Genomic DNA, 53,649 nt, shown 5'->3' with positions numbered 1-53,649 from the left:
ACTGGGTGCTCGACTTCAACGACGCCTACAACCCCTACTGCGCGTACAGCGAGGCGTACGAGTGCCCGCTGGTGCCGGTGGACAACTGGCTCGACGTGGCGATCCGGGCGGGCGAACGGCTCCCGGAGCTGTGAGCGGGCGGGGAGAAGCGGGCGGTCGCGCGCGGCTCAGGCCTCGGCGGCGTCGGCGTCGGCGAACGCGGCCTCGATGTCGTCGTACAGCGTCCGGAGGTTCTCCGAGACGCCCGTCGCGGCCTGCCCGAGCGCGTCGAGCGGGTCGAGCCCGTCCTCGGTCTTGATCGAGAGGATCGGCTCCGTCTGGCCCCCGGACTGCTCGGGGTTCATGTCGTAGGTCGCGGCGGCGACGCCGTCGGTCTCCAGCAGCTGTCCCTTGAGGACGTTCATGAACGTGTGGTCCTCGCCCGCGATCTCGATGCGGAGTTCCTCGTCCGTCTTGTCGATGACGCGAAGTTCCATTGGCGGAGGATTCGCCCGAGCCGGGTTTCAACCTTGTGTTCGCCGGATGCGCGCGGTCGCCGCGGCGGCCGGGCCGCGTGACGGTGTCCGGCTACCCCTCCCACTCGACGACCCGATCGATCCCGGGGTCGGGGAACAGCGACGCCACGTCGGGGTCGTCGTCGACCAGCGCGTAGCGCGTGCCGTCGCGCTCGGCGACGCCGTGGTCCGCGAGGTGGTCGAGGTGGGCGTACGCCTCGCCCGGGCCGTGGAGGACGTGGATGCCGTGGAGGTCGCCGAACAGCGCGGCGCTCACCGCCCACGGCGTCGACGGTCCCTCGCGCCGGAGCACGTCGACGACGTTCCGCGTGCGCTCGACGTGGTGACGCAGGATGGTGGCGGCGCGCCCCGCCGGGTCGTCGATGCGGTCGCGGTGGCCCGGCCACGCGACGTCGGGGTCGAGGTCGATGAGGGCCAGCAGGCTCGCGACGTAGCTCCCGAGCGGGTCGTCGACGCGCACGTCCGCGCCGCCGACGTTCGGGGTGTACTTCGGGAGGATGGCGTCGCCGACGAACGCCTCGTCGGCGCCGGCGTCGTGGAACGCCGTGAGACCGGCGGCGTGGCCCGGGAGGTGGACGGCCTCGAGGGTGCGCCCGTTCACCTCGAAGCGGTCGCCGTCGACGAACGGCGTCGCCTCGCACGGCTCGCCGCCGAGGTCCATGTGGTCCCCGAGGAACTCGGACAGTTCTTCGCGTCGGTCGTCGGGCATCCCCCACTCGCGGAACTTCTCGGCCTGCAGGTCGCGCTCCTCGAGGAGGCTCGCCTCGTCGCCCGCCACGAGAGGAGCGTCGGCCTCGTGGACGTGGATCGTCGCCCCCGAGGCCGACTGGATGGCGCCGGCCAGCCCCGCGTGGTCGGAGTGCCAGTGGGTGAGCAGCACCCGGTCGACGTCCGCGACGTCGTGGCCCAGCGCCGCCAACTCCTCGGTCAACTGCTCGTGGACCTCCGGGAGGGCGACGCCGGCGTCGATCAGGACCAACTCCGGCCCGTCGTCGAGGACGTACACGTTGTTGAGCCCCTCGAAGACGGTGTTGTCGAGACGGATCCGGTGCATGTTCGGCGATGGGTCGGGGGGCGGCAAAAGCTTCCGACTCGGGGCGACGGCGGCCGACGCGACCGGGCGGCTCGCCGACTACCGGACCATGTACGGGTCCGACCCGGCGATGAACCGCCCGAGGTCGGACTCGCGGCGGTAGTCGGTCGACCGGAGCGTCGCCAGCGCGTCGACGAGGCGGGCGGCGTGGCCGGGTCGCCCCGCCTCGCCGTCGGTCCACTCGGCGGGGTCGGCGATCGGGAGCACCAGCCAGCCCGACCCCCGGATCTCGCGGCCGTGGAGCGTCTCCATGTCGACCTCGGTCTTGTGGGCCTGTGCGGTGTACTGTTCCAGGACGTGGCGCGTCGCCCGGTCGCCGACCGGGAGGAGCACGTGAGCGGCGATGGCGCGCAGTTCGGCGTCGAAGAACCGCTCCATGTCGTCGTAGGAGGCCGCCGACGGCGAGCCGTCGCCGTCGAGGCGGTGCCCCTCGGGGACGCACATGTGGAGGTACGAGAGGTACGTGGACGCGACCTCGGGGCGGTCGCCCGCAGAGGCCAGCAGCCCCGCCTCGACCAGCGCGTCGAGCAGGCGGTCGCCCGCCTCGTGACCGACGAACGGGACGCCGGCGGCGACCCCGCCGTGGACCCCGGGGTGGTCGCCGATCACGTGGAAGTCGGCGTTGGCGTCGCCGTACCCCGGGACGAACCGGTCGCAGTCGGGCTCCATCCCGAAGGGGTTCGAGACGCGGTCGGTGACGTTCTTCACGCGACGGAGTAGGCCAGCGGCGGGAGAAACGCGTTTCGGTCGCTCGACGGTCGACGACCCGGCGGCGCCCTCACAGCTCGACGCCCGAGGGGATCAGGCTCTCGTGGCGCAGGAGGTTGCCGTCCACGTCGTACACGAGGAACGTCTCCTTCTCGTAGGCGACGAGTTCCTCGCCGTCGACGTCGATCTCGACGCGGTAGCGGCCGTCGCCGTCGTCGGCGCGGCCGTACTCGCGGGCCGCCCGGATGAACCGCAACACGTCCTCGGCGTCCTCGTTGAGTTCGAGGACGAAGTCGCCGGTGAGGCGGTTCGTCACCCCGACGACGCCCGTCGTCTCCGGGTCGCGCTCGTGGTCGCCCTGGAGCCGGAAGGCGACGTCCGTCTCCTCGGCCGCGAGCAGGTCGCCGTCGGTGCCCGAGAGGCGCTCGCGGAGGAGGTCGGCCGGCCCGTGGAAGTCGATGTACACGTGCGGCTTCTCGGGGTCGCCGTCCGTGTCTACCCAGTCGACGTCGTCGACAGCCAACTCGAAGTGATCGCGCCTCATTCCGTACTACGGAGTAGGGAACGGGCGTGTAAGTACGTAACGCCCCGCCCGGATCGCGGGGTCGCTCGCGGGAGCCCCCGCCGCGTTCCCGCGGCTTTATGCCACGGGGGGGCCGTCGCCACACCATGGTCTGGGTGAGGTCGGAGTACGCCGGGGAACTCGCCGTGTTGTCGACGTGGGCGGCCGCGTTGCTCCCGTGGAACGTGTTCTACGGCGCCGTCGCCGGCGGGACGGTGCTGTTCGTGCGGTTCCCGTTCCTCCAGGTGCGCTACGCGTTCGGGCTCCCGTTCCTCCGGGCGACGAGCGTCTCGACGCCCGTGTCGGCGTACCTCCTGCAGAGCGGTACGTCCGTCCGGCCGGCGTACGGCCTGTGGCTCGCCGGGGCGGCCGTCTACCTCGCGGCGTTCGCGATCGCGGTGTACTACTACCGCGAGGAGGCGCGCGTAGAGGCGTGGCCCGTCGACCCGGTACGCCTGCTCGGCGCCCTGCTCGTCGTCGCCGCCCTCCTGTTCGTCGGCGCGTCGGTGCTGTTCCCCGAGCGCTTCTTCGGGGTCGCCGTCGGCGTCGGCGGGGGGCTCCCGGGGGTGTCGCTCCCCGTGGGCGCGCTCGTGCAGTTGCTCCTCGGCGCGGTCCTGCTGCGCGCCGAGCGCGTGGCGTGACCGGTCCGCCGCGTGGTCGCCCACTCGCGGGACCTCCAGCTCGTGTCCCGGTTCCGGCCGCCGGTTATCAGGCGCCGCAGTCGCGGGGAAGAAGGTAAGTACCGGACTTCCCTACGGCCCGTAGATATCGATGTCGGGGGACACCGCGGGAGCGGGCGGCGACGAGGACCGACTGTCGGCGCTCCGGCGACGGCTCTCGCGCACGCTCGAGGTCCTCCGCGGCAGCGACCTCGCCGTCCGCCCGTTCCGGCCGGGCGAGGACGGCCCGCTGGCGTCGTTCGACCCGCCGGAGCACCACGACGAGGTCGACCGCTACTGGGTGAACGCGCCGTACGCGTACGTCGTCGTCACCTACGACACCGTCGACGACAACCACCTGTACCACGTCGTCGAGCCGGAGTTGGACGAGTTCGAGGCGTCGCTGTTGCGCCGGGTGGTCGACGACATCCGCGACCCGCTGTTGTTCCGCGGCGAGGTGGAGCGCGCGGACGAGGACACGCTCAGACGGGAGCTCCGCCAGCTCCTCGAACAGTACGGCGTCGACGCCGGGATGCGGACGTTCCACACGCTGTTGTACTACCTCCGGCGCGACTTTCGCGGGTTCGGCAAGGTCGACGCGCTGCTCTCGGACCGCCACATCGAGGACATCTCCTGTGACGGCTACGACCTGCCGCTGTTCGTCTACCACGACGAGTACACCGACGTCGAGACGAACGTCGTCTTCCAGGCGGAGGAGCTCGACAACTACGTGATCCGGCTGGCCCAGCAGTCCGGCCGCCACATCTCCGTCGGCGACCCCATCGTCGAGACGACGCTGCCGGACGGGTCGCGCGCCGAGTTGGCGCTCGGCGAGGAGGTGACGCCCCGGGGCTCGGCGTTCACGATCCGACAGTACGCCGAGGAGCCGCTCACGCCGATCGACCTGATCGAGTACGGCACCTTCTCGATCGAACAGATGGCGTACTTCTGGATCTGCATCGAGCACAACAAGAGCCTCATCTTCGCCGGCGGCACCGCCTCCGGGAAGACCACCTCGATGAACGCGGTGTCGATGTTCGTGCCGCCGCGCTCGAAGGTGCTCACCATCGAGGACACCCGCGAGCTGTCGCTGTACCACGACAACTGGCTGTCGTCGGTCACCCGCGAGCGGATGGGCGAGGGGGAGGACATCGACATGTACGACCTGCTGCGCTCGGCGCTGCGCCACCGCCCGGAGTACATCGTCGTCGGCGAGGTGCGCGGCGAGGAGGCGCTCACGCTGTTCCAGGCGATGAACACCGGCCACACCACCTTCTCCACGATGCACGCCGACTCCATCGAGACGGTGATCAACCGCCTCGAGAACGAGCCGATCAACGTCCCGCGGGCGATGGTGCGCTCGCTCGACATGCTGTCGATCCAGACGCTCACCCGCTTCGAGGGCGAACGCGTCCGCCGCGCCAAGACCGTCGGCGAGATCGGCGGGGTCGACCAGCGCACCGGCGAACTCGACTACTCGTCGGTGTTCTCGTGGCAGGCCGACACGGACACCTTCCGACGCAACGACTCCTCGCTGCTCGAGGAGATCCAGGAGGAGCGCGGGTGGAGCCGCGCCGAGCTGCTCTCGGAGATGCGCCGCCGTCGGTCGTTCCTCGAACAGCTGCGCGAGCAGGGGGTCACCGACTACCGCCGGTTCACGGCGCTGGTGAACCAGTACTACGCCGACCCCGAGCGAACGATGACGCGGCTGCGGGACGCCGGCGACGAGGACCGGCGCGTCGCGACCGACCCCACCGCGGACGGTGGCTGAGCGATGGTGCTGTCGTACGTCCCGCTCGTGTTCGCGCTCGCGCTCGTGGCCCCCGTCGCGGCGGCCCCGGTGAGCACGCGGGCGTCGCTGGCGACGACCCGGGTCGCGGTCCACCTGTTCGGGACCTACGTCGCGGACCGCAGCCCGCGGCGGGGCGGCCAACGCGACCGCCTGCGGGCGGCCCACGTCGACACCACCCACCGCGCGTACGCCGCGACGACCCTGTTGTACGCCGGCGTCGCCGGGGTCGCGGGGAGCGTGATCGGGGTGTACGTCGCGGCGGCGGTGTTGGCGCTGTTGCGGATCGGCGGCGACGCCGTCCGTGCGGCGGTGCCGCCGACGCTCGGCTTCCTCGCGGACCTCACCCGGGTCGGCGACCTCGGCGTCGTGGAGCTGTTCCCGCTGTTGTTGGTGTCGGCGACGACCGTCGGGCCGGGGTCGGCGCTGGCCGTGTACGCCCTGCGGTGGCAGGTGCTCGACCAGCGCGCCACCGCCCGGGCGGGCCGGATCGAGGCGACGCTGCCGCGGACCGTGGCGTTCGTGTACGCGCTGTCGCGGTCGGGGATGTCGTTCCCCATCGTGTTGAACACGCTCGCGCGCAACGAGGAGGTGTACGGCGAGGCGGCCCGGGAACTGGGTGTGGCCGTCCGCGACATGAACACGTTCGGCACCGACGTGCTGACCGCCCTCGAGCGGACGTCCGCGCGGACGCCCTCCGAGACGATGGGCGAGTTCGCGGAGAACCTCGCGTCGGTCCTCGCCAGCGGGCGCAGCCTCTCGGGGTTCCTCCACGACCAGTACGAGCGCTATCAGGAGGAGGCGGAGTCCCAACAGGAGCAGTACCTCGAACTCGTGTCGACGTTCGCGGAGGCGTACGTCACGGTGCTGGTCGCGGGGCCGCTGTTCTTCATCACCATCCTCGTCGTCATCGGCATCGTCCTCAGCGACACGCTGCCGCTCCTGCGCGTCGTCGTCTACCTCGGCGTCCCGCTGGCGACGTTCGGTTTCGTCGTCTACATCGACTCGATCACCCGCTCGGCGGGCGACCCGACGCGGGCCGACGAGGCGACGACGGACCCCCGCGTCCTCGGGGTGCCGGGCGGGGGCGGCGCGGCGGTGCGCTCGGACGGCGGCACGTTCGGCGACCGCTGGGGCGCCGACCGGGAACGGCTCGCCGCCTACGACCGGGTCGGCGACCTGCTCGACTCGCTGCGGCGGCCCGGCGAGGTGTTGCTCGAACGCCCCGCGCTCACGGCGCTGGTCACGGTGCCGCTGGGGCTGGTGTGGGTCGCGGTCCGAACCGAACCGGCGGCGCTGACCCCCATCGCCGTCGCCCGGGCGGCGGACTCGGCGGTGATCGAGGCGACGCTGGTCGTGCTGGTCGCCTACGGCGCCGCCTACGAGATCGACAAACGGCGGACCCGCGCCGTCGAGCGGGCGGTGCCGGACTTCCTCGACCGGATGGCGAGCATCAACGACGCCGGCCTCACGGTCGTCGAGAGCGTCCGCCGGCTGACCCGCTCGGACCTCGACCGCCTGTCGCCGGAGATCGACCGCACGTGGCGGGACATCCAGTGGGGGGCGGACGTGTCGACCGCGCTGGGCCGGATGCGCGACCGCGTCCGGTCGCCGATGGTCGCGCGCGCGGTAGCGCTGGTGACGAACGCCATCGACGCCAGCGGCGAGGTCGCGCCGGTCCTGGAGATCGCGGCCGACGAGGCGCGCGCGACCCGTCGGCTGCGCCGCGAGCGGCGACAGGTCATGGTGACGTACTTGCTCGTCATCTACATCTCGTTTTTCGTGTTTCTGGGGATCATCGCCGCGCTGACCGTCGCGTTCATCCCCGCCGTCGAGGGCGCACAGCTCGCCGGTCCGGGCGGCGCCCCCGGCGTCCCCAACGGCGTCTCCGCGGGCGCGCTCGACGGCCTCGGGAGCGTGAACGTCGACACGTACGTCGTGCTGTTCTACCACGCCGCCGCGATCCAAGGGGTCGCCTCGGGACTCGTCGCCGGACAGCTCGGCGAAGGGAAGGTGAGCGACGGCGTGAAACACGCCGCCGTCATGCTCCTGCTCGCGTACGCCACCTTCCTGGTGATCGGATGAGCCCCGGCGAACACGCCGGCGGCGGGGGGGAGCGCTCGCGGTCCGACGGCGGCGCCGACCGCGTCGGCGGCGACGGGGTGGGCGCGACGGCGGCTACGTACGACCGCATCGCGGCGCACTTCTCGCAGACGCGCGAGTACGCGTGGCCCGAGGTGACGTCGTTCCTCGACGGGCGCGAGGGCGCGGTCGGCCTCGACGTCGGCTGCGGCAACGGTCGCCACTGCGAGCCCCTGCGCGAACGCGTCGACGAGGCGGTCGGCGTCGACGTGAGCGCCGGCTTACTCCGGGAGGCGCGGACGCGGGCGAGCGAGCGCGGGTACGACGGGACCGTCTCGTTCGTCCGCGGCGACGCCGGGGCACTCCCGGTCGGCGACGGGCGGGCGGACGTGGCGGTGTACGTCGCGGCGCTCCACCACCTGCGACCGCGGGAGCGGCGCGTCGCGTCGCTGTCGGAGGTGGCGCGCGTCCTCGCGCCCGGCGGTCGCGCGCTGGTGAGCGCGTGGAGCACCGCCCACGACCGCTTCGAGGCGGCCGCGGACGCCGAGGCGGGCTTCGACGCCGAGGTCGACTGGACGCTCCCCGGCGGGGAGACGGTCCCGCGCTTCTACCACATCTACGCCCCCGCGGAGTTCGACGCCGATTTGGCCGCCAGCGACCTCCGGGTCGTGGAGTCGACCGTCTCCAGCGGCAACTGTTACGCCGTCGTCGCGCCCGAGTGAGTCTGCGGCGTCGGCGGGCCGCGACGCCGCCGACGGTGTGTGAGTGCGTGCCGGGTGGATGCTCGGGTCGCACAGCCGGACGCGTTTTTATCTGCGGGAGGCACTAACGTCGGTGTAGATGCACACCGACGACGAGTTCGACTTCGACGTGACGGTGGTCGGGGGCGGTCCCGCGGGCCTGACGAGCGCGCTGTACACGACCCGATTGGGACTGGACACGCTCGTCGTGAACCGCGGCGGCGGCCGCGCGGCGATGATGCGCGACACGCACAACGTCATCGGCGTGGGCGAGGAGACCTCGGGCAACGAGTTCCTCCAGATGGCACGGGAGCAGGTCGAGAGCTACGGCGCCGACTACGTCCGCGGCTTCGTCGAGGACGCCGCGCCCCTCGGCGACGACCCCGCGGACGGCTTCCGCGTCGACACCGGCGACGACGAGTACACCACCCGGCGGCTCGTCCTCGCGACGGGGTTCTCCGACGAGCGCCCCGAGCCGCCGCTCCCGCGGACGGGGATGGGGCTCCACTACTGCCTCCACTGCGACGCGTACATGTTCGTCGACGAGTCGGTGTACGTGATGGGGACGGGCGACTCCGCCGCCTACGTCGCGATGATCATGCTCAACTTCACCGACGAGGTGGACATCCTCACCCGCGGCGAGGAGCCGACGTGGAGCGACGACACCGCGGAGATGGTCGAGAACCACCCGGTCGACGTGATCCACGAGGACATCACCGGGATGAGCAAGGACGACGACGGCTGGCTGGAGAGCTTCGAGTTCGAGGACGGCACCGTCCGCGAGTACAAGGGCGGGTTCCCGATGTACGGCTCGAACTACCAGGCGGATCTGGCGGACGCGCTCGGCCTCGACCGGGAGGACTCCGGCGAGGTCGCCGTCGACGACCACGGCCGCACCTCCGTCGAGGGCGTGTACGCCGTCGGCGACCTGACGCCCGGCCACAACCAGATCCCCGTCGCGATGGGCGAGGGCGCCAAGTGCGGCATCGCGATCCACATGGACCTGCGCGCGTTCCCCCGTTCGACCGACGACATCGCCGAGCTGGGTCCCGTCTCGGCGTCGGACGTGCCCGCCATCTCGCCGGACCTGATGGCGACCGCGGTCGCCCACGAGGGCCACGCCGCCGGTCCCCGCGCGGCCGCCGAGGACGTCGAGGGCGAGGCGCCCGCGGACGACTGAGGCGAGCCGCGAGCGGAGCGAGCGTCCCGGCTCGACGACTCGCCGCCCGAAACGGTAAACCCCTTATTCCTCCACGCGGAAGCGGAACATGTCGATACCGCGCGCTGGTGGTCTAGTTGGTATGACAATGGCCTTCCAAGCCATCGACCCGGGTTCAAATCCCGGCCGGCGCACTTCTCTCGACGCAGTACGTGACGATCGATAGGACCGTTCGGTGGTGTGAGTAACGGGTGTCAACATCCCGAACCAACGGCGTCCGTCAGCGCTCAGTGTAGGCACGTACGGGGTGGTGAGCGAACTCCGGTGCACCGCGTATCCCACCAGCGTCGATCACAACTCACATATCGTATCCTTGACATTCCCGACCGTGGCAGACTACCATACGCCGATCGAGGTCTGGGGGTATCGCGACGCGTGGGCGGACCGCTTCGATGCCGAACGGGACCGACTCGTCGACGCGTTCGACGACGGCGTCGTCGCCGTGGAGCACATCGGGAGCACGAGCGTTCCAGGCCTCGCGGCCAAGCCCATCGTGGACATCTGTCCGGTAGTCCCCGACATGGAGACGGCCGAGCGCCAGCGGTCGGCGCTCGAGTCGCTGGGCTACGAATTCAACGCTCGTCGGGAAGACTGGCTCGCGTTCGAGCGCTACGACCCCGACCTTCCACAGCAGTACAACCTCCACTTCCACCCGACGGGGTCCGAGCGGCTGAGACGAGTCCTGACGTTTCGCGACTACCTGCGGGACCACGACCACGCGCGGCGGGCGTACGAGTCGGCCAAGCGGCACGCGGCGGCCGCACATCCGAACGATCCGTCGGCGTACAACGACGCGAAAGACGACATCGCCGAGTGTCTGATCGTCGCGGCACGAGAGGCGGGATACGAGCCCTCGTTCGGCTCTGCGTGACGGGCCGGTATCAGTCGTCGGCCACGTCCGGTTCTACCTCCGCGAGTTCGGCTTCCCGCGCCGACGCGCGGCGGAACACGACCCAGAAGACGCCCGAGGCGACGACGATGAAGCCGGCCGCCGTGTAGAACGCGACGCTCGTCGAGACGTACTCCTTGATGGCGCCGATGCCGACCGGTCCCGCCACCTGCCCGACCTTCCACGAGATGGAGCGCAGGCTCATCGCGGAGGCGACCGAGTCGTAGCGCTCCCCCTCCTCGACGAACAGCGACATCGACGCCGGCAGGCGGATCGAGTCGGCGACGCCGAGCACCATGTACGCGACGAACAGGCTGAAGAACGCGCCGCCGAGCGCCTGCGGCCCGCCGAACGCCCGGAACGTGACCGGCGCGACGGTCCCCTCGAAGTAGTAGCTCAGCGGGATGAGTGCGGTGCCGAGCCCGTACAGCATCGCCCCGACGACGACGAAGTACTCCTTGTTGCCGACGCGGTCGGAGAGGTCGCCGACGTACCCCTGCGTGAGCGACTTGGTGAGCTTCCCGCCCGCGAGGATCCACCCGATGGCGAAGGCGTTCAGCCCGAACTCCGTGCCCGCGAGGATGGGCAGGAAGATGATCACCGCCATCTTGCCGACGGAGAAGGCGAGGCGGAAGACGACGAGCGCGCGGATCATCGGGAGTTCGAGCAGCGCCTTCAGCGTCGCCACGCCGCCGCCGGCGTCGCGCTCGGCGCCGCCGCCGGGGTCGTCCCGGAGGTGGAGGAAGACGAGGACGAACGCGCCGATGGTGACCGCCGTGAGCACGAGGTACGTGAAGGTGAACCCCTCGGCGAACAGGAGGTAGCCGCCGACGAGGTCGCCCGCGAGGCTGGAGAACGCGGCCACCTGGTTGTACGAGCCGAGCCAGCGGCCGTTCTCGCCGTCCGGCGCGAGCGTGCCGACGACCGTCGACCCCGTGATCCAGAGGATGGAGGCGCCGACGCCCTGCAGCACGCGGACGAGGACGACGTGGGTCGCGCTCTCGACCTGCATGAACGCGAGGAACACGACGACGTTGACCGCGAGGCCCGCGAGCAGCCAGCGTTTGGCGTTGCCCGTGTCGACCCGCCGACCGAGCGGGAGGACGATGAGCAACTGGACGACGGCGAAGGCGGTCCCGAACAGCCCCTCGACCGTGCCGGTCGTGCCGAACAGGTCGGCGTACAGCGCCAGCGCGATCAGCAGCGTCGAGTACGCCTGACTGCGCGCGAACGCCGTGCCCGCGAGCGCCGCGAACTCCCTGTCGCGCAGGAGTCCGACGGAGTTGCCGAGTTGCACTACTGTTACGAATCGAAACGGGGGACCGTCGCTTAAAATCCGTCATCCCGGTCGGCTTCGGGGTGTACTGACACGCCCCGGCGGGTGGCCGGGCGCGAGGCGGGCGGGGGGCGGTGCCGACTCAGAGCTCGATCCGCTCGACGAGCTGGTCGTCGCCCTTGGTGTTGATCGCGACGATCCGGACGAGGTCCTCGATGAGCGAGTCGCGCAGTTTCGCCTTCAGGAGGTTGTCGACCTGGTAGACGCCGGCAGCGTTGACCATCTCGATCTCGACGAGCACCGGCGTCGCGTCGCCGTCGCCGCCGCCGTCGCCGCCCGGCTTCAACTCGACGTTGGTGATCGCCCGCGAGGAGAGGGTGTTGATCCCCCGTCCGCCCTTCTCGTACGGGATCCGCGAACGGCCCCGCTCCATGTCGAGCGCGTCGGCGACCCGGATGACGCCGGCTTCGCGCGTGAGGGGCGTCTCCTCGGTGTGGTGACAGAGGATCGCGTGGAGGACCTCCGCCTTCACGCGGACGCGCTCCTCGATGCCGTAGTAGTCGAACTGCCGGAGGAAGCGGTCGAGCACGTCCGCTGCCAGCGGGATCGAGTAGTACGCGTGCTCGTCGCGGTGGACGACGTGGCCGATGTCGTGGAGCGTCGCGGCGAGCGCGACGACGACCGGCTCGTCGGCCTCCGACAGCCCCTGCTCGCGCGCGCCGTTGAACTCGACGCCGCCGCGCTTGAGGAGGTCGTACAGCCGGAGCGCGCGGTTGCGGACGATCTCGATGTGCTTGGCGCCGTGGTCGTTGTACCCCTTGCGCGTGACGGCGTTCACGTTCTGTGCGCGGAGGTACGTCCGGATCTCCGTGTCCGCCTCGATCGCGTCGAGCACCTCGTTCACCCGCTCGTCGGGGAACGCGTGGTCCGCGTCGGGGTCGTACCGCCTGACCGTGGTGTCCTCCGCCGTCGACGGCTCGTGGGTGTCGGCCTGTTCGCTCACGACACCGACGACGACGGCCGGTCGCAAAAACGCTCGGCTCCCCGGTCGCCACGCGCGACACGCCGCCCCCCGGCCGTCGTCGCCGGCGCAGCACGGAGCCAATCCGCCGGAGAACGGCCGTATCGGGGGCCCGTTCGATCGGAACCGTGGCGAAACGACTACCATCGGAGCGCTGCTCTCGCGGGAATCGGTGTGTTGAGGCGCTGTATCCCCGATCCCGCTCAGTCCAAAAAGCCTATAATTGCCACCGGGTAAGCCGGGAGTAGAGATGTTCACCACCCTACCCCTGTTCGGTGCCATCCCGGGCGGTCCCGAGATGCTCATCATCCTGCTCGTGCTCGTGCTGCTGTTCGGCGCGAACAAGATCCCCAAGCTCGCCCGTTCGACGGGCCAGGCGATGGGCGAGTTCAAGAAGGGTCGCGAGGAGGTCGAGGACGAACTGCAGGCGATGCAGGACGGCGAGGAGGAGGACGACGAGTTCGCCGCCGACACGACCGACGCCGCAGACACGACCGACACCACCGAGGAGACGGTCGAGGCCGACGCCGAGAAGAACTGAACGACGCCCGCCGCCCACACCGCCGTCCCGGACCCCTTTTGTGCGCGCCGACCCCCCGACCGGTAGGGGCGTGTGGCCAAGCGGACACGGCGAGCGGTTCCTAACCGCTAGATCGCGGGTTCGAATCCCGTCACGCCCGTCCCCGTTCCGCGGCGTTGATTCCGACACTCCCGAAGCCGGTCAAAACTCCGACACGACGGTCGCGGATCCGGTGGTACGGACACCTTAAGCGCCCGTCAGGTGGACTTTCTCACAGGTGATATGGAGGGCAAGCATTTAACGTGGGTGCCCGATTGAGAGTAGTCAATGGCTACCGACGACGCTGACGTGCCGTCCACCGCCGGGTACGAGGAGGCGCCCGGGCGGGAGGCGGACGCGGAGGCGGGGGATGCGGTCGTCGTCGGGGAGTACACGTGGCCCGACTTCCTGCGCGAGCACGGACACGAGGAGGCGGCCGACGAACTCGCCGAACTCCTCCGGACGGAGGTCGTCGAGGAGGACGAAGACGGCGAAGAGGTCGTCCGTGTCGAGGTGCGCGCCGCGACCGCCGAGGACTTGGAGTCGCTCGGCGTCACGGACGTCGCCGCCGACGCGCTCGACATGGCGCCGGTGGCGGTGCCGGCGACGTTCGGCTGGGCCGGCGCGCTCGGCGAGGACATCGCCGACCGCCACCCGCTCCTCGCGTACGACGAGACCCCCGTCTGGAAGGACATCTACACCTGGGACGACTACCGCGAGGAGTACTTCCTCGACGAGGAGGGGAACCCGCCGGTCGACGAGGAGGGCGAGCCGCTCGAGTTCACCGACGAGGACAAAAGCGAGGCGCTCGGCTTCGACTGCAATCGCGTCGAGGAGACGCTCGGCCACCTCGCGAAGCGGGCGCCCGAACTCGACGAGGTGGTCGACGAGCGCACCGTCGACGTCGCCGACGACGTCGACGAGGACGCGTTCTTCAGCGACGCGACCGGCGTGACGACCGTCGCGAACCGCTACGACCTCGAGAAGGCGGTGCCGATGCCGAAGAAGCGCCACTTCCGCGAGGTGGAGCGCTACTGGGTGAACGAGCCGTACTCGTTCGTCATCGTGTTCCACTCGACGAAGGAGAACGAGAAGAAGTACTACGTCGTCGAACCGTACCAGAACCGGATCGAGACGGACCTGGTGGAGTTCCTCGAGGGGAAGCTCCGCTCGGCGATCAAGTACGCCGACGAGGGGGAGGTCGCCGCGGACGACGACCACCGCCGGCGGACGATCCGCGAGGAGACGTACGACCTCCTCGACCGCTACGACCTGTACGAGCGCGAGGAGGGGCCCGGCCTCGGCGACCGGCTCGCGGACCTGTTCGGCGTCGAGGTCGACGACGAGGGCGCCGCCGGCCGTCTGATCCGCGCGCTCGGCGTGACGCCGCGCGACACCGACGGCGAGATCGAGGGGATCGCGGCGCGCCCCGAGCCGGCGGTGATCGCGGAGGACCCCGACACACTCACCGAGTACACGGTGATGAAGGCGCTGTACTACCTCGAACGCGACTTCGTCGGCTACGAGCGCATCGACGGCGTGAAACACGACATCAACGTGGAGGACATCTCCGTCGACGGCTACAACTCGCCGGTGTTCGTCTACCACTCCGACTACGAGCAGATCATCTCCAACGTCTACCACGGCGAGCAGGAGCTGGACGACTTCGTCGTGAAGCTCGCCCAGCGCTCCGGGAAGGGCATCTCCAAGCGCCGGCCGCAGGTGGACGCCACCCTCCCGGACGGCTCGCGTGCCCAGCTCACCCTCGGCAAGGAGGTGTCCGACCACGGGACGAACTACACGATCCGCCAGTTCAAGGACGTCCCGTTCACGCCGATCGACCTCATCAACTGGAAGACGTTCTCGCTCGACGAGATGGCGTTCCTGTGGCTGTGCATCGAGAACCACAAGTCGCTGATCTTCGCGGGCGGCACGGCGTCCGGGAAGACGACCAGCCTGAACGCGGTGTCGCTGTTCATCCCGTCGAACTCGAAGATCGTCTCCATCGAGGACACCCGCGAGGTCGAGTTGCCGCAGCGCAACTGGATCGCCTCCGTGACGCGCCCGTCGTTCGCCGAGGACGACGGCGGCGACGTCGACGAGTTCGACCTGCTGGAGGCCGCGCTCCGGCAGCGCCCCGACTACATCGTGATGGGCGAGATCCGCGGCGAGGAGGGTCGCACCCTCTTCCAGGTCATGTCTACGGGCCACACCACGTACACGACGTTCCACGCGGACAACGTCGGGGAGGTGCTCAAGCGGTTCACGACCGAGCCGATCAACGTCTCGAAGACGATGTTCACGGCGCTCGACCTCGTCTCCATCCAGACCCAGACGCGGGTGCAGGGGAGCAAGGTCCGCCGCAACAAGTCGCTCACCGAGATCAACCACTACGACGCCGAGAACGACGAGATCAACGTTCAGGACGTGTACCAGTGGCAGGCGGAGACGGACGAGTTCCTCCACATGGGCGACTCGAACACGCTCCAGGAGATCATGTTCGACCGCGGGTGGGGGGTCGAGACGCTCAACGAGGAGCTGTTGAAGCGCCGCGCGGTCATCGCGTACCTCATCGACCGCGGGCTCAACACGTACACGCAGGTGGCGGCGACGCTGCAGGCGTTCATCAACGACCCCGAGACGATCCTCGCGCTGATGGCCAACGAACGGCTGGAGGCCAGCCTCGACGACCTCCGCGAGATGGAGTCGGTCCTCATCGACGTCGACCCTGACAAAGAGGAGATGGTCCCGCGGCCGGACCCCTCCGACGCGCAGGCCGCGGAGGCGACGCGGATCCTCGCGGAGGCGGAGTCGATCCTCGAACAGTACCGCGGCGACCGCCCCGACAGCGTGGCCGCGGCGCTGGGCGCGCTCGAACCCGCGGCCGACGTCGCCGCCGAACCGGGCGCCGGCGAGGAACTCGCCGCGGACGCCGACGACGAGGCCGACACCGATGCCCCCGACGACCGGGCCGGGGACGACGACCCCGAAGCCGAACCGTTCGACGGCGTCGGCCCGGAGCCGCTCGACATCGACGACCTCGACGACGTCGGCGGGTTGGGCGACCCCGACCGGGCGGACGGGGACACGGCCGGCGGACTGACCGCCGGGGAGTACGAACCCGACGGCGACACCGACCCCGACTCGACGGCGGCGTTCGACGCGGTCGACCAGTTCGACGAGGACGCGGCCCCGACCGGGGGCGACCCCCCCGACGGACCGGACGACGAGCCGCCCGTCGACTTGGGCGGCCTCGGGGACGACGACGACCCCGAGCCGGACGAGGAGGAGGGGGACAGGCCGGCCGCGGACGCCGCCGAGGGCGACGGCGAGGCCGAGGGCATCGACGACTGGGGGTTCGGCGAGGTGGAGTCCCCGGAGGACACGGAGGAGGAGTAGATGAGCCTCGACACCGACGCGGGCGGGTTCGGGAGCACACAGGGGTTCGCCGACGCCTTCTACCCCCTGTTCCAGCGCGTCTTCGACGAGGACGGCGACTTCGTGGGCGGCGTCGACGAGAAGCTGACCGCCGCGCGGATGAACCAGCCCGTCGAGCTCTACGTCTCGCGGGCGATGGGCGTGGGCGTCCTCGTCGGCGTGGTGCTGTGGGTCGTCGGGATGCTCCTCGGGTGGGGCGTGTTCGCGCTCGGGCTGGTGACCGCCGAGTCGGTGGGGCTGGGCATCCCGGTCGACTCCGCCGAGACCGCCGCGCTGTTGGAGTCGCTGACCGTCCCCGCGGCGGTCGTCTCCGGCGGCGTGGTGTTCGGCAGCATCGGCTTCGGGCTGGGCTTCGGGACGCTGCTGGCGATCCCGTACCAGCGTGCCGACGCCCGGAAACGGGAGATCAACATGCTCCTCGCGGACGCCGTCTCGTTCATGTACGCCCTCTCGGTGGGCGGCCTCAACCAACTGGAGATCCTCGAGGCGATGGCGAAGGCCGACGACACGTACGGCGAGGTCGCCAAGGAGTTCCAGAGCATCGTCCAGGAGACGAGCTACTTCGGGACGGACTACCGGAACGCCGTCCGCCAGCAGGCGATCGAGACGCCCAGCGAGGACCTCGCGCAGTTCCTCACGGACATGCTGTCGATCATCAACTCCGGCGGGGACATGGAGCGGTTCCTCTACGACAAGAAGGAGAAGCACCTCCGGACCGCCAAACAGCAGCAGGAGCTGACGCTGGAGACGCTGGAGCTGTTCGGCGAGATGTACATGACGCTGTCGCTGTTCCCGCTGCTGCTCATCATCATCCTCGTCATCATGTCGATGCTCGGGCAGGGGCAGGACTTCCTGTTGACGGCGACGGTGTACCTGCTCACGCCGCTCATCGGCGTGGGGTTCCTCGTGCTCGTCTCGACGGTGAAGCGCGACGAGCCGGGCGACGGCTACCTCGACCCCGGCGGCGTCGACGACCACTTCGCCGAGGCGCAGCGCGGCGGGCTGCGCCACCTCGGTCTCGTCGAGGTGTTCACGGGCGACCTCTCGGTGTTCGACCGCATCCGTTCGCGCGAGGGGAACTTCCGCACCCGGGAGCTACTGAAGGCGCCCCACGTGTTCTTCCGGGACAACCCCATGTTCACGCTGGTGTTGACGGTGCCGGCGTCGCTGGTGTTGCTCGGGTTCGCGGTCGCCGCGGGCGACGCGCCGCTGTCGTTCCAGGGGTTCGTCGACAACCCCGTGTGGTCGACGTTCGTGTGGGTGTACATGCCGGCGTACGTGACGCTCGTGCCGCTGGTGTTCTTCTACGAGTGGCACCAGATCCGCCGCTCGGGGATCACGAACAAGCTCTCGGACAACCTCCGCAAGCTCTCCTCGGCCAACGACACCGGGCAGACCCTGCTGGAGTCGATCCGGACGACCGCGGACACCTCCAGCGGGAAACTCGCCGAGGAGTTCGACGTGATGTACGCGAAGGTGAACTACGGGATGAGCCTGCGCGAGGCGCTCGTCGAGTTCAACAACAAGTACCACATCCCGCGGCTCGCGCGGACGGTGAAGCTCATCTCGGAGGCCCAGCAGGCGTCCAGCCAGATCACCGACGTCCTGACCACCGCGGCGCAGGCGTCGGAGAACCAGGACGACATCGACCGCGAGCGCAAGTCCCGCTCGCGGATGCAGGTCGCGATCATCCTGATGACGTACCTCACCCTGCTGGCGGTGATGGCGATCCTGAAGCTCCGGTTCCTCGACGTGCTCGCCGGCCTCACGGCACAGGCCGGGAGCACCGGCGGGGGCGGCGGGGGCGGGCTCGGCTCCGGCGGCTTCGCCGGCGGCGTCAACGTCGACCGCCTCTCGGTGCTGTTCTTCCACGCCGTCACGATCCAGGCGGTGCTGTCGGGGGTCATCGCGGGCTACATCCGCAGCGCCGACCTCGTGAGCGGGATGAAGTTCGTCGTGATCCTGTTGTCGGTCGCGCTCGGCGTCTGGGTGGTGGTCGCCTGATGCCCTCGGGGGGACCGGTCGAACGACGGGGGCGCGTCCCGACCGCGCGAGCGGGCGGGCACGCGGGCCGTGATCGCGGACAGACGACCATCGACTACGCCGTCGGCATCAGCGTGTTCCTGCTGGTGGTGGCGTTCGTGTTCGCGTTCGCCCCGTCGCTGACGGCGCCGTTCACCGACGACGCGACCGAGGCGACCGTCGTCGCGGACCGCTCGGCCGACCGGCTGGCGAACGGCCTGCTCGTCGCGGCTCCGACGCGGCCGTCGGTGTTGAACGCCACGTGTACCGCGGACTTCTTCGACACCGTCGGGCCCGACGCCGACTGCCGTTTCGACGACGACGCGAGCGACCTGTCGGCCGCGCTGGGCGTCGACACGACCGTCCGGTCGCTGAACGTCACGGTCGTCGAAACCCCGGGCGACGCCGTCGCGACCGTCGACGGGACGACGCTCGCGGCCGGGGAGGCGCCGCCCCGCGGCGCCGACGTGTCGGTGTCGCGGCGGGCGGTACTGCTCGACGGCCGCGACGCGACGCTGATCGTGAGGGTGTGGTGATGCGCGCACAAGCACACACGCTGGAGGGGTTCGCGGCGGCGATCATCCTGTTGAGCGGCGTCCTGTTCGCGCTGCAGGCGACGGCGGTGACGCCGCTCACGGCGAGTACCTCCAACCAGCACATCGAGAACCAGCAGGCGGCGGTGGCGGAGGGGACCCTCGCGGCCGCGGAGGCCAACGGGACGCTCGCGCCGGCGCTGCTGTACTGGAACACGTCGGGACAGCGGTTCGTCGACAGCGGCGAGGGGGGCGTGTACGAGAACGCCCGGTCGCCGTTCACCGACACCGGGTTGGGAGCGACGTTGAACCGGACGTTCGGGGACGAACGCGTCGCGTTCAACGTCGAGGTGCGCTACCGGACGACCGCCGGCGGGCAGGGTCGCACCCGGATCGTGTACATGGGCTCGCCCAGCGACAACGCCGTCGCCGCGAGCCGGACGGTGGTCCTGTTCGACGACGACCCCGTCGGCGACGGCGCGGGCACGCTCGCCGACGTGGCGGCCGCGCCCGACCGGGAGTTCTACGTCGGGGACGCCGACCCCGACGGCCCGCTGTACGGCGTCATGGAGGTGCGAATCGTCGTATGGCGGATCTGAGGCGACGCCGGGACGACGCCGGGCCGGGCGGGAGCGACGGCGACGAGCGCGGCCAACTCGTCCTCGTGACCGGACTCGCCCTCGCGGTCGTGTTGGTCGCGCTGGTGCTGTTGGCGAACACGGCCATCTTCACCGAGAACCTCGCGACCCGCGAGGACGGCGTCGGCGAGCACGACGCGCTGGGCTACCGCGCGTCGGTCGTCGACGGGGTCGGCGGGGTCGTCGAACGGGAGAACGCCGCCGAGTACGGCTCGTGGACGGCGCTGGAGGCGAACGTCTCGGCCGGCGTCGTCGAGCCGACGCCCTGCTGCGCGGGTCGGCCGCCCGGTTGGCCGCCGGCGCCCGGGTCGAGACGGGGTCGGCGACGTACGTCGAGGGGACGCTCGTCCGCCACACCGACGGGAGCCGGGCGTTCCGCTCCGACGACGGCGTGGACGACTGGACGGTCGTTGGCGACACGGAGTCGGTGCGCGCGTTCACCGCGACCGTCGACCGGTCGTCGCTGGAACCCGCGTCGCCGGGGTCGCTCGGCGACGCGTTCACCGTCGTCGTCGACGATGGCGCCGACGAGTGGCGCGCGTACGTCTACCGACGGGCCGCGGACAACGACGAGGTCGCGGTCGCCGTGCGGGAGCCCGGGGCGCCGCCGTCGAGGTCTGCGCGGTCGACGCCGCGACGGCGACGGTCGACCTCACCGCCGGCACGCTCGCGGGCGACCCGTGTCCCGGGCTCGACTGGGCGGCGGGGACCGCCGGCGACTACGACCTGCGGTACCGGAACGGGACGAACGCCGTCGGGACGTACGAACTCACCGCCGAGGGCGGCACCGGGCTGCTCGGGCTCGTGAACCTCAACGGCGACCCCGGCGACGGGTCGCCGTACTACGTCCCCGCCGTCTACGCGGTGGAGGTGCCGATCAGCTACCAGACGGCCGAACTGGAGTACGCGGACACGGTCCGGGTCGCCCCGGGTGAGCACGATGACTGACCACAAGCGGCGCGACGGCGCGCCCGGCGGGTCAGCTCCCCACTCGCGCGACCGGGCGACGTCGACCGCGCTGTCGTACGTGCTGACGCTCGGGATCACCGCGCTGTTGATCAGCGGGCTGCTCGTCGCCGCCGGCGGGACCGTCGACAGCCAGCGCGAGGCGACGACCCGCGAGGGCCTGGAGGTCGTCGGGCAGCAGTTGGCGGGCCGGCTCGTCGCGGCCGACCGGCTCGTCGCCGCCGGCGCGGACGAGGTCGTCGTCCGCGGGTCGTACCCCGACACCATCGCGGGGACGACGTACACCGTCGAGGTGGTGCCGGGCGACCCCGCCACCATCGCGCTGTCGACCACGTCGGTGGACGTGCGCGTGTCGGTGTCGGCGGCGACCGCCACGCCGGTGGCCGCAGCGTCCGTCTCGGGCGGCGACCTCGAGATCGTGTACACCGGGGCGGATCTGGAGGTGCGGTCGGCGTGACCCGCGCACAGAGCGACGCGATCGGCTTCGTGCTCGTGTTCTCGCTCATCGTCCTGACGGTCGGCACGGTGTACGCGGCGGGCTACCCCGCCCTGCAGGACCTCCGGTCGGACGAACAGCTGGAGAACATGGAGCGGGCGTTCGAGGTCCTCGACGACAACGTCGACGACATGGCCCGGGAGGGCGCGCCGAGCCGGGCGACCGAGATCAAACTGAACGGGGGAGTGCTCGCGGTCAACGGGTCCACCGCGATCACCGTCGAGGCGGTCGACGCCGGGTCGGGGGCGAACGTGACGCTGAACGCGACCAGCACGCCGATCACCTACTCGCACGAGGGGACCACCGTCGCCTCGACGTACGGCGCGGTCGTCAGGGACGACCCCGGCGGGGCGGTGATGCGCGACGGCCCGGGCTGGGTGGTCGACGATCACACGCTGATCCCGCTCGTGATCGCCGGCCGGACGGCCGACCGGAGCGCGCTCGGCGGGAGCTCCACCGTGCTCCTCCGGACGGACGTCGTCGGGCGCGGCGTGGCCGCGGAGTTGGTCTCGGCGGACGGCCCGGACATCGACGTGACCGTGACCGTCACCTCGCCGTGGGCCGACGCCTGGGGACGCTACTTCGAGGAACAGGGCATGCAGCCGGTCGACGCCGACCCCGCCGACGGCACCGTCACCTACCGGATCGAGGACGTCGAGAGCGTCGTCGTCCAACAGACCGCCGTCGGCGTCGAACTGGAGCGGTGAGGCGGCGCGAGCGCCCGGAGACCCGCGTCCGACCCGCCCCGGCCGCGCTCAGTCCTCCTCGACGCGGACCTCGGTGACAGACACGTGGAGGAACGTGATCCGCGGCGCCGTGCTGGCGGTCACGTCGAGGTCGATGCTCGCGACCGTGGGGTCGTACTCGAACTTGTTGGGCTTCCCGTTGATGTCGATCGTCTCGCCGACGATGCCGCCCTCGACGTTCTTGTGGTTCTTCCCGCCGCCCCCGTTCAGGTCGACGTCGGAGCCCGGCGCGTAGAGAAACCCGATGAAGCGGTACTTGCCGTTGAAGTTCACGGAGCCGTCGGAGTGAACGACGACGCGGACGTCCTGGGCGTCGCCGCCGTTGTTGACGGTGTCGCCGCCGTCGACGGCGACGTCCCCCCGGACGTACACGGTCAACACACCGCCCCCGGAGACGGTGACGGAGTCGGGCTCGAAGTCCTCGGCCACGACGAGGCTCACGTTCCCGCCGGCGGTGTCGACCGTGAGGTCGCCGGCGTAGCTCCCGTTCACGAAGTACGACTCGGCGCCCACGAGCGTCCCCGGCGGCGCCGACTCGTTGCAGGCGCCGGCGTCGTTCACGCACTCGTCGACGCGCGACTCGATCAGGTCGTCGGCCGACGGCTGGAACACGCCGACGTTGTAGGGGTTGGGCGGCGGTCCGGGGTTCGCGTCGATGCCGCCGGGCGCGGTCGACGCGACGGCGTTGTCGAAGTCGGTGTCGAACGGCACGATCAGCTCGACGGTGGCGGTCTCGTTGCCGTGGTCGACCACGACGTCGCCGCTCGTCCGTTGCTCGAAGAACCGACCCCACGCCTCGTAGTACGTGCTCCCGACCGTGATCACGACCTTCCCGTCGTCGAGGGGGTTGGCGTACCCCGCGCTCGCGTCGGGGTACACCGCCGTCGACGCGTTCGCCCGTCGGACGACGACCTCCTCGTCGAGGCGGCGGTCGCCGGCGACCCGGACGAGCGGGAGCGTCAGCGTCGTCCCGCGGTAGTGGAACTCCGGCGGCGACACCATCGAGCTGCCGTCGGCCGACTGCCGCCACACCCCGCCACCTTGGTAGGCGACGCTGGCGTCGCCGTCGCGGTAGACGACCGCGCCGAGGGTGACGTTGCCGAGTTCCTCCTCGACCGCGCCGGTGGTGGCGTTCCTGACCGTGAGGTTCATCCACCCGGCGTCGGCGTCGACGACCCGTTCCCCGTCGGCCGCCCCGGCGAGGCGAACGCGCTGGGTGTCGCTCTCGCCGTGGGCGACGAGGCTGGCCTTGGAGTCGAACTGCGTCATCGACTGCTCGGCCGCGCCGGTCGTCGCCGACTCGCGGATCCCGTCGATGGCGTCGCCGCCGAACGCGACGACGGTGCCGGCGCCGATGACGGTGATCGCCAGCAACAACACGATCCCGATCACGTCGCCCTGCGCCCGACGCCCGCGAGGCCCCCCTGAAGGCATCGTGCGGACAACGGGAAGCCACGGTATAAACGTTCGTTTCAGAGTATCAGTCGTGAAGTGTAGGCAGGGCTATCGGTCTAGTGCGTCTGCGAAAAGCGCGAAACGGTCCGCGGCGTTACGGGGTGCTCTCCTCGGCGAGCGTCTGAGACGTCTCGTTGTTCTCGGACGACCAGATCACGCGGACGGTGTCTGCACCGCTCGTGTCGACGTCGCCGGAGGATACACCGGCAGTTACGGGGTCACTTCCCCAAGTCGTGGTCGTGTTACCTGCGACTACTTCCAGTTGGTTCGCCGGGATGGAGTCACCACCAGTGTGCGTTGCCACAGCCGTGTCGGTGCCACTGTCAAAGTCGAACTGGAAGTTCGCGTTCGGTGCCGTCTGCTGTACGCTGTTGCCGAGGCCGAGGACGAACGAGCCGATCACCGCCGCGAGGATCACTGTGATCGCGACCATGAGGATCACACCGATCACCGGGCTGACGGCGCGGTCGTCGTCGAAGAGTGCGTTGAAGTCCATTGGTTCGGTTTCCACAGTCCCCCCCGGAGGGCTCCATCCCCCGGTAGTCCTGTAGGCCACGCTACGACCGTTATCCCTAATAACCCTTTTGTCCATAGAATCACATCCGATAAATAATTATCAGCGAGCCGTCGTGTTGTGGGTCGGTCGCGCCGGAGCGAGCGTCGATCGTGCGGGTCGGGACGCCCCCGGGTCCGGAGTACCGTCAACGATATCGAATCGGCTCGCGTCCGACACGGTATGAAGGAGGGGGGGAGCGGGCGGTATCGCGGCGGCGGGCTGGTGAGCGTGTTCGAGGGTGCGCCGGGCGAGCCGTTCACGTCGACGGAGGTCGCCGAGGCGGTCGGGTGCGCCCGGACCACGGCGTACAAGCGGCTCCGACGGTTGGCCGCCGACGGCGACCTCCGGACCAAGAAGGTCGGTGCTCGAGGGCGAGTGTGGTGGCTCCCGGCGGCGGGCGCCGGGACCGATCGGCCGTCGGAGGGCGACGACACGGACCTCGACAAGGCGAGGCAGTACCGCGCCGTCTTCGAGGCGGCGTTCGACGCGATCCTGATCGCCGACGACGACGCCCGCTACGTCGACGCCAACCCGGCGGCCTGTGAACTGTTGGGGCTCCCGTACGAGGCGGTGCTGGGCGAGCGCATCACCGACTTCGCCGCCCCGGGCTACGACGTGGAGAGCGCGTGGGGCGACTTCCGTTCGGACGGGCTCGACCGGGGGTTGTTCCCGCTCCAGCGTCCGGACGGGGAGCGGCGAACCGTCGAGTTCGCGGCGACGCCGGACGTCCTCCCCGGGCGCCACCTCGCGATCCTCCGGGACGTGACGGAGCGCCACGAGGCGCGGGTGGAGGCGGGCCGCGAGCGGCGACGTGCCGAACGCTATCAACGGTCGTTGGCCGCCGACGCGGTCATCGAGGTGACGTTCCGGATCCCCGAGGCGACCGTGCTGTCCGACCTCGCGGCGGCCGTGGGCGACCGGTGCGAGTTCGAGGGAGTCGTCCCGACGTCCGACGACCGGCTGCTCCACTACGTGACCGTGGTCGGCGCCGACGGCGACGCGGTCGCCGCGGCCGCCGCCGATCTCCCGGACCTTGCCGCGGTCAGAGTCGTGACGACGGACGACGAGGCCGCGCTCGTCGAGCTCGACACCGACCGCTCCCCGGCGCGGACGTTGACGCTGGCCGGCGCGAGCGTTCGGTCGATGACGACGTCGGGGACGACGACGACCGTCGTCTCCGAGATCGGGGCCGACGCCGACCTGCAGGAGCTGACCGACCGGATCCGGGCGGCGTACCCGGACGCGACGATCGTCGCGAAGCGGACGCTCGATCGACCGATCCGGACCACCCGACAGTACCGCGACTCGCTCACGGGAGCCTTGACCGACCGGCAACGGGAGACGCTCCGCGCCGCCTACCTCGGGGGCTACTTCGAGTGGCCGCGGGCGAGCAGTGCCGAGGACGTGGCGACGGCGATGGGGATCGCGTCGTCGACGTGGCTGCGACACCTCCGCCGGGCGGAGGCGAAGCTGCTGCGGTGGTTCTTCGAGGAGCTAAGAAGCATAGCGTCAACACGTATCACGTCCGTCCGCGTACCACCGTGTATGGGAATCGGTGGCACACAGTCGTCGGGCGAGAACGGTTCGACCGACACCCATCGGCAGGACGAACTGTTCACGCAACTCGCACACCCGGTCCGGCGGCGCGTGCTCGAACGGCTGGTGCGCGGCGACGGGGAGGTGCGGGCGGCCGACGTCGCGGCGACCGCGACCGACCGCGACCGGCTCGCGCTCCGACACGTCCACCTCCCGAAACTCGCGTACGCCGGCTACGTCGAGTGGGACCCCGACGCGGGGACCGTGCGGCGCGGCCGGGAGTTCGCGACGGTCGAAGCGACGATCGAACTCCTCCTGGCGAACGAGCGGACGCTCCCCGGCAGTTGGGGGTGACGGACGCGGGACTCTGCCGGCCAGAGGTCGCGTGAGAAACCGAGTGGACTCGGTGGGATTTGAACCCACGGCCTTTCCCCTGCCAAGGGAACGATCTACCACTGATCTACGAGCCCGCCTACACTACCGAGTACCGCGGGTCCGTACATAAGGGCTACGACTGGAGTCGGCCACGGCACGCCCACCCACGCGGGCGCGACGTCCGGAGCGCGACGGATGGAAAGCCATTAGGCGCGCGACCCAGACCTGTCGAACGGGAACAGCACGGCCGCAACTCCGACTCGCCCCTCGTGGGCTTGGGATTGCGGATGTGCCCCCGCCGACTGCCCGAGCGCGCCGTGTGGCGCGACCGGGAGCGACAGCCGGCGGTGGCTCGCTTCTGCGGCCGACGTTCCAACTCAGACAATGGCACGAATGCACACCCGCCGACGTGGGTCGTCCGGTTCGGACAACCCCGTCGCAGACGAACCCCCGGAGTGGAGCGACGTCGACGCCGCCGACGTCGAAGCGCGCGTCGTCGAACTCGCCGAGCAGGGCCACGACCCGAGCGTCATCGGCCTGAAGCTGCGCGACGAGGGCGTGAAGGGCACGCCCGTCCCGAACGTCAAGCGCGCGACCGGCAAGAAGGTCACCGAGATCCTCGAGGAGCACGACGCCGCGTCGTCGCTGCCCGAGGACCTCCGCAACCTGATGGAGCAGGCCGTCCGCCTGCGCGAGCACATGGCGGAGAACCAGCAGGACGCGCAGAACAAGCGCGCGCTCCAGAACACCGAGTCGAAGATCCGCCGCCTGGTCAACTACTACCGCGGCGACAAGCTCGACGAGGACTTCCGGTACACGTACGAGACCGCGGTCGACCTCCTCGAGGACGACGCGTAAGCTCCACACCCACAACACGAGGCCCCACACGATGTCAACCGCCGCCGACACGCCGGCCGAGGCCGACCCCGAACGGGTAGCCGCGGCGCTGTCGGGGGCGGGGTTCGTCCGCGTGTACGCCCGCCCGACGGGCGACGCGCTCGCGGCCGCCGGGCTCGTCGCCCGCGCGCTCGCCGCACGGAACACGGCGTTCCAGGTCCGCACGACGCGCGACGCGGGCGTCCCCGACGGCGACGGGACGCCGCTCGCGCTCGGGTGGACGGCGCCGAACGCGACCGCGATCCCGAGCGGGGACCGCCCCGTGTCGGCCGTCGCGGCCGCCGCCGTCGACGCGCTCGGCGCCGAGCCGGACCCGCTCGTCGGGCTGGCCGGCGTCGTCGCCGCGGGCGCCGCCCCGGGCGACGCCGGCAGCGGGAGTCTGCTGGAGGAGGCGGAACGCCGCGGCGTCGTGGAGCGACGCCCCGGCGTGGCCGTCCCGACGGCCGACCTCGCGGACGGACTCGCCCACTCGACGCTGTTCCGCGCGCCGTACTCCGGCGGCGTCGCCGGGACGCGCGCGCTGCTCGACGACCTCGGGGTCGGCGACGGCCCCGACGACGACGCCCACCGACGGGTCGCCTCGGCGGTCGCGCTCGACGCGACCGACGGCGCGCCCGAACGGGCGGTCGCCGCCGTCGAGCGCGCGCTGCGGCCGCACGCGACGCCGACTGGCCCGTTCGCCACGCTCGGCGGGCAGGCGGACGTGTTCGACGTGCTCGCGCGGACCGGCCCCGGACTCGGGGTGTCGCTCGCGCTGGGCGCCGGCGTCGCCGACGCCGCGCTCGACGCGTGGCGCGACCACGGCGCGGCGGTCCACCGCGTGCTCGCCGACCCGACGACGGGGCGGTACGACGGCGTGTTCGTCGCCCGCGTGGAGACCGACCCCGCCGACGCGTCGACGCTGCCGGCCGCCGCACGCGTGGTCCGCGACTTCGCCTCGCCCGAGCCGCTGGCGCTGGTCGTCTCCGACGACGCCGCCGCGGCCGCCGGCGACGGCGGCGCGGACGCGACGGCGGCGTTGCGCGCGGGCGTGGCGGCGACCGACTCCGACGCCGACGTGGTCGGCGACGCGCGGGGCGGCGACGCCCGCTTCACCGGCGGCGACGTGCAGGCGTTCATCGGCGGCTTCAGGGAGGCCCTCGGATGACGGGGGCGACCGCGCCGCCGAGGCGCCCGCACGGACGGCCGTCGTGGAGACCGCCCACGCCGACGCCGAGACGGCCCGCCGGGTCGCCGCGGCGCTGGCGCCGGACAACACGGACGACATCGCGACGACGAGCGAGGGGGCGACGGTGCGGACCCGCGTCACGCGGGGGACGACCGGCGGCCTCCTCGCCTCGGTGGACGACTACCTCGTGAACCTCGGCGTGGCCGACGACGTGGCCGCGGCGGGGCGGGAGACGCAGGGGACGGCGGCCGCGGCGGACGCGGCCGACACGAACGACGCGGACGGCATCCGCGACACCGCTGACGACACACACGACACACACGACACATGAGCGAACGATCGGTTTCACGACAACGACAGGGGAAGCGCTGGTACACCGTCCTCGCGCCCGAGCAGTTCGACCGCGCGGAGCTCGGCGAGACGATGGCCGAGGAGCCCGAGCAGGTGGTCGGCCGCAACGTCGACACCACGCTCGGCGAGATCACGGGCGACCAGGGTCAGGACAACACCAAGCTGACGTTCAAGATCACGGACGTCGGCTCCGACGCCGCCTACACGGAGTTCGTCAAGCACGAACTGACACGCGACTACCTCCGTTCGATGGTGCGCCGCGGCGCCTCTAAGGTCGACCTGCACATCACCGTGCGCACGACCGACGACTACCGCGTCCGCGTCAGCCCGGTGGCGTTCACGACGAAGAAGGCCGACCGGTCCCAGGAGCAGGCCATCCGCCAGATCATGATCGACCTGGTCGAGCAGGCCGCCGAGGACCGCTCGTTCGCGGAACTGGTCGACTCCGTCGTCGAGGGGCGCCTCTCGTCGGCGATCTACGGCGAAGCGAAGACGGTGTACCCGCTGCGCCGCGTCGAGATCCAGAAGCTCCAGCTCGAGGCGCGTCCCGAAGAGATCGCCGCCGAGGAGGAGGCCGCGGTCGACGTCGAGGACGAGGACGTCGCCGTCGACGAGTAACGCGACCCCGCACCCGACGTTTTTCGCGCGACCGACGCCCGGCGAGCCGCGGCTCCGCGGCTCCCGTCAGGACACCTTCGCCCGCCGCGTGATCAGCGCCACGTCGGCCGAGCCGCAGGCCGGACACCGGCGCAACGGCTCGGCCACCGGCACGGTCGCCCGTTCGCCGCAGTCGCGACAGCGGTACAGGTCCGAACGGCCGGGCACGAGCAGGTCGGCGACGCGGTTCGCGATCCCCATGGTGTGTGAGTCGATCACACGACTCGGCGTACAAACGTCTTGTGCCGTGCCGGTCGGACGGCGAGGCGGGCGGGCGGCGGACGGGTCGGGCGATGGGCGCTCACTCCTCGACGCGGACGACGCCCACCATGCCGGCCTGCTCGTGGGGGATACAGAAGTAGGTGTAGTCGCCGGGCACCTCGAAGGTGTGTTCGTAGCGTTCGCCGGACGTGATCGCCCCCCGGTTCCCGTCCCACGCGTCGCGGGCGGCGGCCTCGGAGTCGTAGTCGCCGGTCGCGAAGTAGGCGGCGTCGGCGGGGATCTGCTCCCCGTAGGCGGTCACCGAGTGGGCCCGGGTGGAGGTGTTCTCCCAGACGACGGTGTCGCCGACGGAGACGGTGATCTCGTACGGCGTGAACGCCTCGGCGGTCATGCCGACGTCGTAGTCGTCCGCGGCGGCGCCGGGGAGGACGGCCGAACAGCCCGCCAGCGACGCGGCGACCGCGCTGCCCGCGGCCGCGAGGTAGCGGCGTCGGTTCATGCCTCGAACGTGGTCCCCGAGGCGTTTAGGCGGCGCGATCCGCGGACACGTCCGCCGCGGCGACGGGGCGGTTCCGGATGGAAAACCATACGACGAGCGGTGCCGTGGCCCCGGGTATGACCGACCGGCCGCGGTTCCTCTCCCGGCTCGGCCTCGCGGACGCGGTGACCGCGGGCAACGCCGCGCTGGGGACGCTCGCCGCCGCGCTCGTCGCCGTCGACCCCGGGCTGGCGGCCCGCCTCGTCCTGCTGGGGGCGGTCGCCGACGGGCTGGACGGCGTGCTCGCGCGCCGCTACGGCGGCACCGCGGTCGGTCCCCACCTCGACTCGCTGGCGGACGTGGCGTCGTTCGGCGTCGCGCCCGCCCTCCTCGTCGCCGCCACCGTCACCGGCGCGTACCCGTTCGACACGGCGCCGCTGGTGTACGCCGCCGGGCTGTTCGTCCCCGCGGCGTACGTCGCGTTCGCGGTGATCCGGCTGGCCGTCTACAACGTCGAGGACGAGGGCGCGAAGACGACCCACGGGGTGCAGACGACGCTGGCGGCGACGGTCATCGCGGCGTCGGTGCTGGCGGGACTCGCCACGCCCGCGGTCGTGTTGGCGCTCGCGGCGGTGTCGGCGCCGCTGATGGTGACGCCGGTGCGCTACCCGGACCTCCACCCGCAGGACGCGCTCGTGATGGGCGTCGTCCAGGCGTTCGCCATCCTCCTCACCGGGATGGCCGGCGAGTCGTTCGCGTTCGCGCTGCTGTTCCTCGCGCTCGGCTACCTCGTGCTCGGCCCGCGCTTCTACTGGCGGACCGTCGACGGCGACGGCGACGGCGAGGACCCGGCCGACCCGCCGGCCGGCGCCGACGACCGCGAGTTGGGCGCCTGAGCCGCGGCCGCCGGCGGCTCGGGCGGTCCGGGTCACGACGGGTGACGCACGGCGCGCCCCCACGCGCGTTCCGGGAACGGTTTACCGCCGGGCCACCACGGGCGTGACATGGAGCCGAGACAGGTCGCCGACCTCTCGCCGGACGAGCGGCGGGCGTTCTTCGAGCGCGACGCCGGCGTCGACGCGGTGCGGGGCGACGTGCGCGACATCGTCGAGCGCGTCCGCGACGAGGGCGACGCCGCCCTCCGGGCGTTCTCACGGGAGTTCGACGGCGTCGAGGTGGCGAACGTCGACATCACCGACGAGGCCGAGCGCGCCGTCGAGACCGTCGACGACGACGTGCTCGCGGCGATCCGCGAGTCGATCGCGAACGTCCGCGCGTTCCACGAGGCCCAGCTCCCGGAGGACTGGACCCGCGAGTTCGCCGACGGACGGGAGCTGGGCAAGCGCTTCCGCCCGCTCGACCGCGTCGGCGTGTACGTCCCCGGCGGCACCGCCGCCTACCCCTCCTCGGCGGTGATGGGCGTCGTCCCCGCGACGGTGGCCGGCGTCGAGCACGTCGCCGTCGTCACGCCGCCGGCCGACGAGGTGAACCCCGCGACGCTCGCGGCGATCCACGAGGCGGGCGCCGACGCCGTCTACTCGGTCGGCGGCGCGCAGGCCGTCGCCGCGCTGGCGTACGGCACCGAGACGGTCACGCGGGTCCGCAAGGTCGTCGGCCCGGGCAACAAGTGGGTCACGGCCGCGAAGGCCGAGGTGCGCGGCGACGTGGAGATCGACTTCCTCGCCGGCCCCTCGGAGGTGCTCGTGCTCGCCGACGACAGCGCCGACCCGACGGCGGTCGCCGCCGACCTGCTCGCGCAGGCCGAGCACGACCCGAACGCCTCGGTCGTCGCCGTGACCGACTCGGCCGACCTCGCCGAGGCGGTGTGTGCGGAACTGGACGCCCGGGCGCCCGAACGAGAGCGCACCGAGACGATCGAGGCGGCGCTCGCCAACGACGCCTCGGGGGTGCTCCTCGCGCGGTCGATGCCGGAGGCGGTGCTGTTCGCCGAGGAGTACGCGGCCGAGCACCTGTCGATCCAGGCCCGCGACGACGAGGCGCTCCTCGACCGGATCACGAACGTCGGCTCGGCGTTCCTCGGGCGGTTCACCCCGGTGGCCGCCGGCGACTACGCGTCGGGGACGAACCACGTGCTGCCGACGAACGGCGGCGCCAAGGCGTTCGGCGGCCTCTCCACGGAGACGTTCCTCCGGTCGTCGACCGTCCAGCGGCTGTCGGCGGACGGCCTGCGCGACCTCGCGGACACCGTGACGACGCTCGCGGAGGCGGAGGGGCTGGAGGCGCACGCCGAGAGCGTGCGGGCGCGCTTCGAGGACGGGGAGTAGGCGACGACTCGACCGGGCGACGGACCACGGTTCCGGTGCCCATCACGGCTATACGGCGGGCCCTCCATTGCCGGACGAATGCCGACTTTCGCGGACGCCTGTGACGCCGTCCTCGCCGACCCGGGAGGGGACCACTCGCTGTACACGACGCTGGCGCCCATCTACGAGCGGCTGCTGGTGACTGCGGAGGCGAGGTACGACGCGCAGGTGCTCGCGGTCACCGAGCGCGTGCCGACGAGCGCGCGGGTCGTCCTCGACGCCGGCTGTGGGGTGGGGCGGCTCCTCCCCGCGCTGGCCGAGCGCCACGGCGCGGTCGTCGGGGTCGACGACTCCGCGGAACTCCTGTCGATCGCCGGCGATCACGTCGCCGCCAGCGAGGGCGTCTCGCTGGTCGAGGCGGACCTCGCGACGCCGGGGTTGGAACTGGATCGGCGCTTCGACGCGGCGGTGTCGCTCGAGTACCTCACCGCCCACCTCCACGGCGACGACCTCGCGCGCGGCCTCGCGACGCTGCGTCGCCACCTCCACGACGGCGGGACGCTCGTCGTCGACGCCGTCGCCGACCGCCGCGCGCTCGCGGAGGACTCCCCGTCGGTGTTCCGCGACGAGCGCTACACCGCCGAGCGCGCGGTCGACGTCGTCGACGCCGGCGACGGCACCGGCGACCTCGTCCGGATCGCCGACTACCGCGTCACGGACAACCGGACCGGGGAGGGGGCGGTCGCCCGCGAGCGCGAGCCGATCCGGACGTTCGACGCGGCGGCGTTGACCGCGGCGCTGCGACGGGCGGGCTTTCGCGCGGTCGACGTCGACGCCGGCGTCGTCGAGGACGGCGCGCTGCTGGCGACGGCGCGCGTGTGAGCGGCTCCCGGCGAGCCGTGTGACTCGGCGTCAGGGTTATACGGACGTGCCCGAATTCACCCTGTATGAGTACCGACGCGTCCGGGGGCGGCGACCTCGACACCGCCGTCACGGTGACGCCGGCGGCCGCCGAGGAAGCCGTCTCCCTCATGGAGCGCGAGGGGATGGACACCGACGTGAGCGGTCTGCGCCTGTTCGTCCAGCAGGGCGGCTGTGCGGGGCTCTCCTACGGGATGCGGTTCGACACCGAACCCGAGGAGGAGGACACCGTCACCGAACACCACGGCCTGCGCGTGTTCGTCGACCCGGCCTCGATGAACTACATCGGCGGCTCGACGCTGGACTACGAGTCGGGCCTGCAGGCGGCCGGCTTCCACGTCGAGAACCCGAACGTCGAGGCGGAGTGCGGCTGCGGCGAGTCGTTCCGGACGTAAGCGACCCCGCGTCCCGACACCCGTCCGCGTTCGCGACCCAGAATGTTCAACAGCGTCGGCTCCCTCCGGACGGTATGAACCTCGAGATCGTCGAGACGGCCGCCGGGGACCTCTACGTCGACCGCGCGGACGGCGAGCGCGGGGCGAAGGCGCCGTTCTTCCACACGTACGCCGACGAGGCCGGCGAGGTGCGCTGGGGCTACTTCTGCGGCAACTGCGAGACGGTGAACAACGCGATGGACTCGATGGGGCGCATCGAGTGCAACGAGTGCGGGAACATCCGCAAGCCCGACGAGTGGGACGCCGCCCACGAGTGACGAGCCACTCGCGGCGACAGCGGCGGGGTGCACGGGGGCGTCGAGCGGGCGTCGGGCACCGGACCTAAGTCGCATCCGTTCGGACAGCGGTCCATGACACCGCTACCGCTCCAGTCGGGGACGGCCCTCGTCCGCGACGCGCTCGGACGGTTCCTGACCGACATCACGACCGCCCTGCCGGACATCCTCGCGGGCGTCGTCTTCCTCGTGATCGCGGGGATCGGGATCAAACTCGTGATGACGGGGCTCAAGGTGTTCCTCAAGCGGACCGTCTCCGGGGAGTCGCCCGTCTACCGGCAGTTCATCGCGACCATCGTCGCCGTGTTCCTCTGGTTCGGGGTCGGCCTGTCGTTCCTCTCGATCGTCGGCCTCGACGGCATCGCGACGTCGCTCGGGACGGCCGCGGGCTTCCTCGCGCTCGGCGTCTCGTACGCGACGTCGAACATGATCGCCGACGCCGTCGCCGGCGTCTACCTCCTGCGCGACGAGGACTTCAACCCCGGCGACGTCGTCGACATCGGCGGCACCGTCGGCGAGGTCAAGTCGATCGAACTGCGTAAGACCCGGCTCACGGTGGACGACGACACCGTCGTCAGGGGGAACGCCGAGATCGAGAAGAAGTGGACGAAGCTCGACGACGTCGACCCGGAACGGGTCGCCGTGGCGGCGACGGACGGCGGCCGCTGACCCCGGGGCGACCCGGCTCGGCGTGCGAACCGAACCGGTTCGGCCCGTCGTGTGTCACCGTGTGACGGAGTCGTCCGCGAGTTTAAATCCGATGACGGGGTAGATGTACTCCATGTTCGTGGGTCACGCGCTGGCGGCGTTCGCGCTCGTCGCCGTCGTCGCACGCCGTCGCGGACAGCCCCCGTCGCGAGCCCTCGCGTTCGGCTGCGTGGCGGGGCTGTTCGCGGCCGCGCCCGACGTCGACATCGGCTACGCCCTCGTGGGCGTGGTCTCAACGCTCGGCACGGGTGCCGGCGCGCTCGGCCTCGCGGAGTCGTTCTGGGCGACCGGCAACGTCGTCCACCGTGCGGTGACCCACTCGCTGGTCGTCGCCCCCGCGGTCGCGCTCGCGGCGGCCGCGTGGGTGGACGGCCGAACCGGCGCGCGCGCGGCGGCGCTGGCGCTCGCGACCGGGCTGGTCGCCGTCACCGCCGTCGTCGGCGGCGGACTGGCCGCGCTCGTCACGGTGGCGTTCGTCGTCACCGCGCTGGCGCTGGGCGAGGGGATCCGTCGCCGGACCGACATCGCGGCGCGGACGACGTTCTGGCTCGCGTTGGCCGGCCTCGTCTCGCACCCGTTCGGCGACGTGTTCACCGGCGAGCCGCCGGCGCTTCTGTACCCGTTCGCCACCGAGGTGTTGACCGCGCGCGTCGCGCTGTCGGCGGACCCGGTGTTCCACCTCCTCGGGGCGTTCGCGATCGAGCTGGCGACCGTGTGGGCCGCCGTGATCGTCTGGACGCGCCTGCGCGCCGAGCGCGACGGGCGGGTGGTCGGCCCGTTCGACCTCCCCCGTCGGGTCGACCCGCGGGCGGTCGCCGGCGCGGGGTACGCGGCGAGCGCGTTCGTCATCCCGGCGCCGACGCTGGATCTGTCGTACCCGTTCGTGTTCTCGGTGCTCGCCGTGGGGGTCGTCGGCGCGGTGCCGGTCCGCGTGCGCCGACGGGGACGCGCGGCGCTCGCCCCGGAGTTCGCGAACCCCGGGGTCGAGCGGGCGCTGTTCACCGGGCTGACCGCCGTCACGCTGGCGGCGAGCGCGTACGCGCTCGCGTACCTCGCGGGCGTCGCCTGAGCGCGGACCGCGGGCGCCGCGTCGCGCGGCCACGTACGTCCACTTTTTATCCCCGCCGTCCCTCGGAGCGCACGATGACGCAGACGGGGCTTCGAGCCGTCGTCGAGGACCGCCGGACGAACGCGGTGGTGGGCTGGGCGATCTTGGCGTTTCTGACTGCGGTGGCGGGGCGCGAGCTGCTGGTCGGCGAGCAGATGTGGGGCGCGTTCGTGCTCTGCGTGGTCGCCGTCGCAGTTGTCCCGCCGGCGGCGTACCGCGACGCGACCGCGATGCTCCCGTGGGAGGTGCTCGGGCTGGCGTCGCTGCCGGCGGTCGGGCGCGTGCTCGTCGCCGGCGAGACCGTGGGCGGGATGACGTTCACCGGCCGCGTGACGACCTACCTCGCGGTGGCGACGGTGGCGCTCATCGTCGCCGTCGAGTTCGACGTGTTCACTCCGGTCCGGATGAGCCACTCGTTCGCCGTCTTCTTCGTGACGTTGACCACGATGGCCGCCGCGGGCGTGTGGGCCGTCGCGCGCTACCTCGCCGACACGGTCCTCGGGACGGGTTACCTGCTGGACGGGCGTCCGGAGGAGGTGATCGAGACGGCGCTGATGTGGGACTTCGTCGCCGCGACGCTCGCGGGCGTGCTCGCGGGGCTGCTGTTCGAGTACTACTTCCGTCGGCGCGCGGACGGCGCCGCGCGGGTCGACGTGGAGGTGGCGGAGGCGTGAGAGTTCGCGACCTCCTCGGCGTCTCCGCGCGCCGGCAGCGACAGGCGGTCCGCGCGATGCAGGCGCTGTTGTTCATGTTCATCGGCATCGGGCTGGAGCGCGGGTCGACCGGCGTCGTCGTCAACGGGCTCGTCGCGCTCGGCGTCACGTTCCTGCCGGCCGCACTGGAGCGCGAGTACGACCTCCCGATGGACGCCGGACTGACGCTGTGGATCACCACGGCCGTGTTCCTCCACGCGTTCGGCGTCGTCGGGGTGCCGGGGCTCGTCGAGAGCTTCTACAACGAGACGAGTCCCATCCCGTTCTACGACCACGTGACGCACGCGCTATCGTCGTCGGTGGTCGCCGCCGTCGGCTACACCGTCGCCCGCGCGGTCGACGAACACACCGAGGCGGTGTACCTCCCGCCGCGGTTCATGTTCGTGTTCATCCTCGTGTTCGTCGCCGCCTTCGGCGTGTTCTGGGAGGTGATCGAGTTCGCCATCGGGCAGGCCGCGGCGACGGTCGGCGCCGGACGCGTGCTCACGCAGTACGGTCTCGAGGACACCATCTTCGACCTGATCTTCGACCTCGTCGGCGCGGTGATCGTCGCCACGTGGGGGACCGCCCACCTCACCGACGTCGTCGGCGCGCTCACCGAGCGGCTGGACGGCCGCTCCGGGACGCGGTGAGCGGGACGGGGGGCGCGGGGCGGGACCCACACCGGGACCCGCACCCCCGGCCCACGGCTCCCGACGGTGTCCTCTCGCGCGTACCTTTTTGCCGTCCGCCGGCGATGCCTGTCACATGGTCTTCAAGAAGATCACGCTGATCGGCCGGAGTACCGAGAGCTTCGACGCGGCGACGGACGACGCCATCGACCGGGCGGAGGCGACGCTCGACAACGTCCACTGGGTGGAGGTCGAGGAGTTCGGCGTGGAGGTCGCGTCCGTCGAGGGGCGCGAGTACCAGGCCGAGGTCGAGGTCGCGTTCGAAGCTGCAGGAGTAACGCGTCCGCGCGACCGGCCCGGGGGGACGGGCCGGCGCCTGCGACGGCGCGCGGTTCAGTTCTCGGTCGAGTCGTCGTGGGCGTGGGTCCCGCGGTCGTGGTCGACGGTCGCGTGGTCCCGCATCGCCACCTGCGCGACGCCGCTGGTGTCGTCGAACACGAGGTGGCTGTGCGGGTAGGCGAACTCGACGTCGATGTCGGGGTCGTCCTCGAGGATGTTCCACACGGCCGTCTGGACCTGCGAGCGGACGGTCAACGGCTTGTACGGGTTGCGTGCCCAGTAGCGGAGCGTGATCTCGACGCCGTGGTCGCCGAAGCTGTCGATGTAGCAGGTCGGCTTGGCGGGGTAGCGCGCGACGCCGATGCGGACGTCGGGCCCGCCCTCGATCACCGCCTCGCAGGAGGCGGCCGCCCGCTCGATGAGCGAGCGGGCGCGCGCGATGTCGGACTCGTACGTGACGAGGATCGGGAGGGTGAGGCGGGTGCGCTCGTCCTCGGCCGAGAGGTTCGTGACGCGGTGGTCGCGCACGTAGGAGTTGGGGATCACCTCGAAGGTGTTGTCGACGGTGAAGATCTTGGTGTAGCGCAGCGTGATGTCCTCGACGAACCCGCGGGTCCCGTCGGGGAGTTCGACCATATCGCCGATCTCGAACGGCTGGTCCGCGAGGACGAACAGGCCGCTGATCACCGAGCCGACGATCGGCGCGAGGATGATACCCACCACCGCCGAGAACACCCCGACGGAGAGGACGATGTTCCCCAATTCGAAGCCGGCGGCGTTGAGCCCGGCGAAGCCGAACAACAGGACGACGGCGGCACGGACCCCGCGCAACACGACCTGCGCGACCGACTCCCGGGCGAACCGCTTCGCGACCGGCCGGCCGAGCAGGCGGACCACGTACGTCGCCGCGACGACGCCGACGACCAGGAACAGCAGGATCACGGCGACGCTGACGCCGGGGAACCCGAGCGCCCGCTCGTAGGCGTTCGCCAGCGTGGACACCAGCCCGCCGTCGGCGGCTGCCTGTGCCAGCACGCCGGCGAGCGTGTCGGCCGTCGCGGGTGGCCCCGTCTGCATACCCCGGCCGTCGGCGGCGGCTCGAAAAAGCGTTCCCCTCGGGCGGTCGCGGCGCCGGCGCCGCGGGGAGCCCCGGTAGGGCTAACACGGGCACGGTCGAAGCGACGGCCATGGACTACCAAGCGGGCGACGCGAGCTTCCACGTGGCGACCGACGCCGACCCCTCCGAGACGGTCATCGCCGGGTTCTCGCAGTTCGGGCTCGCGGGACTGACCGCGGCCGACTACCTCGTCGACCACCTCGAGTTGGAGCGCACCGGCCACATCCGCGCCGACGGCGTCCCCACCATCACGCCGTTCGAACACGGTCGGCCGCGCTACCCGACCCGGCTGTTCTCGCGACCGGACCTCGACGTGACGGTGCTGGTCGGCGAGCTGTTCGTCCCCGGGACGCTCGCCGAGCCGTTCTCGAAGGCCGTACTGGGGTGGACCGAGTCGGCGGGCGTCGAGGAGGTCGCCGTCCTCTCGGGCGTCCCCTTCGCCCACGGCCCCGAGGAACACCGGGCGTTCTTCGTCGCGAGCGACGACTACCGCGCGCGCCACTTCCCGGAAGTGCCGACGGAGCCGCCGGAGGCGTCCCCCTCCGACGGGGAGTCGGCCGACACGGCGGCCGCGGCCGAGGACGACTGGCCGGTCCCCCCGATGGCGAACGGCTTCCTCGACGGGACGAACGCGGCGCTGATGGCGCGCGCGATGGAGTCGGATCTGGAGGTCGCGGTGTTCGTCACGCCGGTCCACGCGCAGGTCCCCGACGTGGAGGCCGCCGTCAGGCTCGTCGAGGCGGTCGAACACGTGTACGAACTCGGCGTCGACACCGCGCCGCTGGAGTCGTTCGCCACGCAGGTGGGCGAGTACTACCGGACGCTGGCGGAACGGCTGGCCGACCACGCCGAGGAGGAGCAGCCGCCGGACCGCATGTACATGTGACGCCGGGCGCGCCCCCACGGGGCCGCGACGGCCCCGCGCCGGGGGACCGACCCGCCCGCAGCGAAAATACGGCGTTCCGGAACGCGGTACAACTCGGTTTTCAGTAAAACCCTTAGTGCTGGCGCCGAATCCGGAGATATGACCGACGACCTGCGGACGACGATGGAGCGCGTCGGCGAGCGCTTCAACCTCGGGGAGTACGAGATCGACGCGTACCTCGCGGTGCTGGAGCACGGCGAGCTGACGGCCTCCGAGATCGCCAGCGAGACCGACATCCCCCAGCCCCGCGTGTACGACACGGTGCGGAGCCTCTCGGACCGCGGGCTGGTGGAGCTGCGGGAGTCGCGCCCGATGAAGATCGTCGCGGTCGACCCCGACGAGGCGTTCGGCGACATCCGCTCGTCGCTGTCGGAGATGGTCGACGAGTTGGAGGCGCGCTACACCGCGCCGACGCGGGACACGGAGGCGGTGTCGCTCGTGAAGTCGCGCTCGACGATCCTCCGGTACCTCGAGGAGGTGATCGAGTCCGCCGAGTACGAACTGGCGGTGTCGCTGACGCCGGACCTCCTGCGGCGGTTCCGCGAGCCGCTGGAGCGACGCATCGAGGAGGGCGTCGCCGTCGAACTGCTCGTCACGCCGGCCGCACGCGCGCCCTCGCCCGACGAGTTCGACTACGACGCGGTCGCGACCGAGGCCCGCGGGCGGCGCGGGATCACGACGCCCGTCCTCGCGGTCGCCGACGGCGAGTACTCCGTGTACGCGACGCAGGACGCCCTGCGCGACGACCGCGACCGCTACGGCGTCATCTTCAACCGCTCGGCGCTCGGCTTCCTGGTCTCGGGCTTCTTCGGCACCGTCCTGTGGTCGACGGCCGAGACCATCGCGGTCGACGGCGAGAACCGGCCGTTCCCGCGCACGTACGCCTCCATCCGCCGCGCCGTGAAGGACATCCACGAGGTCGGCGGCGAGTTCAGCGCCGTCATCACCGGCCGGGACGTCGAGACGGGCAACGAGATCCGGGGTGGAGGGCCCGGTCGTCGAGTACGAGTACGACGCCTCCGAGCAGGTCGCCTCGTTCACGGTCGCCGACCCCGAGGGCGGCAACGTCAGCGTCGGCGGCCTCGTCGCCGCCTTCGAGGACATCGAGGGGCAGGAGATCGAACTCGACCGACGGTAGGGTCGTCGGGTCGCTCCCCTCCCGGTCGGGTCCGTCCCCCGATCCGCGGCGACAACTCCCAAGTCCCCCCCGCGACGTCGGGGACGAACATGGATCTCTCGTGGTCGTCGCTGTCGGACGACATCGCCCCGTCGACCGTGCTCGTCGTCGGCTTCCTCCTGTTCGTGTTCCCGGAGCCGGCCACCTCCGCGCTGGGCGCGGGGCTGCTGTTGCTCGGGGCGGCGTGGTGGTTCTACGAGTGGGACCGCGTCTGACCGGCCCGCGTCGACGCCGCGTCGCGCCGCCGGCCGCGGGCGGACGGCCCCCTCAGACGTCGACCGCGAACGGCGCGAACGCCGGCGCGCGCTCGGCCATCGCGCCGAACAGGTCCGCGACCGCGACGAGGTCGGCGGTGTCGACGACCTCGACGGGCGTGTGCATGTAACGGTTCGGGATGCCGACGTTGAGCGCGGGCGTGCCGCCGCGGCTGGTGAAGAACGCGTCGGCGTCGGTGCCGGTGCGGATGCCCGCCGCCTGCAGTTGGTAGTCGATCCCCGCCCCGTCGGCGGCGGCGCGCGCGAGGTCGACGACCGTCGGGTGGTTCGCCGACCCGCGGGCGACGACGGGACCGCCCCCGAGTTCGACGGGCCCGCGGGACTCCGCGTTCACGTCGGGGTTGTCCGTGGCGTGGGTGACGTCGACGGCGACCGCGACGTCGGGGTCGAGGTCGAAGCCGACCATCTCCGCGCCGTTGAGGCCGACCTCCTCTTGGACCGTCGAGACCGCGTACACCGTCGCGTCGACGTCGGCCGCGACCGCGCGGCGCAGCCCCTCCGCGGCGGCCCACGTCCCGACGCGGTTGTCCATGCCCCGCGCGGTGAGCCGCGTTCCGTGGAGGTCGTGGACCGTCGAGGAGAACGTGACGGGGTCGCCCACCTCCACCAGCTCGCGCGCCTCGCCCTCGTCGCTCGCGCCCACGTCGACGAACTGCTCGGCGACGTCCTCCACCTCGTCGTCGCTCGGGTCGCGCAGGTGGATCGCGGTCTGGCCGATCACGCCTTGGACCGGCCCGTCGGCGGCGTGGACGGTGACGTGTTGGCCCTTCGAGACGGTTCGGTCGGCGCCGCCGACCCGGGTGAGTCTGAGGAACCCCTCGTCGGTGATCCGTCGCACCATGAAGCCGATCTCGTCGGCGTGGCCGGCGAACGCGATCTCGGGGCCGTCGCCGCCGCCCTCGTGGACGGCCACGGCGTTGCCGTACGCGTCGGTCGTCACCTCGTCGGCGAACGCGCGGACGTACTCGACCCACACGCGCTGGCCGTCGGTCTCGAAGCCCGACGGCGAGGGGGTCGTCAACAGCTCGTCGAGGAACGCGCGTCGTTCCGTGTCCATGGACGGACGGGGGGACGGGGGTCGCTTGAAGCCGACGGTCGGCCCCGTCCCCGGGGCGGGTTCGCGCCGCTGTCACGTGTTCGCAGGAACCACCCAAACGAATAACAGTTCAGCGGGCGTTCCGATACGCATGGCAGACATCACGCTGTTCGAACTGCACGTACACGACGGCCTCGACTTCAGCCCCTCGTCGGTGATCGGCGGCGGCGCGGACGACGAGGTGGACGAGGAGGAGCCCGACGTCGAGATCGGCGGCGACGAGGAGTCGTCGGGGTCGGGCGCCGGCAAGGCGGTCGGCGCGGTGGTCGGGCTGGTGGTGCTCGTGCTGGTCGGCGTCGGGGTCCGCAAACTGCTGCGCGACGACCTCGAACCGATCGAGGAGTTGGAGGAACTGGACGAGGCCGTCGAAGCCTGACGACGACCTACGCGGTGCCGTCGCCGAGGCGGCCCGCGCGGTCGGCGGCGTAGCCGAACAGGTCCTCGTAGCCGTACGGCGACATCAACACCGGGTGGAACGACCGGTCGGCGGTGAACACCTCTCCGTCGGCGGCGGCGAACCGCTCGCCGGCGGACACCTCCACGAAGTTCTCGGCGAACACCTCGTACGTCTCGGCGGGCGGTTTCGGCACGGGGTCGACCAGCTCGAACACGTCGACGCCGGAGCCCGCCTCGGTGCCGCCGTCGGCCGCCCGTGGGGCGTCCGCGTCGCGCGTCAGCGCGTTCGTCGCGTCGAGGAACCCGCGGACGAGCCGGTAGGCGTTCTCGGCGGCCGCCTCGCTCCCCTGGAGCCCGCACTCCACCTCGACGGTGTGGGGGTGTTGGATCAGCCGCCCCTCGGCGAGCCCCTCGGTCTCGAGGAGCTTCGAGACGCCCAGATGCGGGACGACGGCGCGGGCGATCTCGTCGACCCGCTCGGCGACGGCGAACGGCTCGGCCGTCGACTGCGTCGAGTGGAGCGCGAGCACCGTACACCCCTCCAGTTCGGCCATCAGGCGGTGGGCGAGGCGCGACTCCAGCGTGTCGCCGTTCGGGTCGCCGGGGAACACGCGGTTGAGGTCCTCCTCGACGTAGCGGACGCCGGCGTCGAGCGCGGCCTCGTTGGCGACGACGAGCTTCACCGGCCGGTCGACGGCCGGTCCCTCCGCGAGGAGCCGCTCGACCGCGCGGGGACCGCACGGCTCGTCGCCGTGGATCCCGGCCACGACGGCCACCTCGGGGACCCCGTCTCCGAGCTGGTGGATACGCATACACCGTGTCCGCGGTGGATGCATTTGAGCGACGTGGTTCCGGCCGGTTCGTGGTCGATCCGCTGTCAGATGAATATGCGGTGTGCTAGCGTTTAACAGCCGACGCGACGAACCGCTCCCCGACCATGAGCGAACCGACCGAGCTCGCGGCGGGGGAGACGACAGTCGCGGAGACGAGGGAGGAGCTGGCGATCCCGATCACGGTGAAGGTGCTCGGCTTCGCGATGCTGGGCGGCCTGCTCGGGATGCTCGTGATGCTTCCGCTGTTGGTCGGGCTCCCGGCGGCGCTCGGGCTGTTCAGCGCGGACCCCGTCGTCGAGTTCGTCCCGCTCACGGGACTGCTCGGCATCGAGCCGACGCTCGCGCTCGGGCTCGCGCTGTTCGTCGCCGGCGGCACCGTGTTGCTTCCGACGGTGTTCCTCGTCGTGGGGGCGTACCTCCCGCCGGAGCGGCCGCGCGCGGTCAGGGGGGCGACGTTCGCGACGATCTTCTGGACCGGGTTCGTGCCCGCCTTCTGGCCGGAGGGCGGCGCGGCGACCGTCGGCGCGTTCCTCGTCGTCTCGCTCGTCGCCCACTGGGTGTACGGCGCCGTGCTCGCGGGCGTCCTCGACCGAACGGTCGGGATCCCGCAACACCGGGTCTGAGCCGACGGCCGCGCCGGACCCGTCGGCGCTCCCACGGTCGTGAGATGGTCGATAGCGCTAACAAGTATTGCCGCAAACTCTGAACAATGGTACCGTGTGACACGGTGCGTGGTCTCGCGCTCCCGCTCCACACGGGCGGGGGCGGGCTCGTGCCCAGAGGCACCCGGGTACAGGTGTTCGACAGCATCTTCGAGGTGTTCCTCGTGCTCGGGACGCTGGTGGGCGCGGTCGTCCTCGGCTACATGGGACTGAAGGCGTTCCAGTACCGCCGGGGCGCCGAACACGACGACGGGGACGTGTCGCGGCCGGTGTTGGGGGAGCTCCCGCGGGGGAGCGAGGGCGGGGGGAAGCTGTTCGTCTCCTTCGGGCTGAGCGCGGTCGTCGTCGTCTCGCTCATCTCGTGGACGTACCTCACGCTGTTGTACGTGGAGGACCCCGGGCGGAGCGCGGCCGACCCGGAGGCGCTGGAGGTCGAGGTGATCGGCGGTCAGTTCTCGTGGACGTTCGTGTACCCCAACGGCCACCGGAGCACCGTCCTGCGCGCGCCCGCGGACACCGACGTCCACCTCACGGTCACCTCGCGGGACGTGTTCCACAACTTCGGGGTCCCCGGCTTGCGGGTGAAGACGGACGCCATCCCCGGCCAGACGACGAGCACCTGGTTCGTGGCCGACGAGCCGGGCACGTACGCCGCCCACTGCTACGAGCTGTGCGGGTCGGGCCACTCGTTCATGGACACGGAGGTGGTGATCATGGAGCCGGCCGACTACGAGGCGTGGTACGCGAACACGTCCGCGAGCGCCGGCCCGGCGAACGCGAGCGCCCCGAACGCGACGGTCTCCGACGGGCCGACGCGTCTCCCGACGACCGCCAAGGGGGTGGGCGCGTGAGCGACGGCGCGAGCCGGCTCGCGACCCCGGAGCTGCCGGACGCGACGACGCTGAAGCGGTGGTTCGTCACGACGAACCACAAGGACGTGGGGTTGCTGTACGTCGGCACCTCGCTGTTCTTCCTCGTGTTCGGGGGCGTGCTGGCGCTGTTGGTCCGGAGTCAGCTGTGGGTGTCGCGCGCGCCCGGCGAGGGGCTGCTCGGCCCCGTCGCGTACAACCAGGCGGTCTCGGCCCACGGCCTGCTGATGGTGTTCTGGTTCCTCTCGCCGCTGGCCATCGGGCTGGCGAACTACGTCGTGCCGCTGCAGATCGGCGCCAAGGACCTCGCGTTCCCGCGACTGAACGCCCTGAGCTACTGGCTGTACCTGTTCTCCGGGCTGCTGTTCGGGGTGTCGTTCTTCCAGGGCACGTCGTTCTCGGGCGGGTGGACGATGTACGCGCCGCTGAACGTCCCGACGTTCATGCCGAGTCTGGGCGCGACGACGACGGTGTTCGCGCTGATCCTGTTCACGGCCTCGGTGACGGTCGGCGGGGTGAACTTCATCACCACGATCCACCGGATGCGGGCGAAGGGGCTGTCGCTGTGGCGGATGCCGCTGTTCACGTGGACGATCCTCCTCACCGTCTGGATGATGCTGTTCGCGTTCGCCGCGCTGTTGGCGGCGCTGCTCGTCCTCTCGTCGGACCGGCTCCTCGGGACGATGTACTTCGCTCAGAGCAGTCCCGGCGGCGCGCTGCTGTGGACCCACCTGTTCTGGTTCTTCGGTCACCCGGAGGTGTACATCGTGTTCTTCCCCGCGCTCGGGGTGATGGCGGAGGTGTTCCAGACGTTCACCGGGCGCCGCATCGTCGGCCGCAAGTGGTTCATCGCGGCGATGGTCCTGGTGGCGGTGCAGAGCTTCTTCGTCTGGATGCACCACATGTTCCTGACGAGCATCTCGCTGAACGTCAAGACGCTGTTCATGGCGACCACCATCGGCATCTCGTTGCCGTTCGACCTGATGGTGTTCGCGCTCATCTACACGCTGAAGAAGGGGGACATCCGCTTCTCGACGCCGTTCCTCTTCAACTTCGGCGCGCTCGTCCTCTTCATCCTCGGGGGGATCACGGGGGTGTTCCTCGGCGCGGTCGTCCTCGACTACGAGTTCCGGGGCACCTACTGGGTCGTCGCCCACTTCCACTACGTGATGGTCGGCGGCGTCACGGCGCTGATCGGCGGCATCTACTACTGGTTCCCCAAGTTCACGGGGCGGATGTACGACGAGTTCCTCGGGAAGGTCCACTTCGCGATGTACTTCGTCGGCTTCAATCTGCTGTACTTCCCGATGTTCGTCGCCTGGGAGACGCCGCGGCGCGTGTTCGCCTACCAGTCGTCGCTGGAGCCGTGGCACCAACTGGCGACGGTCGGCGGCTTCCTGCTGGGGTCGTCGTTCCTCGTCATGTTCTACAACCTCTACCGGAGCGCGTGGGCCGGCGAGGAGGCGTCCGCGAGCCCCTGGGAGTACGCCAGCACCGCCGAGTGGACCGTGTCGTCGCCGCCGCCGCTGGAGAACTACGACGGCTACCCCGACTACACCGAGGGGGAACTGCGCTACCTCGACGAGGCGACGGTGCGCGCCGAGTCGACGGGCGCCGGCGGGGCGGCCGCCGCCGCGGCCGACGGCGGGACGCTCCTCCGCCGCGAGGGGTGACGCCGCCCGCGACGGCCGTCGAGACGGGCCACGACCGCCACGAGAGCCACGCGAGCGTCTGGCCCGTGATCGTCGCCGCGGGGGCGTTCCTCACCCTGTTGGGCGCCTCGGGCATCCGGCAGGGGTCGTTCGTCGACGGGACGGCCGGCGGCGTCTACCTCGGACTGCTGGTGTCGGGCGCGGTCGTCACGCTCGGCGCGCTCGTCGCGATGACGATGGAGCCGTTCGGCGGGCCCGTCGTCGAGTGGGCCGCCCAGTGGCCGTTCGCGGAGGTGGAGAACACCAAACTCGGCATGTGGGTGTTCCTCGCGAGCGACGTGGTGTTGTTCGGGGCGTTCATCGGCGCGTACGCGTTCGTCCGCGTCGCCCACGGCTGGCAGGCGTGGCACGACCTGATCCCCGCGGCCCACGTCCCGCTGCCCGGACTGATCAACACCTACCTCCTGCTGACGAGCAGTTTCAGCGTCGTCATCGCGATGGTGGCCGCGCGCGAGGAGCGGCCGCGCGTGCTCGTCGGGAGCCTCGTGGCGACGTTCGGGCTGGGCGTGGCGTTCCTGATCAACAAGGCGCTGGAGTGGCAGCACCTGTTCCACGTCCACGGGGCGGCGTTCCCGAACGGCTGGGACCTCTCGACGAACATCGCGTCGTCGACGTTCTACCTGACGACGGGGCTCCACGGCGCCCACGTCGCGGTCGGCCTCCTCGTCACGCTGTACATGATCGGCCGCGCGTCCCGCGGGGCGTACATGGGCGACGACGAGCCCATCGAGCACTTCGGCCTGTACTGGCACTTCGTCGACGTCGTCTGGCTGTTCCTGTTCCCGCTGTTCTACATCCTGTGAGGCACCCACAATGACATCCACCAAAGTGTACACGGCGATCTACGTGGTCCTGTTCGTCCTCGCGACGGTACAGGTGCTCATCGAGCGGGCGGGCTTCCTCGAGGAGACGTACTGGGCGGCGTTCGCGGCGATCATGGTGCTGTCGGCGGTGAAGGCGCTGTTCGTCGTCGGCTACTACCAGCACCTCAAGTTCGAGCCTCGCGGCGTGGCGCTCGTCGTCTCCGCCGGCCTGCTCGGCGCGCTCGCGCTCACGGCCGCGGCGGCGTACTCGATCCTCTGAGGGGCCGTCGCCGCCCCCGCGGGGTGCTCGACCGGGTCACCGGAGTCGCTTCGCCAGTCGTCGCCCGGCGTCCGGCCCGAGCGTCAACAGCAGCACCGCGAGCAGGAACACGCCCGTCGACACCTCGACGGAGGCGGCGTACACGGCGCCGAGCGCCGCGGCCGACCCGCCCGTGAGCCCGGCGACCAGCGAGAGCACCACCGAGAAGCCACAGCTCACACACGCGGCGAGGCCGAGCGCGCCCGACAGCGCGGCCGCGCTCGCCTCCAGCGTCGCAACGTACACGAGGTACGCCAGCGCGAGGTAGCCGACGACGCGGAACGGGACGAACGTGACCGACACCAGCGCGCCGCCGTACCGGATCACCGGCCCCCACCCCGGCGAGCCGCCCCCGAGTTCGAGCCAGACGACGGAGCCGCCCGACCCGGGACCGAGCAAGCCGGTGACCGCGAGCAACAGGAGGAAGTAGCCGGTCGCCAGCGTGCCCGCCGCGAGCCGGCGCCGCCGCGGCGCGGGCGGCGGGTCGGTCCGCGCGACCGCCCAGATCCCGGCGTCGATCCAGACGAACGGGGCGAGCACGTAGCCGAGGCGGAGCACCGTCGCGTCGGCGAGCGAGAAGTACGCGACGAGCAGCGCCGCCTCGACGCCGAGCACCGCGGCCCACAGCGCGACCCCGAGTCGACCGACCGACGGCAGGGGGACGCCGCCGGCGGGCCAGCGCCGCTCCGCGGCGCCGCCCTCGCGCGTCGCCGGGTCACCCGACACGCGGGATCACCCGCCGAGGACGAGTCGGGCGACCACGCCCACGAGGAACACCATCGCGAGGATCCACACCCCGACGCCGACCGCCTGTGCGTACGTCATGCCGCGGGCGCGACAGATGTGGTACGACCCCCACGTGACGTACAGCGCGATCAGCCCCGCGAACAGCCCGAGGAGCGCCCCGAGCACGGGCGTCGTGGGCACGAGCGCCGCGCCCACTCCGGCGCCGAGCGCGACGACGGCGACCCCGCCGAGCGCGACCGGCGCCCACGAGGGCCGTGCGGTGTCGCCGGGGAGCGCGGCCGTCGCGCCCGCGCCGCTGCCCGGGGCCGCGGCCGCCCGGGTGGGGAGCCGCTGCCACGGGAACGCCCGGACGGCGTAGGCAGCGACGGCGACGAGCACCGCGCCGGTGACGACGGTGGTGACGAGGGAGGCCGTCGTTGTCATGGGGGAGGGTTCGGGAGCGCCGAGCATAACGTTTGGCAGATATTGCCTAGCACTGGAAAGCCGGTGTCGCCCTCACCCGGTCGCCGGGAGCGTCCAGCGGGCCAGCACGACCGTGTCCACGCGCGAGCGGTCCCACAACAGCGACACACGCGACCCCGGGTCCGCGCGCACGGTGCCGGCGTCGCCCTCGGCGATCCGCGCGGCGCCCCACGCCGGCCGTCGTTCGATGCCGTCGACGGTGACGCGGAGGTCGGCCGTCGGCACCGCGGGACCCCCGCGTGCACGACCCCGACGTGGGTGTCGTTCACGCGGTCGAGCCCCACTCCACGGCGCGCATCGGCGCGGCGTCGTCGGCGTCCCCGGCGGTCGCGGCGACGTACCCCAGTACGCCGATTGAGGCGAGCCCGAGCGCGGCGACGACGACGAGTCCCGCGCGCAACAGCCGGTCGGGGTCGCTCGGCATGAGCGGTCGACGTTCGCGCCGCCGACGGTTCACCGTGTCGCGGATTCCCACGCGACCGTTCCCCGTCCGCCGCCGGCGGAGGCGACCCCGGCCCGGGCCTGCTCAGCGCAGGCCGTCCGCGCCCGCCTCCGCGGCGGCGACGAGCAGGTCGACCGTCGCCGCGAGGTCGTCGACGTGGGCCGTCTCGACGGTCGAGTGGTGGTACCGAACGGGGACCGACACCGCGCCGACGGGCGTCGACCCCGCCGCGGTCTGGAGCGCGCCCGTGTCCGTGCCGATGTTCTCGGCGACCTCGCGCTGGTACGGGATCCCCCGTTCGTCCGCGAGCGCCTCCAGCCGCCGGACGACCGCCGGCGTGGGGACGACCGTCGCGTCGAGGTGTTTGATCCCGACGCCGTCGCCGAGCGTCGTCACGCGGTCCGCGGGCGCGACGCCGGGCGTCGAGCGTTCGAGGGTGCCGTCGACCGCGAGCGCGAGGTCCGGCTCGGCGTCGACGGCGAGCCCCTCGGCGCCGCGCAGGCCGACCTCCTCCTGGGTCGTCGCGACGAAGTGGACCGTCCCCGCGGGGGCGGCGCGCTCGGCCGCCCGGAGCACCGCCCAGACGCCGGCGCGGTCGTCGAGCGCCTTGCCCGCGACGCAGTCGCCGATCCGCTCGGTCGGCGCACGAGCCGTCACCGCGTCGCCGACGGCGACGCGCTCGCGCGCCGCCGCGGCGTCGAGGCCCAGATCGATGGCGACGCCGGTCACGGCCTGCTCGCCGTCGGTGTCGCGGACGTGCGCCGGCACCGCGCCGATCACGCCGTCGACGGGGTCGTCGCCGTCGTCGGCGTGGACGCGCACCCGCATCGACCGCAGCACCTCGGCGTTCCACCCGCCCAGCGAGCGGACGCGGACGAACCCCTCGTCGTCGACGTGCCGGACGACGAACCCGATCTCGTCCATATGTGCCGCGATCAGCAGTTCCGGGGCGTCCGGGTCGCCCTCGACGGTGCCGACGGCGTTCCCCATGGCGTCGACGCGGACGCGGTCGACGCTCGTCTCGAACTCCCGGACGACGGTCTCGCGGGGCTCGCGCTCGTGGCCGACGGGGCCGTGTGCCTCGGTGAGTTCGCGCAGCAGGTCGAAGCCGTGCATACCCGTGCGTCCGGCCCGCCGACGAAAAGCGCGCGGGTGGCGGGGATCGAGTCGGGCGACCGGCTCAGTGTCCCAGCGACGCGGCGTACTCGTAGTCGGCCTCGTACGCCTCGGCGCGCTGGCCGTCGAGCTCGATCCGCCAGCCGCCGAGCACCGCGGGGTCCTCGAGGGCGTGCCGGAGCGTGTCGCGCACGTCGTCGACGTCGACGCCGTAGAAGTCGCCGGGGACGCCGTGGAGGTACTGGAGCGCGGTCTCGAACAGGCTGCGCATCCCGCCGTCGTCCTCGAAGTCGAAGTGTTTGTACGCGCCGGCGGCGACCTGCACCATCCCGTGGAGGAAGGCGCTCTCGGTGGAGCCGCCGCCGTAGTTGTACCACTCGTCCTCGAAGCAGTCGTGGCTCTCGTGGTAGTCGCCGGCGTTGAACAGCCGCACCCCGTGTTCGGTCGCCCGGCGGAGGGTGGCGTGTTCCCAGACGCGCTCCTCGCGGCGCCACCCCGTCGGGTTCCCGAGCGGCGGCGCGACGCTCGGGTCGCGCGTGTGGTCGTCCATGCCTGCCGGTGGGCGGGCGAGCCCCATCACTCCGTCGCCCGGCGGCGCGCCCGACCGGTGCCGCGGAAGTTGGGTTTAATGCGCGCCGTCGCGTCCTCCGACACGTCGATGTCTCTACTGCGTTGGCTGCGACGGCGAGTGCGGGGTGCGGTCGAGGGCGTCCGGCGCGACGCCGCGGCGGCGGTCCGTATCCTCACCGACCCCGGCGCCCGGCCGGCCGTGCTGTACCTCCTGGCGCTGCTGGCGGCGGCGGCGAGCTTCGTGCTGTTCCTCGTCGGCAACTCCGGCACGCCCGACGGCGTCGAGTTCGGGCTGCTGATGGGGTCGTTCGGCGTCGTCCTCTACATGTCGCTGCGGCAGGCCGGGACGGCCCCGCGTCGCGGCCGGTAGCGTCCGGTCGGCCGGCCGCCTCGGTCCCTTCCGCGGCACCCGACCCCGACCCCGGCCCCGACCGAGCGCCACGGGGCCGAGCCCCGTCGGGGGGGCTGCGGTCGTCGGAAACCGGAGCATTAAGGCCCGGGCACGGCCTCCCTGCGAGTGCGTGCGAGGGTAGCCAAGCTCGGAAACGGCGGCGGACTCAAGATCCGCTCCTGTAGAGGTCCAAGGGTTCAAATCCCTTCCCTCGCATCGCCGGGGTCCACCCCCGAGATGCGGAAGACGCTCTCACGGAGCGCTCTTCCCTCGCACAACTCACTGCCGACCCAAGCCCCGAGAGCGGCCGCCACGGCGCCGACGGAGCCGGGTCGGAGCGGTCGCTCGCGAGGGCGACGCCGAGAGGAGAAGGGGACGGCTACTCGCCGCCGTCGGTCGCGACGCCGAGCAGTTCGTCGGCGACGCGGCCGGCCTCCGCGGGGTCCGGACGGCTGCCGTCGCGCACCTCCGCGCCGAGCGTGGCCGCCAGATCGGCCACGTCGGCGCCGCCGCCGGCGGCGTGGACGCGTTCGAACGCCGGGCGGTAGCCGGCCGCACAGCGTCGGCCGCCGTCGGTCGTCGTCGCGTCGATCACGTATTCGATCTGTCTGACCGCCTCACTCGGGCGCATTGAGTGACGAATGGCACCGATCCCACTTAACTCCGGTCTGAGTCGGTTTCGAGTAAACGGCCCTCGAGGTCTGTGAGTCCGGAAAACGGCGGATCTTCCGATATTTACTACTCAGTTTCGAGTAGGTGTACCTACGGCGGGAGCCGGCGCCGCAGCGCGGCGAGATACTCGGTCGCGACGGCGGGGTCGTCCGCGGCGAGGTCGGCGACGCGGTCGCAGCCGTGGACGAGTCGGTCCCTGCGGTCCCCGGCCGGGAGCTTGTTCGAGGCGACCGTCCGGGCGGTGTCGACGGCCGCCAGCGCGTCGTCCGTGCGGCCGTCCCGGACCGCGTCGCGGGCGGCCTCGACGAGTTGGGTGAGCGCCGCCTCCACGTCCGCCGGGAGGTCCGCGTCGTCGGGCGCCGCGGGCTCCGGGAGGCCCGGCGCGTCGGATCCGTCGCGGTCGTCCGGCTCGTCGTCCATACCCACCCGCACACGGGCGACGGGCTAAACTCCACGGGACGGAACCGACGCCTATTCCGTGCCGGTTCACGGACACCGGTGCATGACGACAGGCGAACACGACGGCGGGGGCGACCGGGCGACCGTCGCGGCGGCCGCCGCGCGAGCGGGCGCGGCCGTCGCCGGCGAGCACTTCCGGCGCGACATCGACGTGGAGCGCAAGGGCGGCAAGACGAACGTGGTGACGGAGGCCGACCGCGAGAGCCAGCGCCGCGTGATCGAGCGTATCCGGGAGGCGTTCCCGGACGACGCGGTCGTCGGCGAGGAGGAGGACGAACTGAAGGCCGTGCCCGACGCGGGCGCGACGTGGGTGATCGACCCGATCGACGGGACGAACAACTACGTGCGCGACATCCGCGCGTTCGCCACCGCGGTCGCGGCCGTCGTCGACGGCGAGCCGGTCGCCTCGGCCGTCGCGCTGCCCGCCATGGACGACGTGTACGTCGCCGACGGCGACGCCGTGACGCGCAACGGCGACCCGGTCGCCGTCAGCGACCGTGACGACCCCGAGACCGCGGCGGCGACGCCGACCGTCTGGTGGGACTTCGACGCCCGCGACGAGTACGCCGCCGCGTGCACGGAGGTCGTCGAGCGGTTCAACGACCTGCGGCGGTTCGGCTCCGCGCAGGTGACGCTCGCGATGGTCGCCGAGGGCGCGCTCGACGCGACGTTCACGAACGTGCGGTGCAACCCGTGGGACACCGTCGCCGGCGTCCACATGGTGCGCACCGCCGGCGGGACCGTGACGGACCTCGACGGCGACCCGTGGCGTCACGACTCGACGGGGCTGGTCGCCTCGAACGGCCCGCTCCACGACGAGGCGCTGGCGGCGGCGCGGGCGGTCCGCGACGTCGAGCGAGCGTAACCCCCCGGCCAGCGCCCGGTCGCGGGAACCCGAACTGCAAAGGTCGTGAGGCGGGGAGAACGGCCATGGAACTCGACGACACCGATCGCGCCATCCTCCGGATCCTCCAGGAGGACGCGCGGACGCCGTTCAGCGAGGTGGCGCGCCGGATCGACATGTCGAGCGCGACGGTCCACGAGCGCGTCTCCCGGCTGGAGGAGGCGGGGGTGTTGCGGGGCTACCGCGCGGAGGTCGACCCGAAGGCGCTGGGCTACGGCGTGTCGGCGTTCGTCGGCCTGCGCGTGCGGCAGGGCCACGAGGAGGAGGCGCTGGAGACGCTCCGCGAGGTCGAGGGGGTGCGAGAGGTCCACCTCACGACCGGCGAGTACGACGTGATGTTGCGGGTGTACGCGGAGTCGACCGACGACCTCCGCGAGCTGATGTTCGGACAGATCGCGACGATGGACGGGTTCGACCGCTCCCAGACGATGGTCATCCTCGGGACCGACTACGAGGAGTCCGGCGTCCCGATCTGAGCGCGGCCGAGGGGACACCGGTAACCATACACCACCGACCCACGCGATACGAGACAGTCATATGAAGGCGATCAAGGACAGCGTCCACGACTACATCACCCTCGACCCTGTCGCCGCGGACCTCCTCGACACGCGCACCCTCCAGCGACTGCGCCACATCAAGCAGCTCTCGACGGTCCGTCTCGT

General features: G+C 71.5%; 61 protein-coding genes, 4 tRNA genes and 3 pseudogenes (2 of these 68 only partly in view). 45 read left to right on the top strand and 23 right to left on the bottom strand.

All coding sequences use genetic code 11. The features are described 5' to 3' along the window. Window positions 1-134: the final stretch of a DUF1684 domain-containing protein gene (locus P0R35_RS05685; RefSeq protein WP_284014240.1), read on the top strand. 424 nt of this gene lie to the left of the window's left edge; the window shows 134 of its 558 coding nt (coding positions 425-558); its start codon lies off the left edge, out of view; the stop codon is at window positions 132-134. 33 nt (window positions 135-167) lie between these two features. Here the strand turns inward: P0R35_RS05685 and P0R35_RS05680 are convergent, their stop codons facing one another. From P0R35_RS05680 to P0R35_RS05665, 4 genes are all read right to left on the bottom strand, one after another. Then, complete coding sequence (locus P0R35_RS05680; protein ID WP_284014239.1) at window positions 168-476, bottom strand: DNA-directed RNA polymerase subunit L; 309 nt, start codon at window positions 474-476, stop codon at window positions 168-170. Between the two features lie 91 nt (window positions 477-567). After that, on the bottom strand, window positions 568-1,569 hold the full coding sequence (locus P0R35_RS05675; protein ID WP_284014238.1) for an MBL fold metallo-hydrolase: 1,002 nt from the start codon (window positions 1,567-1,569) through the stop codon (window positions 568-570). Window positions 1,570-1,647: 78 nt separating this feature from the next. Next, entirely contained in the window at window positions 1,648-2,316 is a 669-nt protein-coding gene (locus tag P0R35_RS05670) for a uracil-DNA glycosylase family protein (RefSeq protein ID WP_284014237.1), read from the bottom strand. A gap of 70 nt (window positions 2,317-2,386) precedes the next feature. Continuing rightward, window positions 2,387-2,860, bottom strand: coding sequence for a DUF5793 family protein (locus tag P0R35_RS05665; protein ID WP_284014236.1), 474 nt, complete (start codon window positions 2,858-2,860; stop codon window positions 2,387-2,389). Window positions 2,861-2,985: 125 nt separating this feature from the next. Here P0R35_RS05665 and P0R35_RS05660 point away from each other — a divergent pair, with 125 nt between their 5' ends. From P0R35_RS05660 to P0R35_RS05630, 7 genes are all read left to right on the top strand, one after another. Next, window positions 2,986-3,519 (top strand): DUF7549 family protein, encoded by a 534-nt coding sequence (locus P0R35_RS05660; RefSeq protein WP_284014235.1) that lies wholly within the window; start codon window positions 2,986-2,988, stop codon window positions 3,517-3,519. 130 nt (window positions 3,520-3,649) lie between these two features. Further along, the gene (locus P0R35_RS05655) at window positions 3,650-5,308 is read left to right on the top strand and encodes a type II/IV secretion system ATPase subunit (protein ID WP_284014234.1); all 1,659 of its coding nucleotides are present in this window, start codon (window positions 3,650-3,652) and stop codon (window positions 5,306-5,308) included. Window positions 5,309-5,311: 3 nt separating this feature from the next. After that, complete coding sequence (locus P0R35_RS05650; protein ID WP_284014233.1) at window positions 5,312-7,411, top strand: type II secretion system F family protein; 2,100 nt, start codon at window positions 5,312-5,314, stop codon at window positions 7,409-7,411. Then, the gene (locus P0R35_RS05645; protein ID WP_284014232.1) at window positions 7,408-8,130 is read left to right on the top strand and encodes a class I SAM-dependent methyltransferase; all 723 of its coding nucleotides are present in this window, start codon (window positions 7,408-7,410) and stop codon (window positions 8,128-8,130) included. Before P0R35_RS05650 ends, P0R35_RS05645 begins: the two co-directional genes overlap by 4 nt. Window positions 8,131-8,248: 118 nt before the next feature. Beyond that, the gene (locus P0R35_RS05640) at window positions 8,249-9,328 is read left to right on the top strand and encodes an NAD(P)/FAD-dependent oxidoreductase (protein WP_284014231.1); all 1,080 of its coding nucleotides are present in this window, start codon (window positions 8,249-8,251) and stop codon (window positions 9,326-9,328) included. A gap of 101 nt (window positions 9,329-9,429) precedes the next feature. Then, a tRNA-Gly gene (locus P0R35_RS05635) sits at window positions 9,430-9,501 on the top strand. Window positions 9,502-9,617: 116 nt separating this feature from the next. After that, window positions 9,618-10,238: a GrpB family protein gene (locus P0R35_RS05630; RefSeq protein WP_284014230.1), complete on the top strand. Its 621-nt coding sequence runs from the start codon at window positions 9,618-9,620 to the stop codon at window positions 10,236-10,238. Window positions 10,239-10,248: 10 nt separating this feature from the next. Here the strand turns inward: P0R35_RS05630 and P0R35_RS05625 are convergent, their stop codons facing one another. Both P0R35_RS05625 and P0R35_RS05620 read right to left on the bottom strand, forming a co-directional pair. Further along, window positions 10,249-11,553 carry an MFS transporter gene (locus tag P0R35_RS05625; protein WP_284014229.1) on the bottom strand — a complete coding sequence of 435 codons (1,305 nt, stop codon included), beginning with the start codon at window positions 11,551-11,553 and terminating at the stop codon, window positions 10,249-10,251. A 121-nt stretch (window positions 11,554-11,674) separates the two neighbouring features. After that, the gene (locus P0R35_RS05620; RefSeq protein ID WP_284014228.1) at window positions 11,675-12,535 is read right to left on the bottom strand and encodes an HD domain-containing protein; all 861 of its coding nucleotides are present in this window, start codon (window positions 12,533-12,535) and stop codon (window positions 11,675-11,677) included. A gap of 268 nt (window positions 12,536-12,803) precedes the next feature. Here P0R35_RS05620 and P0R35_RS05615 point away from each other — a divergent pair, with 268 nt between their 5' ends. The 6 genes from P0R35_RS05615 to P0R35_RS05590 all read left to right on the top strand — a co-directional run bounded on the left by P0R35_RS05615 (window position 12,804) and on the right by P0R35_RS05590 (window position 19,704). After that, the gene (locus P0R35_RS05615; RefSeq protein ID WP_284014227.1) at window positions 12,804-13,094 is read left to right on the top strand and encodes a Sec-independent protein translocase subunit TatA/TatB; all 291 of its coding nucleotides are present in this window, start codon (window positions 12,804-12,806) and stop codon (window positions 13,092-13,094) included. A 66-nt stretch (window positions 13,095-13,160) separates the two neighbouring features. Further along, window positions 13,161-13,233: transfer RNA gene (locus P0R35_RS05610), tRNA-Arg, on the top strand. Window positions 13,234-13,400: 167 nt separating this feature from the next. Beyond that, window positions 13,401-16,511 (top strand): type II/IV secretion system ATPase subunit, encoded by a 3,111-nt coding sequence (locus P0R35_RS05605; RefSeq protein ID WP_284014226.1) that lies wholly within the window; start codon window positions 13,401-13,403, stop codon window positions 16,509-16,511. Next, window positions 16,512-18,554, top strand: a complete 2,043-nt coding sequence (locus P0R35_RS05600) for a type II secretion system F family protein (RefSeq protein WP_284014225.1) — start codon at window positions 16,512-16,514, stop codon at window positions 18,552-18,554. Beyond that, window positions 18,554-19,108, top strand: a complete 555-nt coding sequence (locus tag P0R35_RS05595) for a DUF7287 family protein (RefSeq protein WP_284014224.1) — start codon at window positions 18,554-18,556, stop codon at window positions 19,106-19,108. The genes P0R35_RS05600 and P0R35_RS05595 overlap by 1 nt, the downstream gene beginning before the upstream one ends. Continuing rightward, window positions 19,108-19,704, top strand: coding sequence for a DUF7288 family protein (locus tag P0R35_RS05590; RefSeq protein ID WP_284014223.1), 597 nt, complete (start codon window positions 19,108-19,110; stop codon window positions 19,702-19,704). The genes P0R35_RS05595 and P0R35_RS05590 overlap by 1 nt, the downstream gene beginning before the upstream one ends. Window positions 19,705-19,888: 184 nt before the next feature. Here P0R35_RS05590 and P0R35_RS05585 read toward each other — a convergent pair whose 3' ends face one another. After that, complete coding sequence (locus tag P0R35_RS05585; protein ID WP_284014222.1) at window positions 19,889-20,098, bottom strand: hypothetical protein; 210 nt, start codon at window positions 20,096-20,098, stop codon at window positions 19,889-19,891. Window positions 20,099-20,274: 176 nt separating this feature from the next. On the opposite strand from P0R35_RS05585, the gene P0R35_RS05580 reads away from it, so the two are divergent. From P0R35_RS05580 to P0R35_RS05570, 3 genes are read left to right on the top strand one after another with little or no spacing between them, the layout of a single operon-like run. After that, window positions 20,275-20,691, top strand: a complete 417-nt coding sequence (locus P0R35_RS05580; RefSeq protein WP_284014221.1) for a hypothetical protein — start codon at window positions 20,275-20,277, stop codon at window positions 20,689-20,691. Next, window positions 20,684-21,166 carry a DUF7266 family protein gene (locus P0R35_RS05575; protein ID WP_284014220.1) on the top strand — a complete coding sequence of 161 codons (483 nt, stop codon included), beginning with the start codon at window positions 20,684-20,686 and terminating at the stop codon, window positions 21,164-21,166. Before P0R35_RS05580 ends, P0R35_RS05575 begins: the two co-directional genes overlap by 8 nt. Beyond that, complete coding sequence (locus P0R35_RS05570; RefSeq protein WP_284014219.1) at window positions 21,163-21,912, top strand: DUF7289 family protein; 750 nt, start codon at window positions 21,163-21,165, stop codon at window positions 21,910-21,912. Before P0R35_RS05575 ends, P0R35_RS05570 begins: the two co-directional genes overlap by 4 nt. Before the next feature lie 48 nt (window positions 21,913-21,960). Here P0R35_RS05570 and P0R35_RS05565 read toward each other — a convergent pair whose 3' ends face one another. Beyond that, on the bottom strand, window positions 21,961-23,385 hold the full coding sequence (locus P0R35_RS05565) for a DUF7289 family protein (RefSeq protein WP_284014218.1): 1,425 nt from the start codon (window positions 23,383-23,385) through the stop codon (window positions 21,961-21,963). A gap of 115 nt (window positions 23,386-23,500) precedes the next feature. Next, window positions 23,501-23,902: a type IV pilin domain-containing protein gene (locus P0R35_RS05560; RefSeq protein ID WP_284014217.1), complete on the bottom strand. Its 402-nt coding sequence runs from the start codon at window positions 23,900-23,902 to the stop codon at window positions 23,501-23,503. 240 nt (window positions 23,903-24,142) lie between these two features. Between P0R35_RS05560 and P0R35_RS05555 the strand changes: the two genes are divergently transcribed. Further along, window positions 24,143-25,852 (top strand): bacterio-opsin activator domain-containing protein, encoded by a 1,710-nt coding sequence (locus tag P0R35_RS05555; protein ID WP_284014216.1) that lies wholly within the window; start codon window positions 24,143-24,145, stop codon window positions 25,850-25,852. A gap of 44 nt (window positions 25,853-25,896) precedes the next feature. Here P0R35_RS05555 and P0R35_RS05550 read toward each other — a convergent pair. Beyond that, a tRNA-Ala gene (locus P0R35_RS05550) sits at window positions 25,897-25,968 on the bottom strand. 289 nt (window positions 25,969-26,257) lie between these two features. On the opposite strand from P0R35_RS05550, the gene P0R35_RS05545 reads away from it, so the two are divergent. Genes P0R35_RS05545 through P0R35_RS05530 form a run of 4 tightly spaced genes read left to right on the top strand, consistent with a single transcriptional unit; the run spans window position 26,258 to window position 28,907 of the window. After that, complete coding sequence (locus P0R35_RS05545) at window positions 26,258-26,731, top strand: 30S ribosomal protein S15 (RefSeq protein ID WP_284014215.1); 474 nt, start codon at window positions 26,258-26,260, stop codon at window positions 26,729-26,731. 31 nt (window positions 26,732-26,762) lie between these two features. Further along, window positions 26,763-27,917 carry an exonuclease RecJ gene (locus tag P0R35_RS05540; protein WP_284014214.1) on the top strand — a complete coding sequence of 385 codons (1,155 nt, stop codon included), beginning with the start codon at window positions 26,763-26,765 and terminating at the stop codon, window positions 27,915-27,917. Between the two features lie 43 nt (window positions 27,918-27,960). Beyond that, on the top strand, window positions 27,961-28,269 hold the full coding sequence (locus P0R35_RS05535) for a KEOPS complex subunit Pcc1 (RefSeq protein ID WP_284014213.1): 309 nt from the start codon (window positions 27,961-27,963) through the stop codon (window positions 28,267-28,269). Further along, on the top strand, window positions 28,266-28,907 hold the full coding sequence (locus P0R35_RS05530) for a 30S ribosomal protein S3ae (protein WP_284014212.1): 642 nt from the start codon (window positions 28,266-28,268) through the stop codon (window positions 28,905-28,907). Before P0R35_RS05535 ends, P0R35_RS05530 begins: the two co-directional genes overlap by 4 nt. Before the next feature lie 66 nt (window positions 28,908-28,973). On the opposite strand, the gene P0R35_RS05525 is transcribed toward P0R35_RS05530, so the two are convergent. Both P0R35_RS05525 and P0R35_RS05520 read right to left on the bottom strand, forming a co-directional pair. Then, window positions 28,974-29,165 carry a hypothetical protein gene (locus P0R35_RS05525; protein ID WP_284014211.1) on the bottom strand — a complete coding sequence of 64 codons (192 nt, stop codon included), beginning with the start codon at window positions 29,163-29,165 and terminating at the stop codon, window positions 28,974-28,976. 82 nt (window positions 29,166-29,247) lie between these two features. Beyond that, on the bottom strand, window positions 29,248-29,667 hold the full coding sequence (locus tag P0R35_RS05520; RefSeq protein WP_284014210.1) for a cupredoxin domain-containing protein: 420 nt from the start codon (window positions 29,665-29,667) through the stop codon (window positions 29,248-29,250). A 116-nt stretch (window positions 29,668-29,783) separates the two neighbouring features. On the opposite strand from P0R35_RS05520, the gene P0R35_RS05515 reads away from it, so the two are divergent. The 10 genes and pseudogenes from P0R35_RS05515 to P0R35_RS05470 all read left to right on the top strand — a co-directional run. Then, the gene (locus P0R35_RS05515; protein WP_284014209.1) at window positions 29,784-30,542 is read left to right on the top strand and encodes a protein sorting system archaetidylserine synthase; all 759 of its coding nucleotides are present in this window, start codon (window positions 29,784-29,786) and stop codon (window positions 30,540-30,542) included. Window positions 30,543-30,650: 108 nt separating this feature from the next. After that, a complete protein-coding gene (gene hisD, locus P0R35_RS05510) occupies window positions 30,651-31,931 on the top strand; it encodes a histidinol dehydrogenase (RefSeq protein WP_284014208.1) in 1,281 nt (426 codons plus the stop codon). Between the two features lie 78 nt (window positions 31,932-32,009). Then, entirely contained in the window at window positions 32,010-32,792 is a 783-nt protein-coding gene (locus tag P0R35_RS05505) for a class I SAM-dependent methyltransferase (RefSeq protein WP_284014207.1), read from the top strand. A gap of 65 nt (window positions 32,793-32,857) precedes the next feature. After that, on the top strand, window positions 32,858-33,226 hold the full coding sequence (locus P0R35_RS05500) for a HesB/IscA family protein (RefSeq protein WP_284014206.1): 369 nt from the start codon (window positions 32,858-32,860) through the stop codon (window positions 33,224-33,226). 74 nt (window positions 33,227-33,300) lie between these two features. Continuing rightward, the gene (locus P0R35_RS05495; RefSeq protein ID WP_284014205.1) at window positions 33,301-33,543 is read left to right on the top strand and encodes a DUF5816 domain-containing protein; all 243 of its coding nucleotides are present in this window, start codon (window positions 33,301-33,303) and stop codon (window positions 33,541-33,543) included. Window positions 33,544-33,636: 93 nt separating this feature from the next. Beyond that, a complete protein-coding gene (locus P0R35_RS05490) occupies window positions 33,637-34,230 on the top strand; it encodes a mechanosensitive ion channel domain-containing protein (RefSeq protein WP_284014204.1) in 594 nt (197 codons plus the stop codon). A 112-nt stretch (window positions 34,231-34,342) separates the two neighbouring features. Continuing rightward, a complete protein-coding gene (locus P0R35_RS05485; RefSeq protein ID WP_284014203.1) occupies window positions 34,343-35,338 on the top strand; it encodes a metal-dependent hydrolase in 996 nt (331 codons plus the stop codon). Window positions 35,339-35,412: 74 nt separating this feature from the next. Next, window positions 35,413-36,051: a hypothetical protein gene (locus P0R35_RS05480; protein WP_284014202.1), complete on the top strand. Its 639-nt coding sequence runs from the start codon at window positions 35,413-35,415 to the stop codon at window positions 36,049-36,051. Next, the gene (locus tag P0R35_RS05475; protein WP_284014201.1) at window positions 36,048-36,722 is read left to right on the top strand and encodes a DUF2238 domain-containing protein; all 675 of its coding nucleotides are present in this window, start codon (window positions 36,048-36,050) and stop codon (window positions 36,720-36,722) included. The genes P0R35_RS05480 and P0R35_RS05475 overlap by 4 nt, the downstream gene beginning before the upstream one ends. 115 nt (window positions 36,723-36,837) lie before the next feature. Beyond that, window positions 36,838-37,026 (top strand): annotated as a pseudogene (locus P0R35_RS05470) (dodecin); the annotation flags it as partial. Between the two features lie 68 nt (window positions 37,027-37,094). Here P0R35_RS05470 and P0R35_RS05465 read toward each other — a convergent pair. Continuing rightward, entirely contained in the window at window positions 37,095-38,117 is a 1,023-nt protein-coding gene (locus tag P0R35_RS05465) for a mechanosensitive ion channel family protein (RefSeq protein ID WP_284014200.1), read from the bottom strand. A 110-nt stretch (window positions 38,118-38,227) separates the two neighbouring features. Here P0R35_RS05465 and P0R35_RS05460 point away from each other — a divergent pair, with 110 nt between their 5' ends. From P0R35_RS05460 to P0R35_RS05450, 3 genes and pseudogenes are all read left to right on the top strand, one after another. Further along, on the top strand, window positions 38,228-39,043 hold the full coding sequence (locus tag P0R35_RS05460) for a proteasome assembly chaperone family protein (protein WP_284014199.1): 816 nt from the start codon (window positions 38,228-38,230) through the stop codon (window positions 39,041-39,043). A 138-nt stretch (window positions 39,044-39,181) separates the two neighbouring features. Then, window positions 39,182-40,220: pseudogene (gene trmB / locus P0R35_RS05455) on the top strand (HTH-type sugar sensing transcriptional regulator TrmB). 89 nt (window positions 40,221-40,309) lie between these two features. Then, window positions 40,310-40,474, top strand: coding sequence for a hypothetical protein (locus tag P0R35_RS05450; protein WP_284014198.1), 165 nt, complete (start codon window positions 40,310-40,312; stop codon window positions 40,472-40,474). A 52-nt stretch (window positions 40,475-40,526) separates the two neighbouring features. Here P0R35_RS05450 and P0R35_RS05445 read toward each other — a convergent pair whose 3' ends face one another. Beyond that, complete coding sequence (locus tag P0R35_RS05445) at window positions 40,527-41,591, bottom strand: M20/M25/M40 family metallo-hydrolase (protein WP_284014197.1); 1,065 nt, start codon at window positions 41,589-41,591, stop codon at window positions 40,527-40,529. Window positions 41,592-41,721: 130 nt separating this feature from the next. Between P0R35_RS05445 and P0R35_RS05440 the strand changes: the two genes are divergently transcribed. Continuing rightward, window positions 41,722-42,006, top strand: a complete 285-nt coding sequence (locus P0R35_RS05440; protein WP_284014196.1) for a hypothetical protein — start codon at window positions 41,722-41,724, stop codon at window positions 42,004-42,006. Between the two features lie 7 nt (window positions 42,007-42,013). On the opposite strand, the gene P0R35_RS05435 is transcribed toward P0R35_RS05440, so the two are convergent. Beyond that, window positions 42,014-42,838: a M14 family metallopeptidase gene (locus P0R35_RS05435; RefSeq protein WP_284014195.1), complete on the bottom strand. Its 825-nt coding sequence runs from the start codon at window positions 42,836-42,838 to the stop codon at window positions 42,014-42,016. 125 nt (window positions 42,839-42,963) lie between these two features. On the opposite strand from P0R35_RS05435, the gene P0R35_RS05430 reads away from it, so the two are divergent. The 4 genes and pseudogenes from P0R35_RS05430 to P0R35_RS05410 all read left to right on the top strand — a co-directional run bounded on the left by P0R35_RS05430 (window position 42,964) and on the right by P0R35_RS05410 (window position 47,185). Beyond that, complete coding sequence (locus P0R35_RS05430) at window positions 42,964-43,482, top strand: DUF6789 family protein (RefSeq protein ID WP_284014194.1); 519 nt, start codon at window positions 42,964-42,966, stop codon at window positions 43,480-43,482. An 86-nt stretch (window positions 43,483-43,568) separates the two neighbouring features. Then, the gene (gene coxB, locus P0R35_RS05425) at window positions 43,569-44,372 is read left to right on the top strand and encodes a cytochrome c oxidase subunit II (RefSeq protein WP_284014193.1); all 804 of its coding nucleotides are present in this window, start codon (window positions 43,569-43,571) and stop codon (window positions 44,370-44,372) included. Next, a pseudogene (locus P0R35_RS05420) lies at window positions 44,369-46,905 on the top strand (cbb3-type cytochrome c oxidase subunit I). The gene coxB and the pseudogene P0R35_RS05420 overlap by 4 nt, the downstream one beginning before the upstream one ends. A 10-nt stretch (window positions 46,906-46,915) precedes the next feature. After that, window positions 46,916-47,185 (top strand): cytochrome C oxidase subunit IV family protein, encoded by a 270-nt coding sequence (locus P0R35_RS05410; protein ID WP_284014190.1) that lies wholly within the window; start codon window positions 46,916-46,918, stop codon window positions 47,183-47,185. A gap of 36 nt (window positions 47,186-47,221) precedes the next feature. Here P0R35_RS05410 and P0R35_RS05405 read toward each other — a convergent pair whose 3' ends face one another. The 6 genes from P0R35_RS05405 to P0R35_RS05380 form a co-directional block, all read right to left on the bottom strand. After that, the gene (locus P0R35_RS05405) at window positions 47,222-47,950 is read right to left on the bottom strand and encodes a DUF7546 family protein (protein ID WP_284014189.1); all 729 of its coding nucleotides are present in this window, start codon (window positions 47,948-47,950) and stop codon (window positions 47,222-47,224) included. Window positions 47,951-47,956: 6 nt separating this feature from the next. Beyond that, complete coding sequence (locus P0R35_RS05400; RefSeq protein ID WP_284014188.1) at window positions 47,957-48,394, bottom strand: hypothetical protein; 438 nt, start codon at window positions 48,392-48,394, stop codon at window positions 47,957-47,959. 72 nt (window positions 48,395-48,466) lie between these two features. Beyond that, a complete protein-coding gene (locus P0R35_RS05395; protein WP_284014187.1) occupies window positions 48,467-48,658 on the bottom strand; it encodes a hypothetical protein in 192 nt (63 codons plus the stop codon). 40 nt (window positions 48,659-48,698) lie between these two features. After that, the gene (locus tag P0R35_RS05390; RefSeq protein WP_284014186.1) at window positions 48,699-48,857 is read right to left on the bottom strand and encodes a hypothetical protein; all 159 of its coding nucleotides are present in this window, start codon (window positions 48,855-48,857) and stop codon (window positions 48,699-48,701) included. A gap of 102 nt (window positions 48,858-48,959) precedes the next feature. Further along, the gene (locus tag P0R35_RS05385; protein ID WP_284014185.1) at window positions 48,960-49,991 is read right to left on the bottom strand and encodes a M42 family metallopeptidase; all 1,032 of its coding nucleotides are present in this window, start codon (window positions 49,989-49,991) and stop codon (window positions 48,960-48,962) included. 64 nt (window positions 49,992-50,055) lie between these two features. Next, on the bottom strand, window positions 50,056-50,541 hold the full coding sequence (locus tag P0R35_RS05380; protein ID WP_284014184.1) for a DUF309 domain-containing protein: 486 nt from the start codon (window positions 50,539-50,541) through the stop codon (window positions 50,056-50,058). A 108-nt stretch (window positions 50,542-50,649) separates the two neighbouring features. On the opposite strand from P0R35_RS05380, the gene P0R35_RS05375 reads away from it, so the two are divergent. After that, the gene (locus P0R35_RS05375) at window positions 50,650-50,931 is read left to right on the top strand and encodes a hypothetical protein (RefSeq protein WP_284014183.1); all 282 of its coding nucleotides are present in this window, start codon (window positions 50,650-50,652) and stop codon (window positions 50,929-50,931) included. Window positions 50,932-51,084: 153 nt separating this feature from the next. Beyond that, a tRNA-Leu gene (locus P0R35_RS05370) sits at window positions 51,085-51,168 on the top strand. A gap of 163 nt (window positions 51,169-51,331) precedes the next feature. Here P0R35_RS05370 and P0R35_RS05365 read toward each other — a convergent pair. Together P0R35_RS05365 and P0R35_RS05360 are read right to left on the bottom strand one after the other, a co-directional pair. Continuing rightward, window positions 51,332-51,583, bottom strand: a complete 252-nt coding sequence (locus P0R35_RS05365) for a hypothetical protein (RefSeq protein WP_284014182.1) — start codon at window positions 51,581-51,583, stop codon at window positions 51,332-51,334. Window positions 51,584-51,714: 131 nt separating this feature from the next. Beyond that, on the bottom strand, window positions 51,715-52,044 hold the full coding sequence (locus tag P0R35_RS05360) for a DUF8101 family protein (protein WP_284014181.1): 330 nt from the start codon (window positions 52,042-52,044) through the stop codon (window positions 51,715-51,717). An 82-nt stretch (window positions 52,045-52,126) separates the two neighbouring features. Between P0R35_RS05360 and P0R35_RS05355 the strand changes: the two genes are divergently transcribed. From P0R35_RS05355 to P0R35_RS05345, 3 genes are all read left to right on the top strand, one after another. Then, window positions 52,127-52,948 carry an inositol monophosphatase family protein gene (locus P0R35_RS05355; RefSeq protein WP_284014180.1) on the top strand — a complete coding sequence of 274 codons (822 nt, stop codon included), beginning with the start codon at window positions 52,127-52,129 and terminating at the stop codon, window positions 52,946-52,948. Between the two features lie 65 nt (window positions 52,949-53,013). Next, window positions 53,014-53,463, top strand: coding sequence for an Lrp/AsnC family transcriptional regulator (locus P0R35_RS05350; protein WP_284014179.1), 450 nt, complete (start codon window positions 53,014-53,016; stop codon window positions 53,461-53,463). Between the two features lie 61 nt (window positions 53,464-53,524). Beyond that, a protein-coding gene (locus tag P0R35_RS05345) for an HD domain-containing protein (protein WP_284014178.1) crosses the window boundary here: on the top strand, window positions 53,525-53,649 show its 5' end (the start). Its footprint extends 1,051 nt past the window's final position; 125 of the gene's 1,176 nt are visible here — the first part of the coding sequence; it begins with the start codon at window positions 53,525-53,527; its stop codon lies beyond the right edge, outside the window.

The organism is Halobaculum litoreum, from assembly GCF_030127125.1.
Lineage (GTDB): Archaea > Halobacteriota > Halobacteria > Halobacteriales > Haloferacaceae > Halobaculum > Halobaculum litoreum.
The sequence above is the reverse complement of the archived record's forward strand: the minus strand, read 5'-3'. Positions and strand labels throughout refer to the sequence as shown.

Excerpts from the sequence above, each read along its gene's own strand:
- P0R35_RS05515 (WP_284014209.1), top strand. The coding sequence starts at position 29,784 with ATGACCGACCGGCCGCGGTTCCTCTCCCGGCTCGGCCTCGCGGACGCG.
- P0R35_RS05460 (WP_284014199.1), top strand. The coding sequence starts at position 38,228 with ATGGACTACCAAGCGGGCGACGCGAGCTTCCACGTGGCGACCGACGCC.
- P0R35_RS05400 (WP_284014188.1), bottom strand. The coding sequence starts at position 48,394 with ATGACAACGACGGCCTCCCTCGTCACCACCGTCGTCACCGGCGCGGTG.
- P0R35_RS05665 (WP_284014236.1), bottom strand. The coding sequence starts at position 2,860 with ATGAGGCGCGATCACTTCGAGTTGGCTGTCGACGACGTCGACTGGGTA.
- P0R35_RS05350 (WP_284014179.1), top strand. The coding sequence starts at position 53,014 with ATGGAACTCGACGACACCGATCGCGCCATCCTCCGGATCCTCCAGGAG.
- P0R35_RS05465 (WP_284014200.1), bottom strand. The coding sequence starts at position 38,117 with ATGCAGACGGGGCCACCCGCGACGGCCGACACGCTCGCCGGCGTGCTG.
- P0R35_RS05480 (WP_284014202.1), top strand. The coding sequence starts at position 35,413 with ATGACGCAGACGGGGCTTCGAGCCGTCGTCGAGGACCGCCGGACGAAC.
- P0R35_RS05595 (WP_284014224.1), top strand. The coding sequence starts at position 18,554 with ATGCCCTCGGGGGGACCGGTCGAACGACGGGGGCGCGTCCCGACCGCG.
- P0R35_RS05555 (WP_284014216.1), top strand. The coding sequence starts at position 24,143 with ATGAAGGAGGGGGGGAGCGGGCGGTATCGCGGCGGCGGGCTGGTGAGC.
- P0R35_RS05375 (WP_284014183.1), top strand. The coding sequence starts at position 50,650 with ATGTCTCTACTGCGTTGGCTGCGACGGCGAGTGCGGGGTGCGGTCGAG.
- P0R35_RS05660 (WP_284014235.1), top strand. The coding sequence starts at position 2,986 with ATGGTCTGGGTGAGGTCGGAGTACGCCGGGGAACTCGCCGTGTTGTCG.
- P0R35_RS05360 (WP_284014181.1), bottom strand. The coding sequence starts at position 52,044 with ATGGACGACGAGCCGGACGACCGCGACGGATCCGACGCGCCGGGCCTC.
- P0R35_RS05540 (WP_284014214.1), top strand. The coding sequence starts at position 26,763 with ATGTCAACCGCCGCCGACACGCCGGCCGAGGCCGACCCCGAACGGGTA.
- P0R35_RS05380 (WP_284014184.1), bottom strand. The coding sequence starts at position 50,541 with ATGGACGACCACACGCGCGACCCGAGCGTCGCGCCGCCGCTCGGGAAC.
- coxB (WP_284014193.1), top strand. The coding sequence starts at position 43,569 with ATGGTACCGTGTGACACGGTGCGTGGTCTCGCGCTCCCGCTCCACACG.
- P0R35_RS05430 (WP_284014194.1), top strand. The coding sequence starts at position 42,964 with ATGAGCGAACCGACCGAGCTCGCGGCGGGGGAGACGACAGTCGCGGAG.
- P0R35_RS05500 (WP_284014206.1), top strand. The coding sequence starts at position 32,858 with ATGAGTACCGACGCGTCCGGGGGCGGCGACCTCGACACCGCCGTCACG.
- P0R35_RS05680 (WP_284014239.1), bottom strand. The coding sequence starts at position 476 with ATGGAACTTCGCGTCATCGACAAGACGGACGAGGAACTCCGCATCGAG.
- P0R35_RS05450 (WP_284014198.1), top strand. The coding sequence starts at position 40,310 with ATGGATCTCTCGTGGTCGTCGCTGTCGGACGACATCGCCCCGTCGACC.
- P0R35_RS05605 (WP_284014226.1), top strand. The coding sequence starts at position 13,401 with ATGGCTACCGACGACGCTGACGTGCCGTCCACCGCCGGGTACGAGGAG.
- P0R35_RS05600 (WP_284014225.1), top strand. The coding sequence starts at position 16,512 with ATGAGCCTCGACACCGACGCGGGCGGGTTCGGGAGCACACAGGGGTTC.
- P0R35_RS05490 (WP_284014204.1), top strand. The coding sequence starts at position 33,637 with ATGACACCGCTACCGCTCCAGTCGGGGACGGCCCTCGTCCGCGACGCG.
- P0R35_RS05640 (WP_284014231.1), top strand. The coding sequence starts at position 8,249 with ATGCACACCGACGACGAGTTCGACTTCGACGTGACGGTGGTCGGGGGC.
- P0R35_RS05485 (WP_284014203.1), top strand. The coding sequence starts at position 34,343 with ATGTTCGTGGGTCACGCGCTGGCGGCGTTCGCGCTCGTCGCCGTCGTC.
- P0R35_RS05365 (WP_284014182.1), bottom strand. The coding sequence starts at position 51,583 with ATGCGCCCGAGTGAGGCGGTCAGACAGATCGAATACGTGATCGACGCG.
- P0R35_RS05590 (WP_284014223.1), top strand. The coding sequence starts at position 19,108 with ATGCGCGCACAAGCACACACGCTGGAGGGGTTCGCGGCGGCGATCATC.
- P0R35_RS05530 (WP_284014212.1), top strand. The coding sequence starts at position 28,266 with ATGAGCGAACGATCGGTTTCACGACAACGACAGGGGAAGCGCTGGTAC.
- P0R35_RS05575 (WP_284014220.1), top strand. The coding sequence starts at position 20,684 with ATGACTGACCACAAGCGGCGCGACGGCGCGCCCGGCGGGTCAGCTCCC.
- P0R35_RS05505 (WP_284014207.1), top strand. The coding sequence starts at position 32,010 with ATGCCGACTTTCGCGGACGCCTGTGACGCCGTCCTCGCCGACCCGGGA.
- P0R35_RS05355 (WP_284014180.1), top strand. The coding sequence starts at position 52,127 with ATGACGACAGGCGAACACGACGGCGGGGGCGACCGGGCGACCGTCGCG.
- P0R35_RS05545 (WP_284014215.1), top strand. The coding sequence starts at position 26,258 with ATGGCACGAATGCACACCCGCCGACGTGGGTCGTCCGGTTCGGACAAC.
- P0R35_RS05435 (WP_284014195.1), bottom strand. The coding sequence starts at position 42,838 with ATGCGTATCCACCAGCTCGGAGACGGGGTCCCCGAGGTGGCCGTCGTG.
- P0R35_RS05385 (WP_284014185.1), bottom strand. The coding sequence starts at position 49,991 with ATGCACGGCTTCGACCTGCTGCGCGAACTCACCGAGGCACACGGCCCC.
- P0R35_RS05650 (WP_284014233.1), top strand. The coding sequence starts at position 5,312 with ATGGTGCTGTCGTACGTCCCGCTCGTGTTCGCGCTCGCGCTCGTGGCC.
- P0R35_RS05440 (WP_284014196.1), top strand. The coding sequence starts at position 41,722 with ATGGCAGACATCACGCTGTTCGAACTGCACGTACACGACGGCCTCGAC.
- P0R35_RS05645 (WP_284014232.1), top strand. The coding sequence starts at position 7,408 with ATGAGCCCCGGCGAACACGCCGGCGGCGGGGGGGAGCGCTCGCGGTCC.
- P0R35_RS05410 (WP_284014190.1), top strand. The coding sequence starts at position 46,916 with ATGACATCCACCAAAGTGTACACGGCGATCTACGTGGTCCTGTTCGTC.
- P0R35_RS05675 (WP_284014238.1), bottom strand. The coding sequence starts at position 1,569 with ATGCACCGGATCCGTCTCGACAACACCGTCTTCGAGGGGCTCAACAAC.
- P0R35_RS05390 (WP_284014186.1), bottom strand. The coding sequence starts at position 48,857 with ATGCCGAGCGACCCCGACCGGCTGTTGCGCGCGGGACTCGTCGTCGTC.
- P0R35_RS05615 (WP_284014227.1), top strand. The coding sequence starts at position 12,804 with ATGTTCACCACCCTACCCCTGTTCGGTGCCATCCCGGGCGGTCCCGAG.
- hisD (WP_284014208.1), top strand. The coding sequence starts at position 30,651 with ATGGAGCCGAGACAGGTCGCCGACCTCTCGCCGGACGAGCGGCGGGCG.
- P0R35_RS05520 (WP_284014210.1), bottom strand. The coding sequence starts at position 29,667 with ATGAACCGACGCCGCTACCTCGCGGCCGCGGGCAGCGCGGTCGCCGCG.
- P0R35_RS05495 (WP_284014205.1), top strand. The coding sequence starts at position 33,301 with ATGAACCTCGAGATCGTCGAGACGGCCGCCGGGGACCTCTACGTCGAC.
- P0R35_RS05655 (WP_284014234.1), top strand. The coding sequence starts at position 3,650 with ATGTCGGGGGACACCGCGGGAGCGGGCGGCGACGAGGACCGACTGTCG.
- P0R35_RS05560 (WP_284014217.1), bottom strand. The coding sequence starts at position 23,902 with ATGGACTTCAACGCACTCTTCGACGACGACCGCGCCGTCAGCCCGGTG.
- P0R35_RS05445 (WP_284014197.1), bottom strand. The coding sequence starts at position 41,591 with ATGGACACGGAACGACGCGCGTTCCTCGACGAGCTGTTGACGACCCCC.
- P0R35_RS05565 (WP_284014218.1), bottom strand. The coding sequence starts at position 23,385 with ATGCCTTCAGGGGGGCCTCGCGGGCGTCGGGCGCAGGGCGACGTGATC.